Consider the following 54,128-nt stretch of genomic DNA (forward strand, 5'->3'; position numbering starts at 1 on the left):
GGGCGTTAGCGTGGGACACGAAGGCCTCCGGTTGTGAGATGCGAATGCTTGGTCGCTTCACACCTCACCCGGAGGTCTTCGTCATCGTCCAGCAGGCACGCCGTACCTAACGTCCGTGGTGAGTACATCTAGGGATCAGGCTGAGCGGCGCGCGCGCAGGCGCCACAGCCCGCCCGCCAGGCAGGCGATGCTCACCACACCCAGTCCCAGGCCGGCCCAGCGGCGGCCGTCGAGCCACGCCTCGTCCTCGCCGGGGAGCACCGGGCTGCCCGACGCGACGGCGGAGAAGGTGCCGTCGGCGACGAGGTAGGGCTCCTCCGGCGAGTACCCCTTCGGCCCCGCTCCGCCACCGGGCGCGAGCACGGCCTCCCGGTAGGCCGGCTCCCCCTCGACCTCCCCGGTCACGGCGACCGCCAGCTCGACCGGCACGTCGACCGGCTCCCGCTCGGCCGACTCGTCCGGGGCGGGAACGACGACCGAGACCCAGTGGTCGCCGGGCAGCACGGGCAGCAGGTCGTCGTACCGGTTGAGGTAGCGCAGGGGCTGGCTGCCGACGGCCAGGACGTCGGCCTCCTCGCCGTAGCTGCCGTCGGCGGCGAGGTCGTCGGCTCCGGCCTCGTAGCCGAACGTCGACCGCCCGGGCTCCACGAGCCGCACCGCCACCGGCACGCCGCAGCAGCCCGTCTGCTCGACGATCGCCGGATCGGCCGCCGGGAGCGAGGCGCGTACGACGACCCGCTGGCCCCACTGGACCGGGACCCGCCACAGCTGCTCCGACCCCTCCTCGAGCGAGGTGCTCATCAGCATGCCGTGGCTGCCCGGATCGATCGTCGGGGCGTCGTCGAACGAGGGGGCACCCGGCAGCTCGGCGGCCTCACCACCCGGCTCGGGGGCGTCGAACCCGACCTCGTCGTCGGGCGGCTCCGGGAGCTCCGCGGCCCCGGACACCGGCGCCTCCTCGACCACCTTGATCGCGATCGGCATCTCGCTGTCGTTGGTGCCGGAGCCGCGGCTGACCACGAGCTGGATCACCGGCGCGCTGGCGCAGGCGCTGGCCGTGTCACCCGGCTGGTCGCCGCCCACGGCGACCTGCGCGCCGATCACGGCGTTCGGGAAGTTGTAGCTGGTCGAGCGGTCGGCGGTGCCGCAGCCGGTGATGCCATCGTCGCCCAGCACCCCCGCCTCTACGTGCAGCTGGTCGCTGTCGGGGGTCCGGGGCGCCGCGACCACGCCGACGTGGACGGTGCTGTTCTCGATCCGCCGCTCGTAGGTGAAGTGGTGCTGGTTGCGGGTCAGCGAGCCGCCGAGCGTGTCGGCCCACAGCCCGGGCGCGAGCTCGGTGGGGTCCGCCACGTCGGTGCTGCCCGTGCCTCCCGGCAGCGGCTGGCCGCCGAGGTCGACCGGCTGCGGCGCGGGCGCCGCCGCGGCGCCGTACGACGTCGTGGCGGTCAGCCAGCACAGCGCGACCGCGCTGGCGAGCACGACGGGGAGGCGGCCGGGGGACACGCGCGGCAGCCTAGCCGTGGCCCGGCGCACCCCCGGTCAGCGACCGGTGAGTCGCCGCTTGGCCTTGCTGGCGAGCACCCGCAGCGCCTCACGGCCACCGATCTCGTCGGCAGCACCCTCGCGGCTCGCGGCCCGCCGGTTGCCGCGCCGCGCGGCGTCCTTGCGCGCCTGGGCGACGGCGCTCTTCTCGTGCAGGTGCGCGGAGCGGACCATCTCGTGGAGGAGTGCGGCCGCGTCGGCGATCGGGATGACTCGAGGAGTCTCCACCACGTCGGGCGCCGGCCGGCTCGACACGGTCAGCGGCTCCAGGTCGCCGACGATGTTGATCCCGAGCCCGAGCAGACCGCGGTTGATCTCGTGGGCGACCTCCGACGCCGCCTCGACCGCCCACCGCGGGGTGCGGATCGGCTCCTCGCCGGTCAACAGGTGGGTGTCCCGCCGCAGCATGTTGAGCGCCGCACCACGGATCTGATCCACCTCGCCCTTCCGGCCCAGCCCCTCGCGCCGGCGGATCGCGTAGAACTGACGGATCATCTCGGCGACCGGGTGGGCGAGTGACGCGTTGGACTCCCCCGGCCCGGGCACCAGGATCCCCTCGGGCAGCGCGGTGAGCTGCTCGAAGACGCGCAGCACGAAGTCGCGCGGCTGACCCGCCAGCGACACGGCCGTGACGTTCTCCGGACCCACGATCTCGGCCCAGCGCGCCGCAATGGTGTCGAACCGGGTGCGGAACCAGAAGGCCGCGTCGGCGAGGTTGCCGGCGTCGTCGGGCTTGAGGATCGCCTCGAGCCACTCGACGTAGGAGCGGCGGCCGCCGCCGGCAACCGACTGCCACCAGTTGGAGGACAGCAGGTCGGCAGGCGGGCGCATGGTGAGCACGACGTGGACCCGGTCACGGCCGAGCGCTTCCACGACGGCCGCTGCCGCGTGCCGGTCGGCGCGGGCGAAGGCCTCGCTGCTGATCACGGTACGCGGGCTGCCGGCGGACTCGATCTCCTCGAGCAGCTTGTGCCACCGGTCGAGCGGTCCGTCCGGCCGCTCGGGGCTCAGGGTGAGCGCCTGGTTGGCGGCCGTCCACGGCTGCCGGCCCCCGCCGGGGTAGTGGACGCCGTGGCCGGCGAGCACGGCGCGATTGTGGTGGAAGGCGCTCTGCAGCGCCGTGGTGCCGGTCTTGCCCGGTCCGACGTGAAGCACGCGGGTCCCCTCGGGCAGCGGATCGGGCACAGCTTCCTCCAGGACGTCGACGCCTCGCCAGCAGCCGCGACGCGGGTCGCGGGTCCCGCCGAAGGTATCAGCGAGACCCGCGCACGCCGTCAGGCGGCACCTCGATGCCGCTCGGTCGGGGGTCAGTCCTGCTGACCCTCGCGGTCCTCGGGAGCGGGCCCGTCGGCGAGGATGCCGTAGAGCCCGCGGCGCGCCTCGACCAGCACCTCCACCGCCGCCCGCCGCTGGCTCTCCGACCCAGCGGTCACGATCTGCCAGATCGCGCTCATCACCTGTCCGATCTCGGATTTGATGTCGGCGTGGTGGGCGTGGTGGTCGCCGTGACCAGCCTGGTGAGCGTCGTCCCCTCGGCGGCCGGTCCCGTCGCCCGGCTCTCGGCCGCGGTCGAACGGCGCCCAGACCGCCGCCAGCTCGCCGGCATGCTCGGCGCACCAGGCGTGGCCGTCGTCGGTCAGCCGCAGCGCCCGGCGCCCGCGCTCCTCGTCGAGCTCGACAAGACCCTCGTCCTGAAGCTGCTGGACGGTGGGGTAGACCGAGCCGGGGCTGGGCTTCCACGCCCCGCCGCTGCGCTCGGTGATCTGCTGGATCACCTGGTAGCCGTTGGGCGACTCCTCCCGCTCCGCGGCCGTGCGGAGCACGTCGAGGATCGCCGCCCGGACGTCGCCCCGCCGCGCGCGGGGCCCGCGCACCGGCTCGGGACGGCCGAGGCCGAAGAGCCCGGCCAGCCACGGCGGCGGCACGCTGCCACCGCCCCGGGGGTGCCCGCCCCGCGGCGGCTCCCCCCACTGTCCCCAGCCGCCCCAGGGGCCGCCCGGCCCCCACGGCCCCCCGCGGTGCTGCCGCCGCCTCCCCCCGCGCGGCTCCCCCCGCCCCCACGGGTCGCCGTCGTCGTACCGCTCGTAGTCGTGTCCCATCGGGACCTCCTTCGCTTGGTCTGTGGTATCGCGACCGTTCGGACGAGTGTCGCGATATATCGCCACCGTACGTCGGGGCGGTGGCTGGCGCAAGCCGCTTGTAACTCGGTGTTCGGTCGTCCACCACGGGGCTGTGACCGGTCCTGAGACCGTGGTAGATGATGGTTCGCCCGGGCAGAGGACGTAACACCGAGTTACATGACGACCGGCGCCCACGCCCACCCCACCGCCGTCCCCGCGGCGTCCAGCCCACGCCGTCCAGCCCGCCCCGTCCAGCCGCCGTCCAGCCGCCGTCCAGCCGCCGGACGCCGGCCGGCCCCAGCCACCGCGGCCCTCCACAACCGCGCTCGGCACCTCTTGGCAGGGCGGGCCGCGGGCGGCACGGTACGACGCCATGACTCCCCGCGTCCTGGCCGTCATCGCCGAGCAGGGCGGCCTGATCCGCCGTGAGCACCTGCTCGACCTCGGCGTCAGCCCCTCCGAGATCCGCCGACTCCGCACGGCCGGCGAGCTGGTCTCCGTGCGGCGCGGGGCCTACACCACCGGCGAGCTGTGGGAGGCGCTGGACGACCACGTGGGCCGCCCGCGGCTGCGCGCCCGCGCCGCGGTGCTGATGATGCGGCGTGGCTGGGTGCTGAGCCACGACTCCTCAGCCCTCGAGCAGGAGATGCCGATCCTGCGTCCGCGCGAGCCGCTGGTCCACATCACCAGGCCGGGCTTCACCAACGCCTGGACCGAGTACGGCGTCCGCCACCACCTGGCCCGGTTCTCCGAACGACAGGTGGTGGAGGTCAACGGCCTCCGGGCCCTCGACCTCGCCCGCACCGCGGTGGACATCGCCCGCGAACGCGGGGTCGTGGACGGCGTCGTGGCCTGCGATGCGGCCATGCAGCGGGGCGTGACGCGCGCGGAGCTCGAGGCGGCGTACGCCGTGATGGCGAACTGGCCGGGCGTCCGGGCCGCTCGCGAGGCCGTCGCCCTCGCCGATGACGGCGCGGAGTCGGTGCACGAGTCGCTCACCCGGCTGCTGGTGCTGGAGGCGGGCATCGGGACGCCCGAGACCCAGTTCCCGGTGCGCACGGCGGAGGGCGTGAAGTGGTGCGACCTCCGGGTGGGCAACCACATCGTGGAGGCCGATGGCCGGGTCAAGCTGGTCCCCGTCGCCGACGGCGGTGTCGCGTCGGCGCCGGCGCACGAGGTCGCCTGGGAGGAGCGCAAGCGCGAGCGGCTGGTCCGCGACGAGCGGCTCGGCGTCTCGCGCGTCTACTGGGAGGACCACTGGGGCGCCCGTCGCCGCGCTGCGATCGACCGGTTGCGCGCGGATGCGGCCGACACCGCGGCGCGGTACGGCACCGAGCTCGACGAGCGCCTGGCGCGCGAGGCAGCGCTGATCCGCAGGGAGTACGGCGACCGCCGGGGCGGCCGGCGCTCCGGGCGCCGACTCGGGCCGGCCTAGCCACGTCGCGTCGGGGCAGCCGGCGCCGGGACCGGGCCTCGGCGCGTCGAGGCGCGGGGCGAGGCGTCGGGGCGCCGGGGCACGGGCCGCCCGGAACCAGCTACCACGGTGCAACGGCATCTGCCACGGTCTCAGAACCGGTCACAGCACCGTGGCAGAGGACCGAACACCGAGTTACAAGCGCCGCCGCGCCGCCGCCCCACGCCCCTCACCGCGCCAGCCAGGCGGCGTAGGCGTCGAACGAGAACGGCCGGCCGAGGAAGCTCTCGACGAGGGTGGCTGCGTCGGCGGAGCCGCCGGGGACGAGCACCCGGTCGCGGTAGCGGGCGGCGGTCCGCAGCTGCTCCGGCGCGAAGAGGTCGCCGGACCCGTCGGCTTCGAAGGCGCTGAACAGGTCCTTGGCGATGACCAGCGACCACATGTAGGTGTAGTAGCCGGAGCTGTAGCCGCCGAGGTGGCCGAAGCTGGCGAACATGTGGGTGCCGGGCAGGTACGGCAGCGCGGCGTACCGACCCTGCAGCTCGATCATCCGCTCGGTGAGGTCGGGGACGTCCGCGGCGGCCCGGTCGGCGTGGAACCAGTAGGACATCGCGGCGTAGAACATCTGGGTGCGGACGTAGATGCCCTTGCCGTAGTCGTCCGCCTCGCGCATCGCCTCGACGAGCGCCGCGGGGATCGGCTCGCCCTCGTCGTCGGTGGCGAAGGTCCGCAGCACCTCGGGGCGCCAGGCCCATTCCTCGAGCATCTGGCTGGGCGCCTCCACGAAGTCCCACTCGGTCGCGACGCCGGCGAACCGGAACCACTCCCCGTGCCCGGCGAGCACGTGGTGCAGCAGGTGGCCGAACTCGTGGAAGAGGGTGACCACGTGGTCGTGCTCCATCAGGCCGCGCGAGAAGTTGCAGACCAGCACGCCCTCGGGCAGCTGCACGCCCGCGACCCCGTCGGTCAGCGTGAACTGCGCGGCGTGCTTGTACTTGCCCTCGCGCGGGTGGAGGTCGAGATAGATCCGGCCCAACCGGTCCCCACCACCCGGTCCACCGCCCGGCCCACCATTCGGCCCACCGCCCGGCCCACCACCCGGCCCCTCCGCCGCGTCGACGCGGAACACGTCGTACGCCGTGACCTCCTCGTGCCACACCGGCACGTCCACCTCCTCGTAGCGGAGGCCGAACAGCCGGCCGGTCACGTCGAGCAGGCCCTGCCGCACCTTGGGGAAGGCGAAGTAGGTGCGCACCCGCTGCGCGTCCACCCGGTGCTGCTCGGCGCGCACCAGCTCTGCGTAGTGGAAGTAGTCGTAGCCGGGGACCTCGACGGCGTCGGGGAAGTCCTCGCGGTAGCGCTCGAGCAGCTGGGCGAGGTCGCGCCGCATCGGCGCCTCGGCGGCGGCGGCGATCCGGTCGATGAACTCCGGGATGCGCCGCGACGGCTCCTCCCGACCGACCCCCGACCCCGCACCCGACCCAACACCAGGCCCGCTGCCGATCATCTTCACGTCGACGTCGTACGACGGCCAGTCGGGGTAGCCGACGGTGGTCGCGAGCTCGTGCCGCAGGGCGAAGAGCTCCTCCAGCAGCGGCTCGGTGGCCGGCCAGCCGCGCTCGAGGAACGCGACGGTGATGGCACGGCGCAGCTCCTGGTCGCGCGCGAACATCCGCACGGGCACCGCGTCGGGATAGTCGGTGGTCACGGTCACCAGGCCGTCGTCGTCGGCCGGGTGGGCGGCCAGCCAGTCCTCCGGGAGGCCGGCGAGCTGCTCGGGCCGGACGCGGACGGTGCGCACGTCGTCGCGGACCACGCGGCTGAACTCCTGGTCGAGCTCGGTGATCCGCCGGCGGACCGCGCTGATCCGCTCGCGCGTGGCGTCGTCGCGGTCGACCCCGGACCGCCGGAAGTCGGCACGGACCTTGGCCAGCAGCCGCGCGGCGAGCGGGTCGCCGGCGACGTCGTCGTCGGCGATGCCCGCGAAGACGTCGTACAACTCCCGGTCCAGGCTCCACTGCGTCCCGGTGCGCTGCGCCTCCTGCTCGGCGTGGTCCGCGACGTCGCGCACCTCCTCGGACGGGTGCACGTTGCCCAGCAGCGACCCGAGCGCCGCGGCGTTGCCGAGATGACCCGAGGCCCGGTCCCAGGCGCGGAGGGTGTCGACCGCGTCGGCGCCCGGACCCGACCGCAGCTCGGCGACCAGTGCCTCCGCGCGGGCCAGCTCGTCCGCGGCCCGGTCGCGGACCCAGGCGGTCCACTCGTCCCAGTCGTCGGCGGCGGGCAGCGACAGCGGGTCCGGCGTCATGGCGACCACAGTACGAACCGACGGCCGCTGCGGCGACCGCGTTGCTGCCCGCCGCGCGGTCGGGGGCCCGGGACGGGACGGTGGCAAACCGTTCCGAGATGTGGCGGTCGCGAGGAGATCGCGTCGATCTCGTGTGGAGCGCGGATTGGGAGTGTTGAGCCATCGGGAGACAGCCCGCACCACGACCAGGAACACAACCAAGGAGCAGCACCGTCGACAGCTCGCCGAAGGTGCTCTCGTCGGTCGCCGACCTCGTGGTCAGGAAGGTCTGATCGACGTCCTGGTCGCCCCGAACGCGCTGCTGAGCATCATCAGCCGCTCGCAGCGTTCGGACCCGGCTCTCGACCGTCACTGGGGGGTGCGGTCGGGGGCCGGGTTCCTCCTACCACCCGGCAGGGGTTCGCCGCCCCTGTCACGAGACCGGCGCGCCGGACAAGGAGTTCTGATGACACCGCACACCTGGGCGTCCCGTGGCGCCGCCGCGGCCATGGTCGGCCTCGCCGCCCTCCAGCTCGCACGGGCGGGCGTCGGCCCGGCCGCCCCGCACCCGGACGCCTCTGCCGTGGCCTTCGGGTGCGCCACCCTGCTGGCGGCCATCGCGTTGTGGCGGGTGAGCTGCTTCGAGACCCGGCTCGTGGCCGCGGCGACCGTGGGCGCGCAGCTCGGCGCGCTGGCGCTCGCGGGCACCGTCGGCCTGCCCGGCGGTCCACGCGAGGACTTCGCGCCCCTGGTCGGCGAGGCGCTGCTGCTGCCCACAGCCGCGCTGTGGCTGCTCGCGGTCGACCGGCGGCTCCGGCAACTCAGCTCGTCCGCCTCCCGCCTCCCGGCTGTGCCCTCGCCCTATGCTCGGTGAGTGGTCGTGCGCCTGCTGATCGTCGAGGACGACGACGCCATCGCCGCTCCGCTCGTGCGGGCCGTGCAGCGGGAGGGGTACGACGTCCACCGCGTGGCGACGGGCAGCGAGGCGATCGACCACGTGGCCGCCGGTGCGACCGACCTGGTGCTGCTCGACCTGGGCCTTCCGGACCTGGACGGCCTCGACGTGTGCCGTCGGCTTCGCAGCGACGGCTACGCGGGCGGCATCCTGATCCTGACCGCCCGGGCGGGCGAGCTCGACCGCGTCGTCGGCCTCGACGTCGGCGCGGACGACTACCTCGCCAAGCCGTTCAGCCTGTCCGAGCTGCTCGCCCGCATCCGGGCGCTGCTGCGCCGGTCCGCTCGTGCCGGCGGCACCGATCTGGCACCGGCGACCGGCCACGAGCCGCCCGCGACCGCGACCACGGCCGGAGCACCCGAAGCCGGCTCGGGCGCCCGCCTCCGGGTGGACCGCGCGGCACGCCGGGCCTGGGTGGGCGGCGCGGAGCTGCCGCTGACGGCGAAGGAGTTCGACGTGCTGGTGCTGCTCGAAGCGCAGCGCGGGGCCGTGGTGACGCGGGAGACACTGATGGCCGAGGTCTGGGACGAGAACTGGTTCGGCTCGACCAAGACGCTCGACGCCACCGTGGGGCGCCTGCGGCAGAAGCTGCAGGACGGCGGCGCGCCGGTCGTCCTCGGCAACGTCCGCGGCGTCGGGTTCCGCCTGGAGGACGCGCCGGCCGATGCGTGAGCGCCTCGTCCTCGCGTTCGTGGGTCTCACGGTCGCGGTCATCGGGCTGTACGGCGTACCGCGCGCCTACGTCCTCGCCGACCGGGTGGAGCACGAGCAGCAGTCCGCGCTCGACGGCATCGCGGACACGCTCGCCGCGCTGGCGGACGAGCGGCGCGCCGCGGGCGGGACGGTCGACGAGCAGCTGCTCGGCCACGGGCTGGTCGCGGCCGACCACGTCGAGCTCACCCGGCCCGGGGGCGACGTCGTGACCGCCGGCGACCCGGCGGCCGCCCCGCGCGGCGGGCTCGCGGAGACCCGCGTGCTCGATGACGGGAGCACGCTGCGACTCAGCATCGCCGACAGCACGGTCAGTGACAGCGTCCGCGAGGCGATCACGCCGTTGGTGGTGATCGGCCTGGTGCTCGCCGCCGCCGCGGGACTGCTGGGGTTCGCCCTCGCCCGGCGCCTCTCGCGCCCGTTCCAGGACCTCGCCGAGGCCGCCCGGTCGCTCGGCTACGGCCGGTTCGACATCCACGTGCCGCCGTACTCCGTGCCCGAGGCCGAGGCGATCGGTGCGTCGCTGCGAGGCGCGGCGGCGCAGCTCGACCTGCTGGTCCGCCGCGAGCGGGAGTTCGCCGTGAACGCCTCCCACCAGCTGCGTACTCCGATCACGGCGCTTCGGCTGGGCCTGGAGGATCTCGCCATGTGGCCGGACACCTCGTCGGCAGCGCGGGAGGAGCTCGGCAGGGCGCTCGGCGAGCTCGACCGGCTCAGCGCCGCCATCGACGAGCTGCTCGACCTGGCCCGCGGACGGCGCCTCGGCGAGCACACCGACCTGGACCTCGCCGCGTTGGTCGCGGCGTGCGTCCGGCGCTGGGAGCGCGCCGTCGCGGAGCTCGACCGGCGGGTCGAGGTGCACGCCGAGGGCGCCGTACCGGCCCGGCTGCCCACCGGCCCCGTGGAGCAGGTGCTCGACGTGCTGCTCGACAACGCCCGGCTGCACGGCAGCGGGACGATCACCGTCCACACCCGCGACGCCGGCACCCACCTGGAGGTCGCGGTCCAGGACGAGGGCGCCGCCGAGCTGGGTGCGGACGTCTTCCACCGCGGCGTCAGCACCCGGGCCGCAGGTGAGCTGACCAGCGGGATCGGCCTGGCCGTGGCCGCGGAGCTGGCCGAGGTCGCCGGCGGCCACCTCTCGGTCGACGACTCCGCACCGACGACCCGGTTCGTGCTGTGGCTGCCGCGCCCGGACCGCGCGGTCAGCGAGTGACCAGCTCGCCCCGCCGCCGCTCGAGGTAGGCCCGCTCGGCGACGTTGGCCGTCGCGGCCAGCGCGGCGTCGTACGCCTCGCGGGCCTCGGCGCTGCGCCCGAGGCGGCGCAGGAGCTCGGCGCGCGTCGCGTGCCAGGGGTGGTACGACGCCAGCGGCAGCCGCTCCACGATCGCGAGCGCGACGTCGGGCCCGTCGAGCTCGGCGACGGCGACCGCCCGGTTGAGCGCGACGACGGGGGACGGGTCGATCGCGGCCAGCTGGTCGTAGAGCGCCACCACCTGCGACCAGTCGGTGTCGGCGGCGGACGGGGCGTCGGTGTGCACGGCGTTGATCGCGGCCAGCAGCTGGTAGCGGCCGGGCCGGTTGACGGCGAGGCACCGCCGCACGAGGTGGTGCCCTTCGGCGATCAGCTCGGCGTCCCAGCCGGCCCGGTCCTGCTCGGAGAGCGGCACCAGCTCGCCGCGGCGCACGCGGGCCTCGCGACGCGCCTCGGTGAGCAGCAGCAGGGCGAGCAGCCCGGTGGTCTCCATGTCGTCGGGCAGCAGGGCATGGAGGACGCGCGCCAGCCGGATCGCCTCCGTCGTGAGCTCGGTGCGCACCGGCGCCCCCTCGCCGGAGGCGAGGTAGCCCTCGTTGAACACCAGCATCAGCACGGCCAGCACGGTGGCGACCCGATCGGGCAGCTCCTCGGCCTCCGGCACCCGGTAGGGGATCCGCGCCGCCTTGATCTTCGCCTTCGCGCGGGTGATCCGCTGGGCCATCGTCGTCTCCTGCACCAGGAAGGCGCTGGCGATCTCGGCCACGGTCAGACCGCCCAGCAGCCGCAGCGTCAGGGCGATCCGGGCCTCGGGCGCCAGGGCCGGGTGGCAGCAGGTGAAGATCAGCCGCAGCCGGTCGTCCTCGATGGGGCCGATCGGGACATGGGGTGTGGGGTCGTGGATCATCACCGCCGCCTGGTGCTTGTCGTCGCGCTTCTGCTCGCGCCGGATGCGGTCGATCGCCCGGTTGGCCGCGGTGGTGGTCAGCCACGCACCCGGGTTGGGGGGCACGCCGGACTCCGGCCACTTCTCCAGCGCGGTGACGAGCGCCTCCCCCGCCGCGTCCTCGGCGAGGTCGATGTCGCCGAACCGGCGGACCAGGGAGGCGATCAGCCGGCCGTGCTCCTCGCGGAAGACCCGCTCGACCTCCGCCGCGGCCGGCTCGTCCTGCGGCCGGGTCACGCGTCGGCGGGCGGCTCTGGCTGGAACGGCCGCACCTCGACCTTGCCCTGGCACGCCCGGGACCCCTCGGTCGCCCAGCGCAGGGCGGCGTCGAGGTCGGGGGCCTCGATCACCCAGAACCCGCCGATGTGCTCCTTGGTCTCCAGGTACGGGCCGTCGGTGAGCACCGGCGTCTCGCCCGTGCCGTCGACCACCGTCGCCGTCTCGGCACCCTCGAGCCCGCCGCCGAAGACCCAGGCGCCCTCGTCCTGGAGCCGCTGGTTGAACCTCTCGACCGCGGCGAACATCTCCGGCCACTGCTCCTCGGGGACCTTGGCGTACTCCTCCTCGTTGCCGTGGACGGACAGCAGGTACTGGGTCATGGCTTCTCCTCGTCTCTGGGCGGCCACTCCGACCGCCCGGTCACCCTCTCCACGATCGGGCGTGCACGGATACGACAGGTGCTGCGTGGAATTCTGAGCGCACCGCGGTGTCCGTAGCATCCTCGCGTGAGTCTCCGCGGGATGCTGGCCGACACCCGGCCGTTGCGGAACCCGCACTTCCGCCGCCTGTGGGTGGCGAACATCATCACCGTCGTCGGCGCCCAGCTGACCGTCGTCGCGGTGCCGGCGCAGATCTACTCGATCACCGGATCCTCGGCCTACGTCGGCCTGACCGGCGTCTTCGGACTGGTGCCCCTGGTGGTCTTCGGCCTGTGGGGCGGCGCGCTGGCCGACCACTTCGACCGCCGTACCATCCTGGTCGTCACGACGGTCGGGCTGATCGGCACCGCGGTCCTGTTCTGGGCGCAGGCGGCCGTCGGCCTCGACAACGTGTGGGTGCTGCTGGGGCTGTTCGCCGTGCAGCAGGCGTTCTTCGCCGTCAACCAGCCCACCCGGTGGGCGGCGCTGCCGCGGCTGCTCGACGACGAGGACCTGCCCGCCGCCAACGCGCTGAACACCACGGTGATGCAGGCCGGCGCCATCGCGGGGCCGCTGGTCGCCGGCGTGCTGATCCCGTTCGTCGGCTACTCCTGGCTCTACCTCATCGACTCCCTGACCCTGCTCGCCACACTGTCCGCGGTCGTCCGGCTGCCCCGGCTCCCGGTCGAGGGCGTGACCGGCACCCCGGGCCTGCGGTCGGTGTTCGCAGGCCTCGCCTACCTGCGGACGCAGCCGGTGCTGCTGATGTCGTTCGTCGTGGACCTGATCGCGATGGTCTTCGGGATGCCGCGGGCGCTGTTCCCGGAGATCGCCCACGAGAGCTTCCTCGGTCCCGAGGAGGGCGGCCTGGCGTTCGCCCTGCTCTTCGCGGGGATCCCAGCCGGCGCGGTGGTCGGCGGCGTCTTCTCCGGCTGGGTGTCGCGGGTGGAGGCCCACGGTCGCGCCGTCGTCGCCTCGATCCTGGTCTGGGGACTGGCCATGATCGGCTTCGGCGCCGCCGTCGGGCTGGCCGACGCGCTCCCCGGCTCGGCGCGCGGGTGGCTGGTCGTCGCCGTGCTGATGCTGGTGGTCGGCGGCGCGGCCGACATGGCGTCCGCGGCGTTCCGGATGTCGATGCTGCAGAGCGCCGCCTCCGACGAGGTCCGGGGCCGGCTCCAGGGCATCTTCATCGTCGTCGTCGCCGGCGGCCCTCGTGTGGCCGACGTGACGCATGGCGCCGCCGCGGTCGTGGTCGGTACGGCGGCCGCGGCCGCCGGCGGTGGCGTGCTCGTGGTGGTGGGGACCGTCGCCGCGGCGCTGCTGGTGCCGTCGTTCGTGCGCTACCGGGTGGCCGCGGCGGGACGCGCCTAGGTCAGCAGGCCGCGGAGGTAGGCCGCCTGACCGACGTGCTGGGTGCAGTCGTTGACGACGCTGACCAGCCGGACGCCGAGCGTGACCGGCGGGTCCCACCGGGTGTCCACCACGCGGTTGAGGTCGTCGGGGCCCACCGTGCGCAGGAACGCGACCGTGGCCTCGTGGGTGGCCCGCTGGTAGTCGAGCAGCAGGTCGGCCGGGGCCTTCACCATGCCCACCTGCTCGCTGGTGTGGCCGTAGCCGATGTCGCCGGTGTCGAGCGGCAGCCCGAACCGGTCGGCGTACCCCTGCTCGGTCCAGACCTGGGCCGTGCCGGCGACGTCGGCGACGTGGTCGTCCTGGACCCGGGTGAGGTGCCACACCAGCCATCCCACCGGGTTGGCGTCGGCGCGCGGCCGGGTGGTGAGCGCGGCAGGGGGCAGGCCGTCGAGCAGGTGCTCCACGTCGTCGCGCACCCGCTGGAAGGAGTCGACGAGGAGGTCGGCAGGGGTCATGCTGCCGAACGTACGGCGCCGCACCGACATCCGGCTCGACGGTGGGCCGGTGGGCGGCTGCCGGCGGACGGCCGCGGGCGCCGGCTCAGCGGACGGTGATCGGCACCGCCAGCGGGCGGCGTACGAACGGGCCCGGCGCCCAGGTGATCTGGTCGGGTTCCAGCTCCCAGCGAGGGATCCGGGTGACCAGCTCCTGCAGCGCGATGGTCGACTGCATCCGTGCCGCGGCAGCCCCCAGGCAGTGGTGGTGCCCCTGGCTGAAGGTCAGGATCTGCGTCGGCCGGCGGCGGACGTCGAGCTCGTCGGCGTCCGGGCCGTACTTGCGCGGGTCGCGGTTGGCCGCGGCGTAGAGGAGCAGGACCCGGCGGCCCTGCGGCACCACCCGACCGTGCAGCGCGACCTCGCGGGTCGTCGTGCGGGCCAGGCCCTGCACGGGCGAGGTCAGCCGCAGCAGCTCCTCCACCGCGTCCGGCACCAGTCCGGGGTCCTCGACCAGGAGGCGGCGCTGGTCGGGTCGCCGCGCGAGCAGCTCCAGGGAGCCGCCGAGCAGGCCCGTCGTGGTGTCGTTGCCGCCGGTGATCATGGTGAACACGAAGCCGAGGATGGCCAGCACGTCGGTGCGCGCCTCCTCCTCGTCGGCGGCGGCGACGAGGTGGGACACCGTGTCCTCTGCCCGCTCGCCCCGCGCCTGCTCGGCACGGCGCCGGTCGACGAGGGCGGTGAAGTAGGCCATCAGCTCCATCGTGGCGCTGGCCGCGCCACCCATCGCCTCGGCGGGCCCACCCTCGGCGTTGGCGGCCACGATGGCGTCGGTCCACGCGTCGAACCGGTCGCGGTCGGCGGCCGGCACGCCGAGGTAGTGGGCCACCACCATGCTCGGCAGCGGCTTGAACAGCTCGGCCACGACGTCGCCGCCGCCGGCCTCCCGGAGCCGCTCGACCCGCTCGACCACGAAGGCCCGCACCGCCGGCTCCAGCTCCCGCACCTGTCGCGGGGTGAAGCCGCGGGCGACGAGCCGCCGGAACGCGGTGTGCACCGGCGGGTCGGTCATCACGAACGGCGGGTTGTCGGCCAGCCCGATCCGCTCGAGGTCGTCGTACGCCGTGGTGAGGCCGTGGGCGCTGCTGAAGGTCTCGGTGTCGACGGCGGCCGCGAGCACGTCGGCGTGCCGGCTCAGGACGTAGTAGTCGTCCTGGGGTCGGCGCGGTGGCACGACGTGGTGGACCGGGTCGTGCTCGCGCAGGGCGGCGTACGACGGCCACGGGTCGCGCCAGGCGTCACCACCGCCGGGGACGTAGCGGACGGCGAGATCGGGCACCGCGCCAGCATGGAACACGTTCCACCCCGCCGTCGAGTCCCACGCGTCACATCACCCGGCCGGAACTTGCACCTCTCGGCCGTTGCACTGGCCGTGAAGTGCAGGAATCACCGGTCCACCGGTGATTCCCTGCACCCGCCCGGGCCACCCTCAGGCCTGCACCGCCACCGGCACCGAGCTGCCCACGGTGCGGTTCTCCGCGTCGACCATCCAGGCGAGCTGCTCGATGCGCTCGATGATGGTGTGCAGGAGGTCGGCGGTGGTGGGATCGGCCGCGTCGACGTCGTCGTGGATGCGGCGGGCGGTGCCGCTCACCGCGTAGAGCGAGGCGACGATCCGGTCGACCGCCTCGCGGGTGTCGACCTCGCCGGTCGGGAACGGCGGCAGGCTGGTCTGCGCGGCGATCCGGGCGGCGCTGCCGTCGGGGACGACGTAGACGGCGCGCATCCGCTCGGCGACCTCGTCGGAGAAGTCGCGGGCGGCATCGACGATCTCGTCCAGCTGCAGGTGCAGGTCGCGGAAGTTGGGGCCGACGATGTTCCAGTGCGCCTGCTTGCCCTGGAGCGCGAGGTCGCTGAGGTCGACCAGCAGCTGCTGGAGGTGGCCGGCGAGCTGCTCGTCGGCCTGGAAGGCCGGGTGCGAGACGTGCTTGTCGTGCTGGTGACGGGTCGCGGTGGTCGACATGGGGGATGCTCCCTTCGCTCGGTTGCTCGTGGATCCGTGCGGATTCCGATGTCCCCACTCAAGCAGGTTTTCTGGATCCATTCCAGAAAAGGAAGCCTTGCCTAAGCCGTCCGGCCCGCCCGTCGGCCCTGTCCCCGGCCCCTGCCGCTCCCTGCCCCTCCCTGCCCACCGCGCCGGACCGCCGATGAAAACCACTGTCGGTGCCGGTCCCTAGGGTCGGAGAATGCTGGTGCCGGCTGGCACCTTCCCCCCACAGCACGACGAGAGGCGCAGGCGAGCGAATGACCAACCCCCCGATGATCCGCGCCAGCGGACTGGTGAAGCGCTACAAGAGCGTCGAGGCCCTCCGTGGGCTCGACCTGGAGGTCCCCGAAGGCAAGGTCCTGGCGCTGCTGGGGCCCAACGGCGCCGGCAAGACGACGGCGGTCCGCTGCCTCACCACGCTGCTGCGCCCCGACGAGGGCTCGGCGGAGGTGGCCGGCGTGGACGTGCTGGCCGACCCCGTCGGCGTGCGCGCGAAGATCGGCCTCTCCGGGCAGTACGCCGCGGTCGACGAGCACCTGACCGCCTACGAGAACCTCGTGATGATCGGCCGGCTCTACCACCTCGGCAAGGGTGCCGCGCAGCAGCGGGCCCGGCAGCTGCTCGAGCGGTTCGACCTGACCGAGTTCGCCGACCGTCCGGCCAAGACCTACTCCGGTGGCCAGCGCCGCCGGCTCGACCTGGCCGGCGCGCTGGTGGCCGAGCCCCCGGTGATCGTCCTCGACGAGCCGACCACCGGTCTCGACGTCCGCAGCCGTCAGCAGATGTGGGACGTGATCCGCGAGCTGGTGACCGGCGGTACGACGCTCCTCCTCACGACGCAGTACCTCGAGGAGGCCGACCGGCTGGCCGACGACATCGTGGTCATCGACCACGGCCAGGCCATCGCCCGCGGCACCGCCGACGAGCTGAAGGCCCGCACCGGCGGCGAGCGGATCGAGGTCGTGCTCGCCGACGCCGAGGACCGCGACGCGGCCGCGCGGGTCCTCGCCGAGGTGACCGTCGGCGACGTGCACGTCAGCGACAACGGACGCGAGCTCACCGCGGCGGCGGGCGGCAGCGGCGCGAGCGACCTGCTCCGCGTGCTTCAGGGCTTCGAGCGGGAGACGGTGACGGTGCTCGACGTGGGCCTGCGCCGACCCACCCTCGACGACGTGTTCCTCGCCCTCACCGGCCACGCCGCCGAGGACGCAGACCCCACCGACGGTCCCGACGGTGCCGGTGCCGGTGCCGGTGGTGCCGATGGAGACACCGAGAAGGAGCTGGCCCGATGAGCACTGCCGCGCAGGCCCTGTCCGACGGCTGGGTCGTCGCCCAGCGCAACCTGGTCAAGATCAAGCGGGTGCCCGAGGTGCTCGTCTTCGTGCTGATCAGCCCGATCATGTTCGTGCTGCTGTTCGCCTACGTGTTCAGCGGCGCGATCGACACCGGCGGCTCCGTGGGCTACAAGGAGTTCCTGATCGCCGGCATCTTCGCCCAGACCGTGGTCTTCGGCGCGACGTTCACCGGCGCCGGGCTCGCCGAGGACATGCAGAAGGGCATCATCGACCGGTTCCGATCGTTGCCGATGTCGCGATCAGCGGTCCTGGTGGGCCGCACGACCTCCGACGTGGTCTACAACGTGCTGTCGCTGATCATCATGGCGCTCACCGGCCTGCTGGTCGGATGGCGGATCCGCGAGGGCGTGGTCGACGCGATCCTCGGTTTCGCGCTGCTGCTGCTGTTCGCCTACGCGATCAGCTGGGTGATGGCGTACGTCGGGCTCCTCGTGCCCAGCGTCGAGGTGATCAACAACGCCTCCTTCATCGTGATCATGCCGCTCACCTTCGTCTCCAACGCCTTCGTGCCGACCCACACCTTCGGCGGGGTCCTGGAGGTGTTCGTGTCGTGGAACCCGGTGTCGACGCTGACCCAGGCGTGCCGCGAGCTGTTCGGCAACACCGGCGGCATGCCGGTGCCCGACGCCTGGCCGATGCAGAACCCGGTGGCCTACACGCTGATCTGGGTGGGCCTGATCCTCGCGGTGTTCGGGCCGCTCTCGGTGCGCCAGTACCGGCTCACCACCAGCAAGTAGCCCTCGGCAGCCCCGCGCCCCCACCCCGCCGGCCCGCGCCGCACTCCGCCCGGTTTGCGGCCGGGCGCGGCGGGGCAGGGGTCGGGCCTGCCGGCAGAAGGGTGTCCCGTGTCCAGCTACGACGAGATCTGGTCGACGATCGAGAAGATCGTCGACGCCGCCATCGAGGCCGAGATGGCCCGCAACCACTTCTTCCGCGTCGGCGACGACTACCAGATCGCGCACCGCGAGAGCGACGTCGGCGACGGCTGGTCCGGCGGCACGGTCAACGGTCCCGGCTCCGGCCAGGTCCGGTGGATCGTGCAGCCCGACCGCTTCCTGGTGGCGTGGCCAGACCAGCACCTGGAGCTGGTCGCGAGCATCTACGACAAGTGGCAGACCGCCGTGCCCGAGGTGTTCCGCGGCTGGACCTGGCTGCCGGACCCGGCGGCCATGGTCGACGACGTCAACCGGGTCATCCAGGCGGCGCAGCGGATCTCGCAGGGCGAGGACCTCGAGGACGGCCCGCGGATCCCGGCGCACCCCACCCTCCCGGGCAACCTCGCCGAGGCCAACGGCATCCTCGAGAACTTCGAGGGCGGCACGGTCAGTGCCTTCCGGGTCAACTACACCCGGCGGCTGACCGGGACCGTGCTGCCCAACCAGTGCGGCCTGATCTGCGAGATCGCGGAGGGCATGCTGGCCGAGGCGGCGATCTTCAACGAGGCCCGCTCGTCGGTGGTGAGCATCGCCGACTCGATGCTCGCCGCGATGAAGGCAGCGAAGCCGTCGGCCGAGGAGTCCGGCAGCACCGACGCGCTGCTGACCGTTCTCGGCATCGGGCTGTCGTTCGCCGGGATCTTCGCCACCGGCGGGGTCGCCACGGCCATCGGTCTGGCGTCCACGACCCTCAGCACGGTCACCGCGTTCCAGGGCTCGGAGAAGTCGGTGTCGCTGGCCGCCGACCACCCGGACGCCGTGCTCGACGCGGCCCGGGAGGCACTGACCACGCTCAACGACGACATCACCAGCGAGGAGACCGCGGTGCAGGCCACGTTCCGCGGGGTGGCCGACGCGCTCGACGGGCCGATCGGCCGCTACGACCTGCGCGCGCCGAGGGACCTCACCGGCTCCACCAGCCATCAGGAGCTGGTGGGCAGCCCGACCCTGCTCGACGTGGACACCGAACGGTTGCGGAAGGTGGCGCACACCTTCCTGCCGCCGATCGCCGACCTGCTCGACGCGGCCGCGGTGCGGCTGGACCCGTGGCCCGCCCTCTGGACCCGGTCCTACGACATCGGCGTCGACTCCGACGGGCCGCACACCGAGCGCGTGGCGGCGAGCCAGGCATTGGCCAGCGTGCTCGTCGGCACCGCGGCCGAGCTGCGCAACGCCTGCGACCACCTGCTGATCGCCGCGGGCGACTTCGACCGCACCGAGGGCGGGGTGGAGGCCGCCCTGCGGCACCACGCCGAAGAGGTCCGCGAGCAGCCACTGCCCGACGTGCCGTTCGAGCCGCCGCCCTCGCCCTGGGCGGGCAAGCCGCTGGTGCCCTACTTCTGAGCGACCTGCTGACCGGCCCGCTGAGCGAGCCGCTGAGCCGCCTGCTGGGCCGCTTGCTGGGCCGCCTGCTGGGCGACCTCAGACCCCCACGAGGGCGGAGCGCTCCTGCGGCGCGTCCGGCTCGCCGCCGTACAGCCTGACCGGCAGTGCCTCCACGCCGTAGACGGCGGAGAGCTTGCGGAAGTCGAGGTCGTCGATGTCCGCGGCCATCGTGAGGCCGGGGAACCGCTGGGCCAGCATCCGCAGCGAGGTGCGGAGCTCCATCCGGGCCAGCTCGGCGCCGACGCAGCGGTGCATGCCCCAGCCGAAGGACAGGTGCCGCACCGGCTCCCGCGTGGGGTCGAAGGTGTCCAGGCCCTCGCCGAGCCGGGGGTCGCGGTTGGCCGCGAGCAGCGAGACGCCGACCGCGTCGCCGGCGCTGATCGGCACGCCGCCGACGGTCACGTCCCGCTTGGCGAACCGGAGGAACGCCAGCTGGACGACGCAGAGGTGGCGGAGCAGCTCCTCGACGACCCGGTCCACCGAGGCGGGGTCGGACCGCAGCATCCGGCCGGCCTCCGGCGTGGTCGCGATCAGGTAGGCGCCGAGGGCCAGCATGGAGGCCGACGTCTCGTAGCCGCCGAGGAACACCCCGTCGGCGATGCCGCCGAGCGTGACGTCGTCGAGCTCGTCCCCGTGCTCCCGGAGGAGGGCCCCGATCAGGCCGTCCCCCGGGGCGGAGCGCTGCGCGCGGACCGCGTTGATGAGGAACTCGCGGGTGTGCGCGGCCGCGCCGAACGCGCCGGCACCGCCCTCGGTGAGGTCGAACCGCGCGACGCCCAGCTCCAGGAACCGCTGGCGGTCGTCGACGGGCAGGCCCAGCAGGTCGCAGATCACGTCGAACGGCACCGCGAAGGCGAACTCCTGGACGAGGTCGACGGGCGCACCCCCGCAACCCGCCTGCTCCATCGCGTCCAGCCGCTGGGCCACGATCGCCTCGATGCCCGGCTGGAGCCGTGCGAGGCGTCGCATGGTGAACTCGGGCGTGAGGTAGCGGCGCAGCTGCGTGTGCAGCGGCGGGTCGGTCATGCCGAGCCCGCCGATCTGCTCCTCGGCGGACCGGCCCTCCTGGGAGACGAACTGTCCGAGGTCGTTGGACCAGGTGTCGGCGTCGCCGGCCAGCACCTGCCTCGCCTCGTCGTACCCGCTGACCAACCAGACGCCCTTGCCGAACATGTCGGCGAGCTTCTTGACGGGCTGCTCGGCCTGGACCTCCATCAGCTCGGGCAGCGGGTCCAGGCCGGTGCGCTTGAGGGGGAGGGTGACGTTGTCGGGGAGGAAGCGCAGCTTGCGGAGGTCGATGCCGTTGCGCATCGTCCGGTTGAGGAGCCAGACGCCGACGCGCCTCCTCGCAGCGCCGAGCGCAGGGCCGATGGGGGGGAGCCGCATGGCGGCTATTCCACCAGACCAGGCGCCTGCGGCAATCGGTTTTCGGCCCCTTGTCGACCCTGGTCCGGCCCTGGTCCGGCCCTGGTCCGACCCTGACCCGACCCTGACCCGACCCTGACCCGACCCTGGGATGTCCCTGACCCGCGGGCGCGGCGAGGGCTGTCACGGGCCTCACACGCCGGGGGAAGCCGCGGCAGGCGGATCCGGCGTCTAGCCTGAGGGCATGGTGGAGTGGCATGCCTGGGACGCGGCGCTGTTCGACCTCGACGGAGTGGTGACGCCGACCGCCGAGGTGCACATGCGCGCGTGGGCCGCGATGTTCAGCGAGTTCCTCGAGCAGCGGGCGAGGACCGAGGGCGTGGAGTACCCGCCCTACACCGAGCAGGACTACTACGACCACGTCGACGGGAAGCCCCGGTACGACGGCGTCCGCTCCTTCCTCGAGTCGCGCGGCATCCACCTGCCCGAGGGGTCGCCCGACGACCCGCCGACGGCGGAGACGGTGTGCGGACTCGGCAACCGCAAGAACGACTACTTCGCCAGCGTGCTCGACGCCGAGGGCGTGGTGGCCTACCCCGGCTCGGTGGAGCTGATCCGTCGGCTGCACGCCGACGGCCTGCCGCTGGCGGTCGTCTCCTCCTCGCGCAACGCCCCCGACGTGCTGGCGGCGGCCGGGCTCAGCGACTACTTCCGGCTGGTGGTGCACGGTGGGGTCGCGGCCGAGCTGGGCCTTCCGGGGAAGCCGGCTCCCGACACCTTCAGTCACGCCGCCCGGCAGCTGGGCGCCACGAACGAGAGGGCCGTCGTGCTCGAGGACGCCCTCAGCGGTGTCGCGGCCGGTCACGCCGGCGGCTTCGGCCTGGTGATCGGCGTCGACCGCGGTGCGGGGGCGAAGGCGCTCACGGACGCGGGCGCCGACCTGGTGGTGCAGGACCTGGCCGAGCTGCTGTCGGGACAGCCGACGTGACGCCGGTACCCGAGGGCCCCGGCCCCTCCCACAAGGCGCCGCCGCTCGAGGACCCGCTCGACCGGTCGCGCTTCCCGGTCGACGAGTGGCGCCTCGTCGAGACCCGCTTCTGCGACGAGGACCTCGGCACCACCGAGTCGCTGTTCTCGGTCGGGAACGGCTATCTCGGCCTGCGGGGCAACTACTCCGAGAGCCGGGACGCCCACTTCGACGGGACGTTCATCAACGGCTTCCACGAGACGTGGCCGATCTCCCACGCCGAGGAGGCCTACGGCTTCGCCCGGATCGGGCAGACCATCGTCAACGTGCCGGACCCGAAGGTGATCCGGCTCTACGTCGACGACGAGCCGCTGCACCTCTCGATCGCCGACCTCATCGAGTACGAGCGCGCCCTCGACTTCCGCACGGGTGTGCTGAGCCGCGACCTGGTCTGGCGCACCCCCGGCGGCAAGCGGGTGCGGGTGCGCAGCACCCGGATGGTGCCCCTGGAGCAACGTCACCTCGCCGTGCTGTCGTTCGAGGTGACCCTGCTCGACCAGCGGGCGTCGCTGGCGATCTCCTCCCAGCTGATCAACCGGCAGGACGCCGCGCTCGAGGACCCCGAGATCGACGAGGACGTGCTGGCCGGCGGCGACCCGCGCCAGGCCGAGGCGTTCGAGCGGCGCGTCCTGATCCCCCGGCTGCACGGCGCCGACCCGGAGACCGGCCGGATCAAGCTCGGCTACCGGACCGCCGAGAGCGGGATGACGCTCGGCGTGGTCGCCGACCACGTGCTGGAGACCGAGGCCGAGCACTCGATGAGCGTCCACTCCGAGGACGACCTGGCGAAGGTGATCTATCGGATCGCCGCGGATCGCGGGGTGCCGGTCCGGCTCACCAAGCTGGTCTCCTTCCACACCGCCACCACGGTGCCGCCCCGGGAGCTGATCGACCGCTGCGAGCGGACCCTCGACCGCACCCACGAGGAGGGCGTCGACCACCAGTACGCCGCGCAGGCGGCATGGTTGGAGGAGTTCTGGAGCCGGGCCGACGTGGAGGTGCCCGGTCACCCCGCCCTCCAGCAGGCCATCCGGTGGAACCTCTTCTCCGTGCTCCAGGCCTCGGCGCGCGCGGAGGGCCAGGGCATCCCGGCGAAGGGGGTCACCGGGTCCGGCTACGGCGGTCACTACTTCTGGGACACCGAGATCTACGTCCTGCCGTTCCTGACCTACACGATGCCGTGGGCCGCCCGCAACGCGCTGCGCTTCCGCTACACGCTCCTCGACAACGCCCGCCACCGCGCCCGCGAGCTGTCGCAGAAGGGCGCCCTGTTCCCGTGGCGGACGATCAACGGCCACGAGGCCTCGGCCTACTACGCGGCCGGCACGGCGCAGTACCACATCGACGCCGACATCGCCTACGCCCTGAGCCAGTACGTCAGCGCCACCGGCGACCACGAGTTCCTCGTCCTCGAGGCGATCGACATCTTCGTGGAGACCGCGCGCCTCTGGGCCGACCTCGGCTTCTGGCGCGACGAGAACCGGCGCACCTTCCACATCCACGGCGTCACCGGGCCCGACGAGTACACCACCGTGGTGAACGACAACCTGTACACCAACGTGCTCGCGCGCTTCAACCTGCGCCGGGCCGCCCGAGCGGTGTGGGAGCTCCAGCGCAACCACCCCGAGGCGTACGCGGAGCTGGTCCGCCGGACCGGGCTGACCGAGGACGAGCCCCAGGAGTGGGCCGACTGCGCCGCGGGCATGCTGATCCCGTTCGACGACTTCCTCGGCATCCATCCCCAGGACGTCAACTTCCTCGAGCGGGAGATGTGGGACCTGGAGAACACGCCGCTGGAGAAGCGGCCGCTGCTGCTCAACTACCACCCGCTGGTGATCTACCGGTTCCAGGTGCTCAAGCAGGCCGACGTGGTGCTCGCGCTGTACCTCCAGGGGGAGGAGTTCACGCCCGAGCAGAAGAAGGCCGACTTCGACTACTACGACCCGATCACCACCGGCGACTCGACGCTGTCGGCGTCGGTGCAGTCGATCATGGCCGCCGAGGTCGGCTACCACGAGCTGGCGCTGCGCTACTTCCTCTCCGCCCTCTTCGTCGACCTGGCGGACCGCCACCACAACACCGCCGACGGCGTGCACGTCGCGTCGACCGGCGGGGTGTGGAGCTCCCTGGTCGCCGGCTTCGGTGGCTTCCGCGACATCGGTACGGCGGCGGGCGAGCACCAGTTCCAGATCGACCCCAGGCTCCCGGAGTCGTGGGAGGCGCTCGTCTACCGGGTGACGCTGTGCGGCACCCGGGTGCGGGTGACGGTGCGCGCCGAGGAGCTCGAGCTCTTCGTCGAGAGCGGCGATGCGTCCGTGCCGTTCGACGTCCGCGGTGACGTGGTCACGGTCGCACCGGGCGAGCCCGTGGTCGTGCCGCTCAAGCACCAGGGCCCGCGGCTGGAGGGCGAGCCGCCGTACCCGGCCGGCGTCCAGCGCGCCGACGGCACGGTGATCTCGGCCATCGTGCCGACCGGCGACTGACGCCGGTGTCCGGCTGCGGTCGGCCGGGGTGGTCGGCCGGCATGAGGCGGCGGTGAGGCGCGCGTGGTGAGCCGGACCGCCGACCCCGGCACGGGTGAGGCGCCCCCCGCCGCACGCCCGTCGGACGCCCGCAGGTGGACGATGCTGGGCGTCAGCACGATGGCGCAGGCCTCGTCGGCGGCGATGGTGCACGGCCCGGCGTTCCTGATCCCGGCGCTCCACCACGACGCCGGGATGTCGCTTGCCGAGGCGGGCCTGGTGGCGGCCGCTCCGATGGCCGGCCTGATGTGCACGCTCGTCGCCTGGGGCCTCGTCGTGGACCGGCGCGGGGAGCGGTTCGCGATGCTGGCCGGGCTGTCCACGGTGGCCGCGGCCGGCGCGGCGGCGGCGGTGCTCGACGGGGTCTGGACGCTCGCGGCGGCGCTGCTGGTCGCCGGCGCCGCCTCGGGTGCCACCAACGCGGCGTCCGGCCGGGTGGTCGTCGGCTGGTTCCCGCCGGACCGGCGTGGGCTGGCGATGGGCGTCCGGCAGTGCGCCCAGCCGCTCGGCGTCGGGGTCGGTGCGCTCACCATGGCGGTGATCGCCGACGGCCGCGACGTGCACGCCGCGCTGTGGGTGCCGACCGGGCTGGCCGCCGCCGCGCTGGCCCTGGTGGCGGCGGTGCTGGCGGACCCGCCGCGCCCGCCCGCGGCCGAGCTCGGCGCCACCGCCAGCCCCTACCGCACCGACGGCTTCCTCCTCCGGGTGCACCTGACGTCGGCGATCCTGGTCGTGCCGCAGTTCGTGGTGTGGACGTTCGGGCTCACCTGGCTGGTCGACGACCTCGGGTGGGCGGCCGGTCTCGCCGGACTGGTCGTGGCGCTGACCCAGCTGCTCGGGGCGGCCGGGCGGATCGCGGCCGGCCACCTCTCCGACGCCGTCGCCAGCCGGGTCCGGCCGATGCGCTGGATCGCGTGGTCGGCCGCGGCCACGATGCTGGCCCTCGGGGCGGCCGCCGCGCTGCCCGGCGCCGTCGCCGCCGCCGTCGCGGTGCTGCTCCTGGTGGTCGGCTCGACCGTCACCGTCGCCGACAACGGCCTGGCCTACACCGCCGTCGCGGAGCGAGCGGGGCCGCACTGGTCAGGGCGCGCCCTGGGCGTGCAGAACACCACGCAGTACGTCGTGGCCGCCGCGGTGCCGCCGGTCGCCGGCGTCGCGATCACCGCGTGGGGGTACGGCGCCGCCTTCGCGCTGGCCGGGCTGCTGCCGCTGGTCGCCGTGGCGACGGCGCCCGTCGCCGCCGAGCGACCGTTCGGCTGAGCTCAGCGGGCGCGCCAGTCGGCCAGCAGCTCCTGCTCGCGCTCGGCGCTGATGCCGGTGACCGGAGCCGCCGGATCCTCGTCCAGCCACGCGCGGGTGTCCGCGCACGACGCACCCACCGGACGGGTGCGCAGGCCGGCCCGGTGCGCGGGCGCGGCGTCGTGGGCCAGCATGCCGTCGTACGCCGGCCGGGGGAGCCAGAGCGGGATGCTCTCCGGACCCGACCACGGCTGCACCCCGTGGGCCTTCAGGAACTGCTGGTCGACCCACACCAGCTCGGCGTCCGGGGCGCAGGCCCCCAGCAGCTCCGCGAACGTCAGCGGCGCCCCGACGGCGTCGTACACCGGATCGGCGCCTCCGCCGTGCTGCGCGTCCGGACCCTGCTCGGCGAGCGTCACCACCCACGCCGCCAGGTCGCGCACGTCGATCACCTGGACCACGTCGTCGGGGCGGCCCGGCGCGAGCACCGCCCCGCCCCGGCCGAGCCGGCGCGCCCAGTAGGCGAACCGCCCGGTCGGGTCGCCGGGACCGACGATCAGTCCGGGGCGGACGACGACGGCCGTCGCGGCCTGCTCCTGCACCAGCTGCTCGCAGCCGACCTTCATCGGCCCGTAGGCCTCCGGCGAGCGGGCGAGGTCGACGTCCTCGGCGACCGGCCGGTGCAGCCGCCCGACGCCGGGTCCGCCCGGGTCGGCGTCGTCGGCGTAGACGCTGATCGTGGAGACGAACACCCAGCGCGCGTCCGGGAGCGCGGCGAGCGCCCTGCGGACGTGCGACGGTCTCCGCGCCACGTCGACGACCGCGTCGAAGCGGTCCGTCGCGAGTGGTTCCGGCACGGCCTCGTCCCGGTCCCAACGGACGAGGGTCGCGCCCTCGGGGACGGTGCCGGACTCGCCGCGGCACGCGCAGACCACGGTGTGGCCGCGGCGCAGCGCCTCGGCCGCGACCTCACGGGACAGGAAGACGGTGCCGCCCAGGACCAGGAGTCTCATGGCGCCATCCCAGCGGCTCCGGGCACCGCGCGGTAGGGACTTCTGCTCGTGGCGGAAGGGCGGTCGCCCGCTGCCCAGCGCTCCGCCGTGGTCAGCTGGGGTGGTTGGCTGGGTGGGTGCGCACCTCCGTGCCTGCTCTCGTCGCCGTGGTCGTCCTGGTCGCCGCCGGGGCGGTGTCGGGCTGCGGTGGCGACGGCACTCCGAAGGACGGCGTGCCCGCGTCGACCTCCACGCCTCCGCGGTCGGCGACCGGGGAGGAGAGCGGGGCGAGCGGTCCGGCCACCGGTCCGCCGGTCTCACGAGCGCCCCGCCCGTCCCGCTCGACGGACCCCACCACCGGCCCGACCGCGGACCCGACCACCGGGCCGCTGCGGGGGATCGACGCCTCCCACCACCAGGGCGCGATCGACTGGCGACGGGTGGCCCGCCACGGCATCGCGTTCGCCTACCTCAAGGCGACCGAGGGCACCGGGTTCACCGATCCGCGCTTCGCCGAGAACCGGCGCGCGGCGCTGCGCGAGGGCATCCGGGTCGGCGGCTACCACTACTTCCAGCTCTGCTCGGACGGCGCCGCGCAGGCGGCACACTTCATCGCGGTGCTCGGCGACAACGCCGGCCGGCGCGGCCTGCCGCCGGCGATCGACCTCGAGCTGGCGGGCAGCTGCGCCACGCCGCCGGACCGGGCGGCCCTGCTCGCCGAGGTCCGCTCGTTCCTCGATGCCGTCGAGGAGCGCTTCGGCACCAGGCCGGTCGTCTACCTCTATCCCGAGCTCGAGGAGCGCTACTCGTTCGCTCGCGCGCTGTCGGCCTACCCGCAGTGGGTGCGCCGGCTCGGTGACCGCCCACCGCGGCGGGAGTGGCACCTCTGGCAGTACGACGACCGGGCCTCGGTCCCCGGCATCAACGGCCCCGCGGACCTGAACCTGATGCGGCGCTGAGCCGGAATACCGGCGGTCCTGACGCGTTGAACCCCCTATGGCCACGATCGACCTGACCGCAGGCAACTTCGAGCAGACCGTCCTCGACAACGACATCGTCTTCGTGGACTTCTGGGCCTCCTGGTGCGGCCCCTGCCGCAGCTTCGCGCCCGTCTACGAGGCGGCGTCGGAGGAGCACGGCGACCTCGTCTTCGGCTCGGTGAACACCGAGGAGGAGCAGCAGCTCGCTGCGGCGGCGCAGGTGAGCTCGATCCCGACGCTGATGGCGTTCAAGAAGGGTGCGCTCGTGTTCTCCCAGGCCGGCGCGCTGCCCGCCCCCGCGCTCGCCCAGGTGATCTCCGCGGTCCGCGACTTCGACGTCGACGCGGCCCTCGCCCAGTCCGGCGACGCCGCGGAGCAGCCCGGCGACCAGCCCGGTGCCTGACCTCCCGGTGGGCGGCCCGGCCGCGCCCGTCGGGATCCAGCTCGGCCTCGACACCTTCGGTGACGTCACCGTCGACGCCGACTCCGGCGTCCGGCTGCCGCACCACCAGGTGGTGCGCAACGTGGTGGCCGAGGCCGTGCTCGCCGACCAGGTCGGGGTCGACGCCATCGGCGTGGGCGAGCACCACCGCGACGACTTCGCCGTCTCGGCCCCCGACCTGGTGCTCGCCGCCGTCGCGGCCCGCACCGAGCGGATCCTGCTCGGCACCGCGGTCACGGTGCTCAGCTCCGACGACCCGGTCCGCGTCTACGAGCGGTTCGCGACGCTCGACGCCCTCTCGGGCGGCCGGGCCGAGGTGACCCTCGGCCGCGGCTCGTTCACCGAGTCCTTCCCGCTCTTCGGCTACGACCTCGCCGACTACGACCAGCTCTTCGCCGAGAAGCTCGACCTCTGGGCCGCGCTGCAGGGCGAGGGGCGGGTGAGCTGGGACCAGGGCCGGCTCCGCGCGCCGCTCCACGACGTCGAGCTCTTCCCCAGGACCGAGCGCGGCTCGGTGCCGACCTGGATCGGGGTCGGCGGGTCACCGGAGTCCGTGTTGCGCACCGCCCGCTACGGGTTCCCGCTGATGCTGGCGATCATCGGCGGGGAGCCGGCCCGGTTCGCGCCGTACACCGACCTCTACCGCCGTGCTCTCGACGAGCTCGGACAGCCGGCGCTGCCGATCGGCGTCCACTCCCCCGGGTTCGTCGCGGACACCGACGAGGAGGCCCGCGAGCTCCTCTACCCGCACTTCAAGGCCAACCGCGACCGGATCGGTCGCGAACGCGGCTGGGGACCGGTCACCCGGGCGCAGTACGACGCCGAGATCGAGCACGGCGCCCTGTTCGTCGGTTCGCCGGAGACGGTCGCGCAGAAGATCGCCAGCACCGTGCGGACCCTGGGCGTGCAGCGGTTCGACCTGAAGTACAGCAACGGGCCGCTGCCGCACTCCCACCTGCTGCGCTGCATCGAGCTGTACGGCACCCGGGTCGCCCCCCGCGTGCGCGAGCTGCTGTCCGGGTAGGGACGCCGGCGAGCCGCCCGCCCCGCCCGGCGTGCGCACGCCAGGACGGGACGGGCGCCCGGCCCGGACCGGGTGCCGGGGCCCCTCGCTGCTCCCGAACTCCCTGTCGCGAGGGACCCGTGCCCGTGGCGGGACGAAGTGGGGGCGCCCCGCCACGGGTGGTGCGATGGTCGGCGGTCGGCTAGAGGCCCGTCTCCTCGACGTGCTCACGCTCCCAGACGGCGGCGGGGATCCGCTTCTCCGCCGGCGAGCAGTTCTCGCCGGTGGGCGTCACCGTCCGGTCGACGTCGGCCAGCTCGCCGTTCTCGTAGACCCGCTCGATCCGGATCGCCGCGCCGCACCGGAACCGGTGCTCGACCTCGGTGGTGGTCACCACGCCGCCGACGTCACCGTCGGGACCGGTGTCGGGGTTCGGGTCCACGACGCCACCGACGGTGCCGCAGCCCGGCTCGTCGCCGTTGAGGTCACCGTCCGGGCACTCAGCCGGCGGCGGCGGCGGGGTTCCGCAGCCCGGCGCGTCGCCGTTGAGGTCGCCGTCCGGGCACTCGGCCGGCGGCGGCGGGCAGCCGTTGACCGGCACGGGGTGGATGTCACCGTGGCCGAGATGGGCCGGCAGGGCCTCGGCCGCGAACGTGAGTTCCTGATACGACCCGTTGCCGAGGAGATGACACACGGTCACCATCTCGGCAGCCGGCGCCTGACAGTTCGGTGGGGTTCCGACCTGCCCCTCCGGGCACTGCTCCGGCGGCGCCTCGGCCGTGCAGGCGCCGAGGTAGTCCTGCTCGTGGCCGGCCCGCGGTGTGCCGTTCTCGTTGAAGTGGCCGCCAGGGCCGTAGACCGCGTTCTCGCTGATCGTCAGCGTCACGAACTGGTCGGTGCCGGCCTGTCCGGCAGCATGGCAGATGGTGATCTGGTGGTTGTCGGCCTGTGCAGGGGAGGCCGTCAGCACGACGGCCAGCCCCGTGCACGTGAGCAACACGCTCGCGAGCGTGATCAGTGTTCGTCTCATTCCGAGGGAGCCTCTCGGTGTCAGGGGTCGCCCCAGCGACCCGTTCGGGTGTGACTCGTCCCGAGACCGAGCCGGTCAACCTGTGGGGCGTCGGCGCCGCGGTCGCGGGTCGGGAGCGGGAGCACCCCGGCGACCGGGCACAGAGGCCCTACGCATACAGGACGCAGCGAGGGCGGCGCCCATGACGGAGGACAGCGGGTCGCGAGTAAAGAAATCCCGGTTGGCCGCGCGACCTCCGGACGCCGACCTACGCTCGAGCTGCGATCAGTCGTGCGCTCGGGGGGATGCGCTGGTGGCGACCTGCTTCCGATGGGAAACCCGATGCTGCCAGCCGCTCTCGACGCGACCGACCCGGCCGACGAGGCTGTCGAGCCGGACGAGGCCGTCCTGCTGGCGCGGGCCCGCGCCGGTGACCGCACCGCGGTCGCCGCCCTCTACGCGCGCCACCGGGAGGCGGCCCTGCGGCTCGCGCAGCTGCTCGCGGGCCCGGACGGCGCCGAGGACCTGCTGGCGGACGCCTTCGCTCGCATCGTGGCGCGGTTCGCCGCCGGCGGGGGACCGACGTCGAGCTTCCACGGCTACCTGTTCACCACGATCCGCAACCGGCACCGCGACCTGCAGCGCCGCGGTGGCCGCGAGGAGCCGGTCTCGGACCAGCCGTGGCTCCTCGACGGCGCCGTCGCACCCGTCGAGCCGTCGCTCGACGGCCTCGACGGCCCCGGCGGGACCGGCCAGCTCGGCGAGCTCGACGCGGTGGCGGTCGCGGCGCTCGCGACGCTGCCCGCCCCGTGGCAGCGGGTGCTGCGGCTGCTGGAGGTGGAGGAGCTCGGCATCGCCGAGGTCGCCGCACGCACGGCGCTCAGCCCGGCCGCCGTGTCCTCGCTGGCCTACCGCGCGCGCGAGGGGCTGCGCACCGCCTACCTCGACCACCGGGTCGGCCAGCACCCGGCGGCCAGCAGCGAGTGCGCCTGGGTGCGGCAGCGGCTGAGCCGCTACGTCCGTGCGGGCCTCGGCGCCCGCGGCACCGCCAGGACCGCCGCCCACCTGACCGGCTGCAGCGGCTGCGGCCGGCTGGTGGCCGAGCTGGAGCAGGTCAACCGGTTGTTCCGCTTCCCGCGGGTCACCCACCGACCGGCGTACGACGGCCACCCGGCTGCGGAGCGGCCGCGACCGGCGCGCGACGCATCGGCGGCGTCGGCGGCGAGCTGACGCCTCACACCTGCCGGTCGGCGGGCCCGGCGGGCAGGAACTGGGCGCTGATCGCCGGCCAGGCGGCGTCGATGAGCCGTTCCATGTCCAGCGAGGTGGCACGCCGGACGTAGGGCTTCGCCAGCTCCGTCCGGAGCACCCTGATCAGGAACCGGCGCAGCTCGGCCTCCAGGCCCGCCACCTTCTGCAGCACCGCGCCCCGGCGGGTGTCGGCGCTCAGCTGCAGCCCGATCTGCTCCTCGGTCGGCACGCCGATCTCCAGCCGCAGCCGCACCGGCTCCTCGGTGTGCACCACGATCGTCAGCGGGACCACGACCTCGGCGTTGAAGGTCAGCGTGTCCAGCGGCACGTCGAGGTCGAAGGTCACGCTGATGGGCAGGTCCACGGCGTAGGTCAGCAGCGGCCGTCCGGGGACCTCCGCGCCGGTCGTCGGGTGGTAGGTGCCCACGATGCTCACGCTGGCGAAGGCCCGGCCCGGCCCGGCGCCGATCGGGCCGAGCACCAGCTGGTCGCCCAGCACCTGGTCGACGGTGCGCAGCACCCGCTCGAGGTTGAGCACCCGCCGCACCCAGTTCACACCGAACCGCTCGTAGGGCACCTCCACGGCCTCGGGCACGCCGTCGGTGCCGGAACGGTTGCCGCCGGTGCCGCCGGTGTCCTCCATGGCTGCCGCCCTTCGTCGCGCATGGTCTCCGCACTGCGCGCGGTGCTCAGAACCCGCGCCAGGACTGGCGATTGTGCTACACGACTCCCGGCGTACGACGGCGGGGCGACCCGCCGGGGCGAAGGCTCGCCTTCGTCAGCCGTCGACCCAGGCGCGGACCGCACCCGGGTCGGCCGGCACGCCGGCGTCGCGCGCGGCGGCGGAGATCTGCCGGGCGAGGTCGACGTCCGCGGTCGTCAGCGACGACGTCGCGTGCGTCGTGAGGCGCACCGCCACCGTCGGGTAGGTGAGCAGCACGTCGGGGTGGTGGTCGGCGGCGTCGGCCAGCGGGCCGATCCGGTCGACCAGCGCCACACCGGCGGCGAAGGAGCCGGTCCGGAACACCGCGTGGGCGTGGACGCCGAGCACCCGCCAGTCCTCGACGCCGTCCGCCCGCGCGAACTCGTCCGCACCGATCTCGTCGTACTGCCGTGCCATCGGCTGCCTCCTCAGAGCTGGCTGAACCGCAAGACTGCCACGGCCACCGCCAGCACGAGGAGAGCAGCCGGCACCACCACGGCCTGCTTCTCGCCGCGACGCAGGTGCACCACCACGGCGCCCGCCAGGATCAGCGCGAGGCCGACGGCCGCGACGGGGCTCAGCACCGGAGCGATGTCGAGCAGCCACGGCAGCACCAGGCCCGCGGCGCCGACCACCTCGAGCACGCCGATGGCCTTGACCTGCCCGGCCGCGAAGTCGGCCGACCACAGCATGGCCGGGTTCTCGAGCAGCTTCTCGCGGTCGACGAGAGCCTTGGTCAGGCCCGCGACGAGCATCGCCGCCGCCAGCACGCCGGTCAGGATCCACGCGAGGATGTCCATGTGGCCCGAACCACGCCCACCGGTGGCTTGTTCCCCGCCGCGCGGCTGTCCGGGCGGTCGCGCTGCGAGGATGCGCGGGTGGGCGAGGTCTTCGAGTGCGAGATCCAGGCGCGGCTGCGCGACATCAACCTCGGCGGGCACGTCGACAACGTGGAGGCGCTGCGCGTCCTCGACGAGGCCCGGCTGCTCTTCTTCCGGTTCGCTTCGCTCCCGGCCGGCGCCGGCGGCACGGGCCTGCTGCGCGACGTGCCGTCGGGCGTCGTGGAGCTCGTCGGCTCGCAGCGGGTGGACTACCAGGCGGAGATGCGGTTCGTCGCCTACCAGCCGTTCCTGGTGCGGATGTGGGTCGGCCACGTCGGCCGGTCCTCGTTCGCCGTCAGCTACGAGCTGCGCGTCGCGCCCGACCACGAGCCGGCACTGTGCGCCGAGACCTCCCTGGTGCTGTGGGACGGCCGGGCTCAGTCGGCGTGGCAGATCGACGACCGCGTACGCGCGACCCTGACGTCGTACCTCGGCGAGCCGGTCGCGCTCCGCGAGCGCCCCGGCCGCTGACCCGGGCCCGCTCGGCTCACGGCCGCCGCGGCGCCAGCGTGAGCACCGCGTCGAGCTCCTCGCCGGCGTCGATGCCCTCGACCCGGCGGACGGCGACCTTGAGCGGCAGCAGGTAGCCGCCGTCCTTGGGGAAGAGCGCGGTGCTGAACGTCGTGTCCCCGATCCGGACGACCACCGCCACCTGCCCCCAGTACTCCAGGCCGCGCGCGGCCTCCTTGATCTCGGCGCTCTCCTCGAGCGGCACCGTCAGGAAGAAGTACGGCGCCGGCCCGCGCCACTCCACGACGGTGCCACGGAAGGCGATCTCCGACCCGGTCACCGGGCCAGCCTGGCACCCACCACGGACACCGGCTCAGCCGCCCGCTGTCACCGACCCGGCGACCGCACGGGCGTAGCGCTCGGCGAGCTCATGGAGGTGGCCGACCAGCGCGGACGGACGCTCCACGGTGAAGTCCAGGCCGAGCATGCCGATCCACACCGCGACCATCTCCAGGCTGTCGCCCCCGGTGACGAGCACGCTGGTGCCGTCGGGCCGCGGCTCGACCGTGCCGACGGCCGGGTTGATCCGGCGCAGCACCTCCTCGGCCGGCGCGGCGATCACCAGCCGGGCGTGGACCGCCCAGCCGGTCCGGGCCACCTCGCGCACGACGAACTCGGTGTGGTCGAACGGCATCGGCTCGGCGGCGAACCTCCGTCCGCCCGGAGTGCGGAGCACCAGCCAGTCGAGGCGGTACGGCGCCCACGCGCCGCTGCTCGCGTCGCGGCCGACGACGTACCACCGCCGCTGCCACGCGACCAGGTGGTAGGGCTGCACCTCGACGGGCTCGTCGCGGTAGTGGGCGCGCAGCCCCTCGCGGTCGCGGATCGCGGCGGTGACCGCCGTCAGCACCGCGGGCGGGACCTCGGGGTCCTCGACGTTGGAGGCGGTGTTCGCGGGACCGGTGCTGGTCGTCTCGCGGAAGGTCGCGAGCTGGCGCCGGAGCCGCTCCGGCAGGACGTGCTCGAGCTTGGCGAGGGCCCGGTGGGAGCTCTCCGCGAAGCCGGCTACCCCGGCCCCGGCCTGCAGCCCGACGGCCACGGCCACCGCCTCCTCATCGTCGAGCAGCAGCGGCGGCAGCTTGGCACCCACCCCCAGGCGGTAGCCACCCGCCGGGCCGCGGAGCGCGTCGACGGGATAGCCGAGCGCCCGCAGCCGGGTCACGTCGTTGCGCACCGTCCGGACCGTCACGCCAAGCTCGGCGGCGAGCTCGGCGCCCGCCCAGCCGGGCCGCGACTGGAGCAGCCCGAGCAGGGCCAGCAGCCGCGCCGAGGTCTCTTGCACGAATCCCAGAGTAGAGGAACGAACCGTGCCGCATTGCTACCTAGCGTCGTTCTCGACCGGCCCGCCCGGGCCACCGACCGAGAGGCAGTGCGATGACCGACCCGATGACCACGACCCCCGACCCCCACTCCGCCCCGCTCCGGGTCACGCCCTTCCGGGTCGAGCTGCCCCAGGAGGACCTCGACGACCTGCGGGCGCGGCTCGACCGCACCCGGTTCGCCGAGCCGGCACCCGGCGACGCCTGGGACTACGGCACGCCGCAGCACTACCTGCGTGCCATGGTCGAGCGGTGGCAGGCCTTCGACTGGCGCCAGGTCGAGGAGACCGTCAACCGGTACGACGGGTTCGTCACCGAGCTCGACGGCCAGCGGGTGCACTTCCTGCACGTCCGCTCGGCGGTGGCGGAAGCGACCCCGCTGCTGCTCGCCCACAGCTACCCCGGGTCGTTCCTCGACTTCGTCGACATGATCGGGCCGCTCACCGACCCCGAGGCGCACGGCGGCCGCCGCGAGGACGCCTTCCACCTGGTGATCCCCTCGATGCCGGGCTTCGGGTTCTCCACCCCGGTCGCCGACGGCGGGTGGACCGTCGGCCGGGTCGCCCGTGCCTGGGACCGGCTGATGCGCGGGCTCGGCTACCCGTCGTACGGCGTGCACGGCAGCGACCTCGGCGCCATGGTGGGGCGCGAGCTGGCCGTGCTCGACCCCGAGGGCTTCCTCGGCGCGCACGTGCTCCAGCTGTTCTCCTTCCCCTCCGGCGACCCCGACGAGACGGCCGGCTTCGGCGAGGAGGAGTACGCCGCCCTCGCGCACCTGCAGTGGTTCCAGTCGGTCGGCGGCTACAACGCCATGAACGGCACCCGGCCGCAGACCGTGGCGGCGGCCCTCGCCGACTCCCCGGTCGGCCAGCTGGCCTACAACGAGCTCTTCGAGAGCTTCGGCAACGGCACCAGCCGGGTCTCCCCCGAGCAGGTGCTCGCGCAGGTCAGTCTGTACTGGCTGACCAACACCGCGGCCGGCGCCGTGCGCTACCACTACGAGGAGCAGCACGCCGGCGCCCCGCCCGAGGTGAGCACCGGGCGGATCGGGGTCGCGGTCTTCAAGGACGACTTCCAGACGATCCGGGCCCTCGCGGAGCGCGACAACGCGCGCATCGAGCACTGGTCGGAGCACCCCGAGGGCGGCCACTACGCGGCGATGGAGGTGCCGGCGGCCGTCGTCGCGGACCTGCGGGACTTCTTCGGCCGTTGACCGGGCACGTCAGAGGGCCGGACGGGATCCTCCCGCCCGGCCCTCCGTGTCGGTGGGGGCGGCTTCCCGGCCACCCCAGTCGGGTCAGGCAGCCCAGTCAGCAAGGCAGCCCGGCCGGGCCCGGTCAGCCGCCGGTGCGCACGCTCCGGAGTGCGCCGGCCCAGCTCTCGAGCTGGTCGAACATGGTCTGCGCCTCGTCGCCGTGGACCGATGCCGGCGTGAACTCGGAGTAGTTCTCGAAGTCGTTGACGAAGGTGAACGACACCTGCTGCCGCACGTGGGCCATCTGCAGCTCGCTGGCCATGGCGCGCAGGTGCTCGATGGCCCGGGCGCCGCCGAGCGACCCGTAGCCGACGAAGGCGCACGCCTTGTCGTTCCACTCCGCGTAGAGGTAGTCGAGGGCGTTCTTCAGCACCGCGGAGGTGGAGTGGTTGTACTCCGGCGTCACGAAGACGTAGCCGTCGTACTGGCCGATGGTCTCGGCCCACTGCTTGGTGTGGTCGTGCTGGTAGTCGCCCATCGAGGGCGGGATCGGCTCGTCGAGCATCGGCAGCGGGTGGTCGCGCAGGTCGATCAGGTCGTACGACGCCGGCCGGCTGCTCGCCTGCTTGGCGACCCAGTCGGCGACCGCCGCGCCGTTGCGGTTGGGCCGGGTGCTGCCCAGGATGATGGCGATGCGGGTGCTGGTCATGGTGCCTCCCTCGGGTCGGGACTCTCGGGTGGTGCTCCCTAGGCGGTACCCGACGGCTCGACCAGTCAGACCGGCGCCGCGCAGCCCGGGCGTGTCCCGGCTCAGGCGCCCGTCGTGCCGGCGCCGTCGGGGCCGGCAGGGTCGGCAGGGTCGGCAGGGCCGGCAGGGCCGGCAGGGTCGGCGGCGAAGGCGCAGAACTCGTTGCCGACCGGGTCGGCCAGCACCGTCCAGTGCACGTCGCCGTCCGGCGCGCGCAGCACCCGGGCGCCTCGGCCGGTCAATGCCGGCACGCTGTCGGTGGTGATGTCGAGGTGGATCCGGTTCTTGACGGTCTTCGGCTCCGGCACCGGCTGGGTGACCAGGGCCTCGAACGGGGCGCCGGGGATGTCGGAGACCCAGGCGAACCGGTCGTCGGCGTCGCGCTCGACCGTGCCGCCGAGCACGTCGGCCCACCAGGTGGCGAGCGCGTGGTGCTCGCCGGGAGGACAGTCGACGACCACCTCGAGCAGACGGTCGTCCGGCGGCCGGTCGCGCTCGAAGACGCACAGCTCACCGCCCTCCGGGTCGCGGACCAGCTGCCACGGGAAGCTGTGGAGGTCGACCGGCCGGGCGCCGACGCCGAGCACGTCGGCCACCGCCCGGGCGTGCACGTCGAGATGCATCCGCTGCTTGACCGTCACCGGCTCCGGCACGCCGTTGATCCAGACCGTGTGCTGCGGCGTCGGACCGGTCAGCCGGGCGAGGACCCGGTCGTCGCGGTCGAGCACCTCCAGATCCAGCCCGAGGACCGCGGCCCAGAACGCGCCGAGCCGGCGCACGTCGGTCGCGTCGATGCACAGCGCCTGGTAGGTCCCGAGGGCCATGGCCCCCACGGTAGGGCCGCCCACCACGGTCCCCGACTACCTCACCCGGGGCCGGGCAACGGAGACAGCGCCAGCCGGGCCGCGACGGCGAGCATCACCAGCCCGATCAGCACGTCGAGCACCTGCCAGGCTCGGGGACTGCCGAGGATCCGACGGCACCGGCCGGCGCCGAAGCCGAGCACGCTGAACCACAGCACGCTCGCCGCCATCGCCCCGCCCGCGAACCACCAGCGACCGTCGGCATGGTGGTGCGCCACCGAGCCGAGGAGGAGCACGGTGTCGAGGTACACGTGCGGGTTCAGGAAGGTCAGTGCCAGCGCGGTCACGACCGCCGCCTGCCGGCCGCCGTGTGCTCCCCCGGCCCCGTCGGCACCGTCAACCCCGTCGGCACCGTCAGCGGCCTCCAGCGCACCGGGCCGCCGCGCCTCGAGCAGCGAGCGCACCCCGTAGCCGGCGAGGAAGGCCACCCCCAGCCAGCGCACCACCTCGACCGCCGCCGGCGCACGGACGACGAAGGCGCCCAGCCCCGCCACTCCCGCGGCGATCAGCAGGGCATCGGCGACAGCGCAGACGGCGACCACGGCGCCCACGTGTCGCCGGGCCAACCCCTCGCGCAGGACGAAGGCGTTCTGAGCGCCGATGGCGACGATCAGCGACAGTCCGGTGAACAGCCCGGCGAGGGCAGGGGCGACGAGGGGCACGCCGCGACGCTAGGCCGCGACCGTCGATCACTCTAGCGAATGTTCCTTAGCGATCATTAGACTAGCTTCATGACCCTCGCCGGCGTGCCGCCGACCCAGCTGGCCGCCCTGGCGGCCGTCTGCGACGCCGGGACGTTCGAGGCGGCCGCGCGCCGGCTGCACGTGACGCCGAGTGCCGTCAGCCAGCGGATCCGTGCCCTGGAGTCCGCTGCGGGCCGGGTTCTCGTCCGCCGTACGACGCCGTGCCGGCCGACCGATGCCGGACGCACCCTGCTGCGGCTCGCCCGCCAGACCGAGCTGCTCCAGGACGAGGCCGCGCGCGAGCTCGCGGGGGACGGCCTACCCGTCTCCCTCGCGGTGGCCGTCAACGCGGACTCGCTGGCGACCTGGTTCCACGACGTCCTGAGCGACGCGGCCAGGTGGGACGGGATCGGCCTCCGGCTGCACGTGGAGGACCAGGCGCACTCGGCCGAGCTCCTTCGCAGCGGCGACGTCCTCGCGGCCGTCACCGACGACCCGGCCCCGGTGCAGGGCTGCTCGGTGGAGCCGCTCGGCGTGCTGCGCTACGTGCCGGCCGCGGCGCCGGCGTTCGTCGAGCGCTGGCGGCGCGGCCGCTCGATGGAGTGGGGCCGGATGCCGGTCGTCGTGTTCAACGACAAGGACCGGTTGCAGGACGTCGTCCTCGAGCGTCACGGGTGCGCCCGGCCGGCCGTGCTCCACCAGGTGCCGACGTCGGCCGACTTCCACGAGGCGGTGCGCCGCGGTCTCGGCTGGGCGGCCGTGCCGGAGCCGCAGCTGCGGCCCGACCTCGAGGCCGGCCTCCTCGAACGGCTCCCGGGCCGCGGCCACGTCGACGTCCCCCTCCACTGGCAGCGATGGCGGCTGGACTCACCCGTCCTCGCGCGGCTGACCGAGGCGGTGGGCCTCGCGGCGCGACGCCACCTGCGCCGCTGACCCTGCGCTGTCGACCGCGCCACCGGGCCCCGAACGGCCACCGATCCTCGATCAAGTGCCCGGCGCCGCCGCGTGGGAGGATTCGCCCGTGCTGGGCATCACCGACCTGTCGACGTATCTCGTGGGGATGGTGCTGATCGTGCTGCTGCCCGGCCCCAACTCGCTCTACGTCATCTCGGTCGCGGCCCGGCGCGGTGCGGGCAGCGGCTACGCCGCCGCCGCCGGCGTGTGGGCCGGCGACACCGTGCTGATGGTGCTGTCGGCCGCCGGCGTCGCGTCGCTGCTGCAGGCCAACGAGGTGGCGTTCGCCGTCGTGAAGTACGTCGGCGCCGGCTATCTCGGCTGGCTGGCCGTCGGGATGCTGCGCGGGGCCTGGGCGATGTGGCGCCGGCGCCGGCTGCCGGCCGAGGGCGGCGGGGTGGTCGCCCCCGTGGCCGGCGAGCGGCCGTTCCGCCGAGCGCTGGTGATCAGCCTGCTGAACCCCAAGGCGATCCTGTTCTTCGTCGCCTTCTTCGTGCAGTTCGTCGACCCCGGCTACGCCCACCCGGCGCTGTCGTTCCTGGTGCTCGGGGCCTTCCTGCAGGCGGGCAGCGTCGCCTACCTGAGCGCCCTGATCTTCGGCGGGACCCGGCTGGCGGACGCCTTCGGGCGGCGCCGTGGGCTGGCCGCCGGCGCGACCTCGGCGGTGGGCGCGGTCTTCCTCGCCTTCGCGGTCAAGCTCTCACTCGCCCACGCCTGAGCCGCCGTCGCGCGGCTCGGCCGCGAACGCACCGGGGGTCAGGCCGGTGACCGCCCGGAAGTCGCGGGTGAAGTGGGCCTGGTCGGCGTAGCCGAGGTCGGCCGCCACCCGGGCGATCTGCAGGCGGTCGCCTGCCCGGAGCCGCTCGGCCGCGTCGTGCAGGCGCCGTCGCTGGATCAGCCACTTCGGCGGGAGCCCGACCCGGCGGGCGGTCAGCCGCTGGAGGCTGCGCTCGGTGATCCCGAACTTCTCGCACACCTGGCCGACCCGCCGCACCTCCGGGTCGCCCTCGACGTACTGCACCACGGCGTTGACCAGCCGCCCCTCGTCGTCGATCGGCAGCAGCGCGGCGAGGGCCGTGCAGAGCAGCCGGCACGCCTCCTGCTGCCGGCCGGGATCGCCCGGGTCCGGCGTCATCACCGCGCGGACGTCGTCGATCAGCGCACCGGCGTCGAGGGCCGTCACCGACCGCAGGTCGCGGCGACGGTCGGTCAGGCCGGTCGCGGTCAGGGATCCCCCGGCGAGCGGCGCGCCCGCGGCGGGCTGGAGCATCGCTCCGACCACCCACCCGGCGCCGCTGAGCTCCTCGGTGGCCAGGCCGCTGTGGGGGCCGACGAGCTCGGCCGTCCGGGAGCCCACGACGAGCTGGCACACGGGGTACTGCAGGACCCGCTGGACCGACACCGACCCGGGCGGCAGCGACCACACCGGCACCCAGAACCGGCGTACGACGTCGGCCAGCTCGGGCGGGGCGGCGTAGCGCCGCAACGACGGGCTGAAGCCGGCCGCGTCGCGCAGGTGGGCCGGCTCCTCCACGTCGAGGGGGTCGATCGACCACGTCACCTGTCGGATTCTTGCAAGAGCCGCCGACAGCCGTCCTGGGATGGTGAGGGGCATGACCACCACACCCGTGACCGAGCTCATCGCGATCTGCCTGGACTGTCCGGACGCCGGCCGGCTGGCGCGCTTCTACGCCGATCTCACCGGCGGCGAGATCACCGGGGAGTACCCGGAGTACGGCTATGCCGCGGCGACGGTCGGCGGCGCGAGCCTCAACTTCCAGACCGTGGCGGACTACTCGCCACCGCAGTGGCCGGGCCAGGAGCACCCGCAGCAGTTCCACCTGGACTTCCGGGTCAGCGACCTCGACGAGGCGGTGCGGCACGCGGTGTCGCTCGGCGCGAGGGAGGCCGAGGTCCAGACCGGTCACTGGCGGGTGATGCTCGATCCGGACGGCCACCCGTTCTGCCTCTGCCCGCCGCAGGGCTGACCCGGCCGGATCAGGCGACGAAGATGCAGAACGGGTGGCCGGCGGGGTCGACGAGCACGTAGAGCGGCTCGGCCTCGTCGTCGGTGCGGTCCAGGACCACGGTGGCGCCGAGCTGCTCGGCGCGGTCGCGGTGGCGCTGCAGCTCGGCGAAGCTGCCGACCGTCAGGTCCAGGTGCAGCTGCTGGGGCACCGCGGGGTCCGGCCAGGTGGGCCGCTCGAGCCGCTCGACCCGCTGGAAGGCGAGCTTGCGCCGGTCGCGACCGTCGACCAGCACCAGCCAGTCGGGGTCGTCGGCGACGGGGGACCGGTCCGCGTCGATCGGCGGCTCGTCGCCCGCGCGGTAGTGGAGCCCGAGCAGCCGGCGGTAGAACTCCGCGAGGCCGCGCGCGTCGGTGGTGTCCAGGACGGTGTGCAGGAGCTGGGGGTACTCGGTCACTCCCCGATCCTGGCGCGGGCCCGGTTGGCCGGCGCGCGGTCAGCGGTCGGCGTCGGTGCGGAGCACCCGCCAGCCGCCCGCCGCGAGCCCGGCCACCGCCCACCCGGCCAGCGTCGCCCGCGCCTCGGCCAGCGTCATCACGTCCTCCTCGAAGATCAGCGTGACCGCGCCGCGGCCGGGCAGCAGGTCCGCGATCAGCTGCGCCCACTCGTAGGGGAACTGGGCGATCACGAGGGGGAGCACCAGCATCAAGGCGATCACGCCGACCAGCGCGCCCGCCGTGCTGCGCAGGAGCAGGCCCAGGCCGACGGCCAACGCGGTGCCGGTGAGATAGACGAAGCCGAGCCGACCGACGACGCGCAGCCCCGTCTCGGCGGGGAGCCCGAGCGAGGGCGCCAGCAGGCTGATCAGCACGCAGCCGAGGACCACCAGCAGCAGGCCCAGCAGCGTCGTGGTCACGACCACCACGCCGGCGCGGGCCGCCAGCAGGGCTCCTCGCCGCGGCGTCCACTGCAGCGTCGGCACGATGCCGCCGGTGCCGTGGTCGGCCGCCGCGGTCACGGCCGCCAGCGCCAGGATGAGGAACATGGCGAGCATCCCGGTCACCTGACCGCCCACCCAGGCACCCTTGTCGGGGCGCTCACCCACCGGGAGGTCCCGCGCGTCGAGCCCGAGGACCGTCGACAGGCCGAGTACGACGGTCGCCACGGCCAGCAGCAGGGCCCAGCTCGAGCGGACGCTCCAGATCCGGCTCCACTCCGCCCGCGCGGCCCGGCCCACCACCGTGGTGGCGGCTGCGTCGCTGCTCATCGCCCACCGCCCGCTGCGGCGGGTGCCTGCTGGGTGCCGTGGTGGTCCACGCTGTCCTCGGTGAGCCGGAGGTAGGCGTGCTCGAGCGACTGTTGCACCTCCGCGAGGTGATGGAGGGGCACGCCGAGCCGGTGAGCGACGTCGCCGACCTGGTCGGCAGCGAGGCCCTCCACCTCGACCTCGTCCGGTCCGGTCCGGTCGACCGCTGCTGCGCGGGGAGCCAACGCTCGCGCCAGCTCCTCGGCCCGCGGGCTCCGGAGCCGCACCCGCTGCCCGCCGAGGCCGCGCAGCACCTCGTCGATCGGGGCGTCGGCGATCAGCCGCCCGCGGCCGATGACCAGCACGTGGTCGGCGACCAGCTGCATCTCGCTCATCAGGTGGCTGGACACCAGCACCGTCCGGCCCTCGTCGACGAAGCCGCGCAGGAGGCCGCGGATCCAGCGGACCCCGTCGAGGTCCAGGCCGTTGACCGGCTCGTCGAAGAGCAGGACGCCGGGATCGCCGAGCAGCGCGGCCGCGATGCCGAGCCGCTGCCGCATCCCGAGCGAGTACCCCTTGATCCGCCGCCTCGCCGCCGCCGTGAGACCGACCTGCTCGAGCACCTCGTCGACCCGCCGCAGGGGGATCCCGTTGGTCCGGGCGCCGATCCTCAGGTGGGCGCGACCGGTGCGTCCCGCGTGCATCGCACCGGCCTCCAGCAGAGCGCCCACCTCGTGCAGCGGCGCGCCGAGCGTCCGGTAGCGACGACCGTTGACCAGCGCCGTGCCCGCCGTCGGGCGGTCGAGCCCCATCACCATCCGCATCGTGGTGGACTTGCCGGCGCCGTTGGGGCCGAGGAAGCCGGTCACCTTGCCGGGCGCCACGTCGAAGGTGAGGTCGTCGACGGCCCGCACGGCGCCGTACGCCTTGGTCAGGGACTGGACGGTGATCATCGCCGGTCACCTCCGGCGCTGGGCTGCGCCGATCCGCTGAGCGCGAGGCATCGCCGCGCGAGGTCGCGCAGGTCGTCCGTGCTGGGCACCGGGCCTGCCACCGCGGCGTCGGCGCGGGCCCGGCCGAGGTTCCACTCCAGCCAGTCGTCGTCGTCCGCCTCCCGGCCGGCGAGCGCGCACTGCCGCTCCTCGGGTGGCAGGTCGGCGAGCACGGGCACGGCGTCGTCGGACAGGTCGCGGAGGTAGTGCCAGTCCACCTTCCCGGTCGCCGCGTAGCGGTCGAGGTTGCGCTCGGCGATCCAGGCGTCCGGGTTGATCGCGGCGAGCCCGAGCAGCCCCACCGCCCCGGTGACCACGGCGAACCGCGGCACCCACGAGGCGCGCAGCGCCACTCCGCTCGCCATCAAGGCGAGCACCAGCAGGCCGAGCCAGCCCTCGAACACGTCGACCAGGAGGCGCAGCCGGGTGAAGCCGTAGGCCTCCTGGTAGACGTGCATCCGGTAGAGCGCCGACGCGACGACGACGAGCGTCTCGGCGCACAGCAGGCCGAGCGACGCCCGCAGCCACAGGCGGTCCTGCGGGGTCGCGCGCGGCGCCTTGCGCGCGGCGGCCCAGATCACCAGCAGGGTGAGCGCGGTGGCCACCGTCAGCTGCCCGAAGCCCTGGTGGACGTAGTCGGCGTAGGTGAGTCCCGTCGTACGACGCAGGTAGTCGTGACCGCCGAAGACCACCGTGGCCTGCGCCGCGAGGAACGCACCGAAGACCGCGACCACCACGAGCACCGGGGCCAGCCACTCGTAGCGGTTGGCGACCGGCCGCGGGGGCGGGCCGGCGCGGTCGACGCGCGGGGGGTTGAGGGCGAGGTAGGCGGCGGCGAGGACCGTGCCGGCCACCGCGACGGTGACGAACGCGCGCAGGACGAGCACGTCGACCGTCAGGTCCGGCAGCAGCGCCCCGGCCCACTCCGCGAGCAGGGCGTCGGACGAGACCACCAGGGCGCCGAAGACGACCAGGAGCAGGGCCGACCACACGAGCGTGCGGAGGAGCGCGGCCCCGTGACCGAGGCCCGGCAGCCGGGTCAGGGTGCGCCCCAGCCAGGGAAGCCCACGCAGTCCGGCCAGCGGCCACGCGAGGGCGGAGAGCACGAAGCCCGGGACGGTCCGCCCCCGCGTGACGCCGAGGATGCACAGCGCGGCGCCGGCGAGGAGGCAGAGCACCACGATCCACTCCGCGGCCCGGAGCACGGAGGTCCCGGCGAGCAGGACGCACAGGCCCGCGCAGGTCAGCGTGAACGGGTCGCGGCGGTCCTTGCTCGCGGTCAGCACGACCGCGCCCGCGGCGAGGAGCACCAGGAAGGTCCCGAGCCCCAGGCTGCGCTCAGGCAGCACCAGCCCGCCCAGCAGCCCGGTGCCGAGGGCAGCGAGGAGCAGGCCGACGCGTGCCGGCACCCCGCGCTCGGGCCAGAAGCCGCCCAGCACGCCGTCCACGAGCGGAGCGGGCTCGGCCGGGACGCGCTGGCCGGTCGGACCACCCGCCTCGGCGCTCGACTCTGGCGGGGACGTGGCGGCAGTGGTGGGGCCGTTCGGGCCGGACGGGTGCCCCGGGAGCGCGGGCAGGGCGGCGTCGAGCCCCGGACGGTCGGGCGGCGACAGCGGGAGGTCGACCCGGACCCGCGCGCCGCCGCGGTCGGGGTCGGGGTCGACGAAGCGGATGCTGCCGCCGTGCAGATCGGTGACCCACCGGGCGATCGCCAGGCCGAGCCCGGTCCCTCCCCCGCCGTCGGTGGCGGTGAGGGTCCCGAACGGCTCGAAGACCCGCTCGCGGTCGGCGGGTGCGATGCCGGGGCCCTGGTCGGCGACCTCCAGCAGGTAGCGCTCACCGGTCCGCGAGGCGTTCAGCGCGACGGTGCCTCCCGCCGGGCTGTGCCGGGAGGCGTTGTCGAGCAGGTTGGCGACCAGCTGCAGCAGCCGGGCGGGATCGGCGCGTACGACGAGGTCGTCGGGATCGACCTCGAGAGCGAACTCGACCTGCCGGCCGAGGGTCCGTGCCTCGGCGACCGCGGCCTCGAGCAGGGCGCCGAGGTCGACGGGCTCCGGGGCGAGCGGCGCCTTGCCGGCGTCGACCCGGGCGAGGTCGAGCAGGTCCTCCACCAGCCCGCTCATCCGCTCGGCCTGGGCGAGCGCGGCGGCGAGGCTGTCCGGGTCGCGGGGCGCGACGCCGTCGACGACGTTCTCCAGCACCGCGCACAGGCCCGCGAGCGGGGTCCGGAGCTCGTGGCTGACGTTGGCGACGAGCTCGCGCCGCTGCCGGTCGACCGTGGCGAGGTCGCGGGCCATCCGGTTGAAGGCCCGGGCCAGCTCGCCGACCTCGTCGCTCGAGGTGTCGGTGACCCGGACGTCGTAGTCGCCGCGGGCCATCCGCCGGGCCGCCGCCGTCATCTGGCGCAGGGGCGAGGTCATCCCGACCGCGAGGAGCTGGGTGACGGCGAGGGCGAGCAGGATCGTGACCGGGACGCTCAGCCACGCCGGAACGCCCGCGGCGCGGCCGAGCGAGGCCACCACGGCCGCGACCGTGACGCTCACCGCGACCAGCACACCGAGCTTGACCTTGAGCGAGGTCAGCTGGGCGAGCGGCTGCCCGCCGGTGCCGGGGGAGGTCATCCGGGCTCCCCGACGTCGAGCGCGTAGCCGACGCCGTGGACGGTGCGGACCAGGTCGGCGCCCACCTTCGCGCGCAGACCCTTCACGTGGCTGTCGACGGTGCGGGTGCCGGTCGCGCCGTCCCAGCCCCACACCTCGGCGAGCAGCCGCTCCCGCGACACCGCCGCGCCTGGCGTCGCCGCGAGGCACAGCAGCAGGTCGAACTCGGTCGGCGTCAGCCGCACCTCCTCCTCACCCCGCCACAGCCGCCGGGCGGGCGCGTCCACCCGCAGGTCGCCGAGCTCCAGCGCCCGCCGCCCGACGAGCTCGGCGGCCCGCTCCACCCGGCGCAGCAGCGCACCGACCCGCGCGACCAGCTCCCGCATCCGGAACGGCTTGGTGAGGTAGTCGTCCGCGCCGACGCCCAGCCCGACCAGCACGTCGGCCTCCTCGGCCCGCGCGGTCAGCATCAGCACGGGCACCGGTCGCTGGGCCTGGATCCGCCGGCAGACCTCGTGGCCGTCGTACCCCGGCAGCATCACGTCGAGCACCACGGCGTCGGGCGCGTGGACGTCGTGCGCGGCCACGGCCTCCGGTCCGTCCCACGCCCGGACGACGTCGTACCCCTCGGCCTCCAGCCGGTCGGAGACGGCCTGGTTGATGACCGGGTCGTCCTCCACGACCAGGACCTTGCGTCGCGCGCTGCTCATGCTCCGAAGGCTACGAGCGCAGGCGCGCAGGAGGGGGGCACGCGCTGTGGAGGTTCTGTGCAGGACGACCGTTGACATGTGACCAAATGGTCACCTATTGTCGCTGTCGATGAGCGACGACGACCCGGTCTTCAAGGCGCTGGCCGACCCCACCCGGCGGCGCATCCTCGACGCGCTGCGCGACCGCGACGGCCGGTCCCTGTCCGAGCTCGAAGCGGTGGTCGGCGAGGAGGCCGGCATGACCCGGTACGGCGTGATGAAGCACGTCAAGGTGCTCGTCGCGGCCGGCCTGGTCACCACCGAGCGCAGCGGCCGTCAGACGCTGCACCACCTCAACCCCGTCCCGATCCGGCTCATCCACGACCGCTGGATCTCGAAGTACACCGAGCACCAGGTCGCCGCCCTCAGCGACCTCAAGAACAGATTGGAATCGTCATGACCGACATCTCGACCAGCACCACTGCCAGCACGCCCTCCGGTGACGCTCCGGGCGCCGCCGGGCCGCTGGTGTTCCAGATCTACATCCGCGCCACCCCCGAGCAGGTGTGGCAGGGGATCACCGAGACGGAGTTCCGCCGGCAGTACTTCTACGGCTCGACGTTCGAGTCCACCCTGGAGCCCGGCTCCCCGCTCCGCTCGCACGGTCCCGACGGCGAGCTGTGGGGCGACGACGAGGTCCTCGAGTGCGAGCCGCCGCACCTGCTCTCCCACACGTGGCGGAGCCTGTGGGACACCGCCGCCGCCGACGAGCCGCCCAGCCGGGTCACCTGGCGGGTGGAGGAGCAGGACGGCGGCGTCACCAAGCTGACCGTCACCCACGACCGGCTCGAGCGGTCCCCCGCCACGGCGCGGACCGTGAGCGGCGGCTGGGCGTTCATCATCAGCGGGCTCAAGTCGGTCCTCGAGACCGGCGCACCGCTGGCGGCGGCCCCGCAGGGCTCCGAGGGCTCCCAGGGCTGAGGGGCAGGCGCGCGATGTCCTGGTACCTCTACCGGCTGCACGCCCACCGGCCCGACTTCGCCGAGACCATGACCGAGACGGAGATGGCGGCGATGACGGAGCACGTCGAGTACTGGCGCGGCCACCTCGCCGCGGGCCGCGTGCTGGTCTTCTCCCCCGTGGCCGACCCTCAGCACAGCTGGGGCATGGCCGTCGTCCAGGCCGAGTGGAGCGGGAGCTCGAGGAGCTCCGCGCCGCCGACCCCACCGTGCTCCACGGCGTCGGCGACGTCGACTGGCTGCTGCTGCCGTTCCCCGTCGTCGCCGCGCAGCCCACCTCCGCCTGACCCGGCGCGTCCCCACCCGGCCCGTCGGTCGACGGGCCGGGTGGGGATCGGCGGTCAGGCCGGGTCCTCGGCGTACAACTCCTCGATGACGTGGGCGTACTTGTCGCCGATCGGCTTGCGCTTGAGCTTCATCGTCGGGGTGAGCTCGTCGCCGCCGGGCAGCCAGTCGGTGTCGAGGATGCGGTGCTTCTTGACCTGCTCGACGCGGGAGAGGCGCGCGTTGGCGGCGGCGACCGCCTCGGCGACCTGCTGCTGGACGCCGGGGTCCTGCGCGAGCGCGGCGGCCGACCCGTCGGGGAGGCCGGCCTGCTCGGCGTAGGCGGCGCACACGTCGGGATCGAGCACGAGCAGCGCCACGTTGTACGGCCGCCGGTCGCCGACGACCACCGCCTGGCCGATCAGCGGGTGGGACGCCTTCAGCGCCTGCTCGATGTTGGCCGGCGACATGTTCTTGCCGGCCGCGTTGATGATCAGCTCCTTCTTGCGGTCCACGATCGTGACGTAGCCGTCGGCGTCGATCGTGGCGATGTCGCCGGTGTGCAGCCAGCCGTCGGCGTCGATCGCCTCGGCCGTCTTGTCCGGCTGGTTGCGGTAGCCGCGCATCAGCTGCGGCCCGCGGACGAGCAGCTCGCCGTCGTCGCCGAGCCGCACCTCGAGCCCGGGGACCGGCTTGCCGACGGTGCCGATCCGGATGTCCTCCGGCGGGTTGATGGTGCCGCAGCAGGAGATCTCCGACATGCCCCACAGCTCGCAGATCGGGATCCCGAGGTCGGTGAAGAAGCGGAGGACCTCCGGCGCGATCGGCGCGGCCCCGGACACGGTGAAGCGCACGTCGTCGAGCCCCAGGAGCTGCCGGACGCCCTTCCTGGTCTCCTCGGGAAGCGCCGCGGGGTCGGTGATCCCCTTCGACTCCAGCGCGGCCTTCATCTTCTCCCAGATCCGCGGCACGCCGCCCCACACCGTCGGCCGCACCTCGCCGAGGGCGCCGACGACGGCCTTCGGGTCGGTCACGTAGGTGGTGGTGCCGCCGAACACCATCGGCGAGTAGTGACCCGCCCACCGGTCCGCGATGTGCGCCGAGGGGAGGTACGACGTGCTGCGCTCGCCGCGGCGCGCCGGGATCACCGCCTGCACGCCGCGCAGCTGCGCGAGCATGCTGCCGTGCGTGAGCTCCACGCCCTTCGGGGGACCGGTCGTGCCGGAGGTGTAGATCAGCGTGAGCACCTGGTCGGGGCGCACCGCGCGCCAGGCCGCCTCGAAGTCGAAGTCCTCCGCACCGCGTGCCTCCACGTCCTCCAGTGAGAGCGTGCCCTCACCGCCGTCGATGCTGATGATCGTCTCGACCGCGGTGCCGGCGGCGCGGATCTGCGGGAGGAACATCTGCTCGGTCACCACGACCCGGTTCTCCGCGTTGCCGAACAGGTAGGAGATCTGCTCCGGCGAAGACGTGTTGTAGATCGAGAACGGGATCGCGCCGAGGTGCAGCGCGGCCGTGTCGGCGAGCGCGAACTCCGGGCGGTTCAGCAGCATGAAGCCCACCGTGTCCTCGGGCCCGACGCCCAGCGCGGCCAGTCCGGCCGCGATCCGGCGCACCCGGTCGCCGTACTCCTGCCAGGTGATCTCCTGGGAGCCGCCGGGAGTGCGCAGGGCGATCGTGTCGCCGCAGGTGGCGACCGTGTTCTGGAACGCCTCGCACATGGTGGCGACGTTCAGCGGGTCGGTCTCGAAGGTCTCGGGCTGGGCTGCGGTGGCCGTCATCCCGGCATGCTGCCAGCGTGACCCAGATCACGCAACGGCCCCGGCGACGTGCCGCCGGTCCACCGGGTCGCGGCATAGAGCGGGCATGCGCTTTCCCCTTGCCTCTCGGCTCTTCCTCGCCCTGTTCGCCAGCGTCGTGGTGAACATCTCCATCCTGCTGCCGCACGCAGGAGGTCCGCCCGCGCCCGACAGCGCGCCGGCATCGGCTCCTCTGACCGGTAGCGGGTCGGATGCGGAGGTGGAGGCGCCGGAAACCCTGCGCACCATCGTCAGCGAGGGCACCCGGGCCGGCGCCGCGGCACGTCCGGAAGCGCGGGCGGGCAGCCGGCGGGCGTACCGGTTCAGCGAGCCGGGCGTCCGCTGGGAGCCGTGCCGGACGATCGGCTGGCGGCTCAACCCGCGCGGCGGCTACCGGGGCTCCCTCACGGACCTGAAGAAGGCGTTCCGCCTCATCGGGAAGGCCTCGGGGCTGCGGTTCCGCTACCAGGGCAGCACGTCGCGGCGCGTCGGCAGGCACAGCCCGGCCGCCGCGCGGACCGACATCCTGGTGTCCTGGGAGACGCCGAAGACCGTGCCCGGGCTGCGGCGGCGCGTGCTGGGCATGGCGTTCACCTCCTACTACCCCGCGACGAAGCGGTACGCCTCCGCGTCGATCGCGCTCGACCGCACGGAGCGGCACCTGCGCCGGGGCTTCCACCGCTCGGGGTCCGTGGACTGGGGTCAGGTGATGACGCACGAGATCGGCCACACGATCGGCCTCGCCCACGTCTCCGAGCGGCTGCAGAACATGCACGGCACCGTCACGTCGCACAACCACCGGCTCGGCGCCGGCGACGCCGAGGGCATGCGGCGGCTCGGGCCGGGGCGGCGCTGCCGCTGACCGGGCGCCGGTCCGGTGCGTCGTACCTGATGAACGCGTTGGGTTTTCGACGATCAGCCAACGCGTTGGTCAGGTACGACGACCTCCCGGGTCACCCGAGCGGCGGTCCGCTCCACCACGCCGTCCACCACGCCGTCCAGCGCGGCACTCGGATCGTGGCGGGCCTGCCGGACGAGAGCGGCGTCCAGGCCCGCGTAGGCGGCGGCCAGCGCGGGCGTGATCCCGTGGCGGAGGAGCAGGTCGACCCGCTCGCCGCCGTCCGGGGTGCTCTCCAGCACGCCCAGGACCGCCTCGTCGCCGGCGTCGGCCAGCGAGACGGTCAGCACGGCGGCGAGCAGGCCGTCCAGCGGGTCGGCCGCGCGCCGCGGGCCGCCTCCGAGGACACCGGCCCGGAGGGGCGACCCGGACGGGCGGGCGGTCATGCCCCCACCCCCGCCTTGCTGCCGGCCCCCGGCGCCGCGCCGGTGCCGTGGCCGCTGTCCTGACCCATGGCGTGACCGTGGCGGGCGAGCGAGCGGCGCACCAGGGCGAGGCTGTCCAGCCCCAGCATCCGCACGACGTCGGCGACCTCGTTGGGCGGCCACCGGTCGTCGCGGGCGTGCTCCGCGACGAGCAGCAGCCAAGCCACCATCTGCTCGGGCGGGCTGTCGTGGAGCTGGGCCTCGGGTGCGCCGGAGGTCGGGTCGAGCATCGTGGTCTCCTTCGGTGGACGGCCGGCGTCAGGCCGCGCGGGTCAGCTGGTCGGGCCGGAGTCGGGCGACGGGTCGGGCGGCGTCGAGCACCGAACCGGCCGCCTGCCTGATGGCGGCGAGCACCAGGCGGGGCGTGTCGCCGTACGGCGCCGCCGGGTGGGCGGCCGCGCGCGCGAGCACGGCGTCCAGCCGGTCACGAGCTCCGCGGTGGGCCGCTCGTGCCGCCTCACGCACCTCGTCGCTGAGCGTCGCGTAGTCGGAGCAGGCCTCGTGCTCGGCGGCGATGTAGGAGTCGACGAGGTCGCCGGCGATCTCCCGCCACGCCTCGTCCCGCGGGCCCGCGGCACCGGCCACCGCGGTCCGCAGGCGCTGGAGCGCCTTCCTCGGGGGTCGGGGCAGCGGCGAGGCGGCGGCGAGCGCGAGGAGGTGGCTGACCTCGGCCGGACGCGCCAGGAGCGCGGCGGAGGAGTCCTCGGTCTGGTCGTCCCAGAGTGCGAGCAGCAGGTCGTCGGTCGCGCTCCGCGCGACGGCGGCGCCGTCGACCACCACGGCCCGCCACATCCGCAGCGAGCGGTAGGCCAGGGTGTCGTCGGCCTCGAGCGCCGCGACGCACCGGTCGCGGTCCGCCATCGCCTCCGGCCGTACGGCGCCGGGCACGCCGAGCCCGGCACACAGCGCCTGGGCGGAGACCACGAGCCGGTCGCGCTCCCGCATGCCGCGGGTACGACGGACGTAGTCGTCGGCCAGGTCGTCGAGATGGGACGCGTGCGGGTCGGCGCACCGCCCGGCCACCGTGCTGGCCGTGCTGGCGGTGCCGGCCGTGCCGGCCGTGCCGGCCATCGGGGCGGCCACCGCGTCGACCATCGCGGCGAACGCGTGGCTGGTCGGGTCGACCGGCGCTCCGTTGCGGGCGCCGGCCCTGCGATGGTTGCGCAGCTCCGACGGCAGGGCCGTGCGGGCGACCTGCCGGGCCCAGCCGCACGCGGACCGGCCGCGGGCGGTGGCCAGGGAGAAGAAGGAGCGGTCGGTCAGCTTCTCGACCAGCAGGTGCAGGAGGAGGTCGGCGAGGTCGGCCCGCGTCTGGTGCGAGAGGTCGGTCCGGCGGGTGGCGACGTCCCGGTGGATGCCCGCGGTGAAGAGCGCTCCGCAGATCTCGCGGCGGGCGGTGCGGTCGTCGATGTCTCCGGCGAAGTACCGCTCGATGAGGTGGTGCACGACCTGGTCGACGTGGTCGGTCGACGACGGCACGGACGCAGGAGCGGCAACGGCAGTGCAGATGGTCATGCCGGGGAGGTGCGCGGGGACTCGGCCAACCGCTGAGCCGTTGGTCGGGGATCGTGTGGCGGACCTCGGGTCCGGGCGAGCAGCGGCCGCACGACCGACCCGGCGGAGCGGGTGCGCGCGGCCGAGGCACGCGGCGCTCAGCCGTCCTCGGCGGTCCTCAGCGCAGGTGTACGTCGTGCCGCAGGCGACCCGAGGCGTCGTACCCGACCCGCTTGATGGCGCGCGGCGCGAGCTGTGGTCAGCAGACCTCGGCGGCACCCTGCTCGAGGCAGGGGTCGGGCAGCTCCGGCGGCAGCTCCGTGGCGAGGCTCGTGGCCAGGACCTGGCGGAGCGCATGGCGCCGGCGGGCGACCTGCGCCGGCCGGACCCGCCGCTGGTTCTCTCTCAACAGGGCGCGAAGGCCGACCTCGGTGTCCCCGGCGTCGGTCGGGTGGTCAACCGTGTACATAGGACCCTCATCCCGCGCAGACCCCACTCCGCTCGTCAAGTTTGCCGAAACAGTGTCGTTCGACGCCGACGCCTCCGACGCGACACCGTGGCGATCGCGACGTCAGCAGGTCCCCAGTCCCGCCTCGGTCGGCCGACCACGACGTGGGCCACGCGAACCTTCGGGTTCTCCCGCAGCAGCGGCCGTCCCCCGAGGGCCCACTCGACCCGGTCGAGTGCGATCAAACTTTGAACGACCTGATCAACCCACATCCGGGAGGACCCTGTCCCGAAGTTGGCAAAATTCAGGAGAATTGCCGGGCACGCGACGGCAAACGATGCATCGGCCGGCGGCGCGCGCGGCAGCCCGGGAGGTGGCGCTTGCCGGCGAGCTCGCATGTAACTCGGTGTTCGGTCGTCTACCTCGGGGCTGTGACCGGTCACAAGACCGTGGTGGATGCCCGAACACCGTGGTGGAGGACCGAACACCGAGTTACATGTCCGGTACGACGAGCCGCGAGGCGGGCGGCGACCCGCCCTCAGGCGGGGCGGGAGGCGAGCGTGCGGCGGATGCCGTACCGGTCCTGAGCGACGGTCCGGGCGATCTGGCGCAGCCGCGCGACGCGTGCCCGCGCCGTCGACGGCTCGACACCGACGACGGCCGCGATCTGGGTGGCGTTCGGGTGGGCGTCGTACTCGGTACCCAGGGCGGGCGCGAACCAGATCCGGGCGATCTGGCCCAGCTGTGCGCTCTCGGCGGTGCACGCCTCGATGCAGAGCCGGATCAGCTGTGCGCGCTCGGTCGCGTGCAGGTCGGAGTCGCTCTCCAGGGCGTCGTGGACCAACCGGTCGTGATGGTCGGTGATGTCCTCCGCCGGCGCGGCCAGCTGGAGGTCCTCGAGGCGGCACTCCATCCCCTGCCGCTTGTAGTCGGACCTGATGGCGGCCAGCCGCCGGTTCGTCCTCTCGACGACCTCGTGGTCGGTCGGCTCGCGCTCGAGCTCGGCGAGGAGCAGCGCGCGCGTCTTCTCCATCTCGCGAACGCGCCGCTTCACCGCGACCATGCCCGAGGCCGGGTTGAAGCCCGCGGAGGAGTCGACGAAGGCGGTCGCGGCGGAGCGGGCCCGGAAGGTGAGCAGACCGCGCCAGCTGCCGACCTCC

At 74.0% G+C, this 54,128-nt stretch carries 55 protein-coding genes (1 of these 55 running past the window's edge); 23 read left to right on the forward strand and 32 right to left on the reverse strand.

Annotated features, from left to right (window positions below; translation table 11 throughout):
• Positions 1-135 precede the first annotated feature (135 nt).
• From ACPOLA_RS11455 to ACPOLA_RS11465, 3 genes are all read right to left on the reverse strand, one after another.
• Positions 136-1,506: a hypothetical protein gene (locus ACPOLA_RS11455; RefSeq protein ID WP_435770564.1), complete on the reverse strand. Its 1,371-nt coding sequence runs from the start codon at positions 1,504-1,506 to the stop codon at positions 136-138.
• Positions 1,507-1,542: 36 nt separating this feature from the next.
• Entirely contained in the window at positions 1,543-2,700 is a 1,158-nt protein-coding gene (locus ACPOLA_RS11460) for a hypothetical protein (RefSeq protein WP_435770565.1), read from the reverse strand.
• A gap of 152 nt (positions 2,701-2,852) precedes the next feature.
• A complete protein-coding gene (locus tag ACPOLA_RS11465; RefSeq protein WP_435770566.1) occupies positions 2,853-3,644 on the reverse strand; it encodes a PadR family transcriptional regulator in 792 nt (263 codons plus the stop codon).
• A gap of 394 nt (positions 3,645-4,038) precedes the next feature.
• Between ACPOLA_RS11465 and ACPOLA_RS11470 the strand changes: the two genes are divergently transcribed.
• Complete coding sequence (locus ACPOLA_RS11470; RefSeq protein ID WP_435770567.1) at positions 4,039-5,100, forward strand: type IV toxin-antitoxin system AbiEi family antitoxin domain-containing protein; 1,062 nt, start codon at positions 4,039-4,041, stop codon at positions 5,098-5,100.
• Positions 5,101-5,308: 208 nt separating this feature from the next.
• Here ACPOLA_RS11470 and ACPOLA_RS11475 read toward each other — a convergent pair whose 3' ends face one another.
• The gene (locus tag ACPOLA_RS11475) at positions 5,309-7,387 is read right to left on the reverse strand and encodes a M3 family metallopeptidase (protein ID WP_435770568.1); all 2,079 of its coding nucleotides are present in this window, start codon (positions 7,385-7,387) and stop codon (positions 5,309-5,311) included.
• Between the two features lie 445 nt (positions 7,388-7,832).
• Here ACPOLA_RS11475 and ACPOLA_RS11480 point away from each other — a divergent pair, with 445 nt between their 5' ends.
• The 3 genes from ACPOLA_RS11480 to ACPOLA_RS11490 are packed head-to-tail and all read left to right on the forward strand — an operon-like array spanning position 7,833 to position 10,248.
• Entirely contained in the window at positions 7,833-8,240 is a 408-nt protein-coding gene (locus ACPOLA_RS11480) for a hypothetical protein (RefSeq protein ID WP_435770569.1), read from the forward strand.
• Entirely contained in the window at positions 8,241-8,993 is a 753-nt protein-coding gene (locus tag ACPOLA_RS11485) for a response regulator transcription factor (RefSeq protein ID WP_435770570.1), read from the forward strand. It begins immediately after the preceding gene.
• Complete coding sequence (locus tag ACPOLA_RS11490) at positions 8,986-10,248, forward strand: sensor histidine kinase (RefSeq protein WP_435770571.1); 1,263 nt, start codon at positions 8,986-8,988, stop codon at positions 10,246-10,248. The genes ACPOLA_RS11485 and ACPOLA_RS11490 overlap by 8 nt, the downstream gene beginning before the upstream one ends.
• Here the strand turns inward: ACPOLA_RS11490 and ACPOLA_RS11495 are convergent.
• Together ACPOLA_RS11495 and ACPOLA_RS11500 are read right to left on the reverse strand one after the other, a co-directional pair.
• The gene (locus ACPOLA_RS11495) at positions 10,238-11,470 is read right to left on the reverse strand and encodes an RNA polymerase sigma factor (protein ID WP_435770572.1); all 1,233 of its coding nucleotides are present in this window, start codon (positions 11,468-11,470) and stop codon (positions 10,238-10,240) included. The two genes, ACPOLA_RS11490 and ACPOLA_RS11495, sit on opposite strands and share 11 nt — an antisense overlap.
• Positions 11,467-11,832 (reverse strand): YciI family protein, encoded by a 366-nt coding sequence (locus ACPOLA_RS11500; protein WP_435770573.1) that lies wholly within the window; start codon positions 11,830-11,832, stop codon positions 11,467-11,469. Before ACPOLA_RS11500 ends, ACPOLA_RS11495 begins: the two co-directional genes overlap by 4 nt.
• A 126-nt stretch (positions 11,833-11,958) precedes the next feature.
• Between ACPOLA_RS11500 and ACPOLA_RS11505 the strand changes: the two genes are divergently transcribed.
• Positions 11,959-13,242: an MFS transporter gene (locus ACPOLA_RS11505; RefSeq protein ID WP_435770574.1), complete on the forward strand. Its 1,284-nt coding sequence runs from the start codon at positions 11,959-11,961 to the stop codon at positions 13,240-13,242.
• Here ACPOLA_RS11505 and ACPOLA_RS11510 read toward each other — a convergent pair.
• From ACPOLA_RS11510 to ACPOLA_RS11520, 3 genes are all read right to left on the reverse strand, one after another.
• Positions 13,239-13,739: a mycothiol transferase gene (locus ACPOLA_RS11510; protein WP_435770575.1), complete on the reverse strand. Its 501-nt coding sequence runs from the start codon at positions 13,737-13,739 to the stop codon at positions 13,239-13,241. The two genes, ACPOLA_RS11505 and ACPOLA_RS11510, sit on opposite strands and share 4 nt — an antisense overlap.
• A gap of 85 nt (positions 13,740-13,824) precedes the next feature.
• Positions 13,825-15,057, reverse strand: coding sequence for a cytochrome P450 (locus ACPOLA_RS11515; protein WP_435770576.1), 1,233 nt, complete (start codon positions 15,055-15,057; stop codon positions 13,825-13,827).
• Positions 15,058-15,207: 150 nt separating this feature from the next.
• Complete coding sequence (locus tag ACPOLA_RS11520) at positions 15,208-15,741, reverse strand: Dps family protein (RefSeq protein ID WP_435770577.1); 534 nt, start codon at positions 15,739-15,741, stop codon at positions 15,208-15,210.
• Positions 15,742-16,022: 281 nt separating this feature from the next.
• Here ACPOLA_RS11520 and ACPOLA_RS11525 point away from each other — a divergent pair, with 281 nt between their 5' ends.
• From ACPOLA_RS11525 to ACPOLA_RS11535, 3 genes are all read left to right on the forward strand, one after another.
• On the forward strand, positions 16,023-17,057 hold the full coding sequence (locus ACPOLA_RS11525; RefSeq protein WP_435770578.1) for an ATP-binding cassette domain-containing protein: 1,035 nt from the start codon (positions 16,023-16,025) through the stop codon (positions 17,055-17,057).
• Entirely contained in the window at positions 17,054-17,857 is an 804-nt protein-coding gene (locus tag ACPOLA_RS11530; RefSeq protein ID WP_435770579.1) for an ABC transporter permease, read from the forward strand. Before ACPOLA_RS11525 ends, ACPOLA_RS11530 begins: the two co-directional genes overlap by 4 nt.
• A gap of 108 nt (positions 17,858-17,965) precedes the next feature.
• Entirely contained in the window at positions 17,966-19,399 is a 1,434-nt protein-coding gene (locus ACPOLA_RS11535; RefSeq protein WP_435770580.1) for a hypothetical protein, read from the forward strand.
• A gap of 78 nt (positions 19,400-19,477) precedes the next feature.
• On the opposite strand, the gene ACPOLA_RS11540 is transcribed toward ACPOLA_RS11535, so the two are convergent.
• Complete coding sequence (locus tag ACPOLA_RS11540) at positions 19,478-20,827, reverse strand: cytochrome P450 (RefSeq protein ID WP_435770581.1); 1,350 nt, start codon at positions 20,825-20,827, stop codon at positions 19,478-19,480.
• 223 nt (positions 20,828-21,050) lie between these two features.
• Here ACPOLA_RS11540 and ACPOLA_RS11545 point away from each other — a divergent pair, with 223 nt between their 5' ends.
• The 3 genes from ACPOLA_RS11545 (at position 21,051) to ACPOLA_RS11555 (ending at position 25,615) form a co-directional block, all read left to right on the forward strand.
• Complete coding sequence (locus ACPOLA_RS11545) at positions 21,051-21,794, forward strand: HAD family hydrolase (protein WP_435770582.1); 744 nt, start codon at positions 21,051-21,053, stop codon at positions 21,792-21,794.
• A complete protein-coding gene (locus ACPOLA_RS11550; RefSeq protein ID WP_435770583.1) occupies positions 21,791-24,316 on the forward strand; it encodes a glycoside hydrolase family 65 protein in 2,526 nt (841 codons plus the stop codon). Before ACPOLA_RS11545 ends, ACPOLA_RS11550 begins: the two co-directional genes overlap by 4 nt.
• A gap of 66 nt (positions 24,317-24,382) precedes the next feature.
• Complete coding sequence (locus ACPOLA_RS11555; protein ID WP_435770584.1) at positions 24,383-25,615, forward strand: MFS transporter; 1,233 nt, start codon at positions 24,383-24,385, stop codon at positions 25,613-25,615.
• A 2-nt stretch (positions 25,616-25,617) separates the two neighbouring features.
• On the opposite strand, the gene ACPOLA_RS11560 is transcribed toward ACPOLA_RS11555, so the two are convergent.
• Positions 25,618-26,607: an NAD-dependent epimerase/dehydratase family protein gene (locus ACPOLA_RS11560; protein WP_435770585.1), complete on the reverse strand. Its 990-nt coding sequence runs from the start codon at positions 26,605-26,607 to the stop codon at positions 25,618-25,620.
• A 116-nt stretch (positions 26,608-26,723) separates the two neighbouring features.
• On the opposite strand from ACPOLA_RS11560, the gene ACPOLA_RS11565 reads away from it, so the two are divergent.
• Genes ACPOLA_RS11565 through ACPOLA_RS11575 form a run of 3 tightly spaced genes read left to right on the forward strand, consistent with a single transcriptional unit; the run spans position 26,724 to position 29,032 of the window.
• The gene (locus ACPOLA_RS11565; protein ID WP_435770586.1) at positions 26,724-27,545 is read left to right on the forward strand and encodes a glycoside hydrolase family 25 protein; all 822 of its coding nucleotides are present in this window, start codon (positions 26,724-26,726) and stop codon (positions 27,543-27,545) included.
• Positions 27,546-27,582: 37 nt separating this feature from the next.
• Complete coding sequence (gene trxA / locus ACPOLA_RS11570) at positions 27,583-27,969, forward strand: thioredoxin (RefSeq protein WP_435770587.1); 387 nt, start codon at positions 27,583-27,585, stop codon at positions 27,967-27,969.
• On the forward strand, positions 27,962-29,032 hold the full coding sequence (locus tag ACPOLA_RS11575) for an LLM class flavin-dependent oxidoreductase (RefSeq protein WP_435770588.1): 1,071 nt from the start codon (positions 27,962-27,964) through the stop codon (positions 29,030-29,032). The genes trxA and ACPOLA_RS11575 overlap by 8 nt, the downstream gene beginning before the upstream one ends.
• A gap of 181 nt (positions 29,033-29,213) precedes the next feature.
• Here ACPOLA_RS11575 and ACPOLA_RS11580 read toward each other — a convergent pair whose 3' ends face one another.
• Complete coding sequence (locus ACPOLA_RS11580; protein ID WP_435770589.1) at positions 29,214-30,011, reverse strand: hypothetical protein; 798 nt, start codon at positions 30,009-30,011, stop codon at positions 29,214-29,216.
• Between the two features lie 351 nt (positions 30,012-30,362).
• Between ACPOLA_RS11580 and ACPOLA_RS11585 the strand changes: the two genes are divergently transcribed.
• Positions 30,363-31,250, forward strand: coding sequence for a sigma-70 family RNA polymerase sigma factor (locus ACPOLA_RS11585; RefSeq protein ID WP_435770590.1), 888 nt, complete (start codon positions 30,363-30,365; stop codon positions 31,248-31,250).
• A gap of 4 nt (positions 31,251-31,254) precedes the next feature.
• Here ACPOLA_RS11585 and ACPOLA_RS11590 read toward each other — a convergent pair whose 3' ends face one another.
• The 3 genes from ACPOLA_RS11590 to ACPOLA_RS11600 form a co-directional block, all read right to left on the reverse strand.
• Entirely contained in the window at positions 31,255-31,914 is a 660-nt protein-coding gene (locus ACPOLA_RS11590; protein WP_435770591.1) for a hypothetical protein, read from the reverse strand.
• A gap of 135 nt (positions 31,915-32,049) precedes the next feature.
• A complete protein-coding gene (locus ACPOLA_RS11595; protein ID WP_435770592.1) occupies positions 32,050-32,391 on the reverse strand; it encodes a 4a-hydroxytetrahydrobiopterin dehydratase in 342 nt (113 codons plus the stop codon).
• An 11-nt stretch (positions 32,392-32,402) separates the two neighbouring features.
• Positions 32,403-32,774, reverse strand: coding sequence for a DoxX family protein (locus tag ACPOLA_RS11600; RefSeq protein ID WP_435770593.1), 372 nt, complete (start codon positions 32,772-32,774; stop codon positions 32,403-32,405).
• A 78-nt stretch (positions 32,775-32,852) separates the two neighbouring features.
• On the opposite strand from ACPOLA_RS11600, the gene ACPOLA_RS11605 reads away from it, so the two are divergent.
• On the forward strand, positions 32,853-33,326 hold the full coding sequence (locus ACPOLA_RS11605) for an acyl-CoA thioesterase (RefSeq protein ID WP_435770594.1): 474 nt from the start codon (positions 32,853-32,855) through the stop codon (positions 33,324-33,326).
• A gap of 16 nt (positions 33,327-33,342) precedes the next feature.
• On the opposite strand, the gene ACPOLA_RS11610 is transcribed toward ACPOLA_RS11605, so the two are convergent.
• Both ACPOLA_RS11610 and ACPOLA_RS11615 read right to left on the reverse strand, forming a co-directional pair.
• On the reverse strand, positions 33,343-33,645 hold the full coding sequence (locus ACPOLA_RS11610; protein WP_435770595.1) for a DUF1905 domain-containing protein: 303 nt from the start codon (positions 33,643-33,645) through the stop codon (positions 33,343-33,345).
• 33 nt (positions 33,646-33,678) lie between these two features.
• Positions 33,679-34,647: a helix-turn-helix transcriptional regulator gene (locus tag ACPOLA_RS11615; protein ID WP_435770596.1), complete on the reverse strand. Its 969-nt coding sequence runs from the start codon at positions 34,645-34,647 to the stop codon at positions 33,679-33,681.
• A 92-nt stretch (positions 34,648-34,739) separates the two neighbouring features.
• Between ACPOLA_RS11615 and ACPOLA_RS11620 the strand changes: the two genes are divergently transcribed.
• Positions 34,740-35,897 carry an epoxide hydrolase family protein gene (locus tag ACPOLA_RS11620; RefSeq protein ID WP_435770597.1) on the forward strand — a complete coding sequence of 386 codons (1,158 nt, stop codon included), beginning with the start codon at positions 34,740-34,742 and terminating at the stop codon, positions 35,895-35,897.
• A gap of 124 nt (positions 35,898-36,021) precedes the next feature.
• On the opposite strand, the gene ACPOLA_RS11625 is transcribed toward ACPOLA_RS11620, so the two are convergent.
• From ACPOLA_RS11625 to ACPOLA_RS11635, 3 genes are all read right to left on the reverse strand, one after another.
• A complete protein-coding gene (locus ACPOLA_RS11625) occupies positions 36,022-36,588 on the reverse strand; it encodes an NADPH-dependent FMN reductase (protein ID WP_435770598.1) in 567 nt (188 codons plus the stop codon).
• Positions 36,589-36,689: 101 nt separating this feature from the next.
• Positions 36,690-37,451, reverse strand: coding sequence for a VOC family protein (locus tag ACPOLA_RS11630; protein WP_435770599.1), 762 nt, complete (start codon positions 37,449-37,451; stop codon positions 36,690-36,692).
• 41 nt (positions 37,452-37,492) lie between these two features.
• The gene (locus ACPOLA_RS11635) at positions 37,493-38,152 is read right to left on the reverse strand and encodes a LysE/ArgO family amino acid transporter (protein ID WP_435770600.1); all 660 of its coding nucleotides are present in this window, start codon (positions 38,150-38,152) and stop codon (positions 37,493-37,495) included.
• A gap of 69 nt (positions 38,153-38,221) precedes the next feature.
• Here ACPOLA_RS11635 and ACPOLA_RS11640 point away from each other — a divergent pair, with 69 nt between their 5' ends.
• Together ACPOLA_RS11640 and leuE are read left to right on the forward strand one after the other, a co-directional pair.
• Positions 38,222-39,106, forward strand: coding sequence for a LysR family transcriptional regulator ArgP (locus ACPOLA_RS11640; protein WP_435770601.1), 885 nt, complete (start codon positions 38,222-38,224; stop codon positions 39,104-39,106).
• 88 nt (positions 39,107-39,194) lie between these two features.
• Positions 39,195-39,845 carry a leucine efflux protein LeuE gene (gene leuE, locus ACPOLA_RS11645; protein ID WP_435770602.1) on the forward strand — a complete coding sequence of 217 codons (651 nt, stop codon included), beginning with the start codon at positions 39,195-39,197 and terminating at the stop codon, positions 39,843-39,845.
• Here the strand turns inward: leuE and ACPOLA_RS11650 are convergent.
• The gene (locus tag ACPOLA_RS11650) at positions 39,828-40,688 is read right to left on the reverse strand and encodes a helix-turn-helix domain-containing protein (RefSeq protein WP_435770603.1); all 861 of its coding nucleotides are present in this window, start codon (positions 40,686-40,688) and stop codon (positions 39,828-39,830) included. The genes leuE and ACPOLA_RS11650 overlap by 18 nt on opposite strands.
• 52 nt (positions 40,689-40,740) lie before the next feature.
• On the opposite strand from ACPOLA_RS11650, the gene ACPOLA_RS11655 reads away from it, so the two are divergent.
• Entirely contained in the window at positions 40,741-41,115 is a 375-nt protein-coding gene (locus tag ACPOLA_RS11655) for a VOC family protein (RefSeq protein WP_435770604.1), read from the forward strand.
• Positions 41,116-41,125: 10 nt separating this feature from the next.
• On the opposite strand, the gene ACPOLA_RS11660 is transcribed toward ACPOLA_RS11655, so the two are convergent.
• Genes ACPOLA_RS11660 through ACPOLA_RS11680 form a run of 5 tightly spaced genes read right to left on the reverse strand, consistent with a single transcriptional unit; the run spans position 41,126 to position 46,642 of the window.
• Complete coding sequence (locus ACPOLA_RS11660; RefSeq protein WP_435770605.1) at positions 41,126-41,551, reverse strand: VOC family protein; 426 nt, start codon at positions 41,549-41,551, stop codon at positions 41,126-41,128.
• A 39-nt stretch (positions 41,552-41,590) separates the two neighbouring features.
• Positions 41,591-42,361, reverse strand: a complete 771-nt coding sequence (locus ACPOLA_RS11665) for a hypothetical protein (protein ID WP_435770606.1) — start codon at positions 42,359-42,361, stop codon at positions 41,591-41,593.
• Positions 42,358-43,293, reverse strand: a complete 936-nt coding sequence (locus tag ACPOLA_RS11670) for an ABC transporter ATP-binding protein (protein WP_435770607.1) — start codon at positions 43,291-43,293, stop codon at positions 42,358-42,360. Before ACPOLA_RS11670 ends, ACPOLA_RS11665 begins: the two co-directional genes overlap by 4 nt.
• Positions 43,290-45,953: a DUF4153 domain-containing protein gene (locus ACPOLA_RS11675; RefSeq protein WP_435770608.1), complete on the reverse strand. Its 2,664-nt coding sequence runs from the start codon at positions 45,951-45,953 to the stop codon at positions 43,290-43,292. The genes ACPOLA_RS11670 and ACPOLA_RS11675 overlap by 4 nt, the downstream gene beginning before the upstream one ends.
• Positions 45,950-46,642, reverse strand: a complete 693-nt coding sequence (locus ACPOLA_RS11680; protein ID WP_435770609.1) for a response regulator — start codon at positions 46,640-46,642, stop codon at positions 45,950-45,952. The genes ACPOLA_RS11675 and ACPOLA_RS11680 overlap by 4 nt, the downstream gene beginning before the upstream one ends.
• A gap of 109 nt (positions 46,643-46,751) precedes the next feature.
• Here ACPOLA_RS11680 and ACPOLA_RS11685 point away from each other — a divergent pair, with 109 nt between their 5' ends.
• Positions 46,752-47,081, forward strand: coding sequence for an ArsR/SmtB family transcription factor (locus ACPOLA_RS11685; RefSeq protein ID WP_435770610.1), 330 nt, complete (start codon positions 46,752-46,754; stop codon positions 47,079-47,081).
• Positions 47,078-47,602, forward strand: coding sequence for an SRPBCC family protein (locus ACPOLA_RS11690; RefSeq protein ID WP_435770611.1), 525 nt, complete (start codon positions 47,078-47,080; stop codon positions 47,600-47,602). The genes ACPOLA_RS11685 and ACPOLA_RS11690 overlap by 4 nt, the downstream gene beginning before the upstream one ends.
• 379 nt (positions 47,603-47,981) lie before the next feature.
• Here the strand turns inward: ACPOLA_RS11690 and ACPOLA_RS11695 are convergent, their stop codons facing one another.
• The gene (locus ACPOLA_RS11695; protein WP_435770612.1) at positions 47,982-49,685 is read right to left on the reverse strand and encodes an AMP-dependent synthetase/ligase; all 1,704 of its coding nucleotides are present in this window, start codon (positions 49,683-49,685) and stop codon (positions 47,982-47,984) included.
• Between the two features lie 85 nt (positions 49,686-49,770).
• Here ACPOLA_RS11695 and ACPOLA_RS11700 point away from each other — a divergent pair, with 85 nt between their 5' ends.
• On the forward strand, positions 49,771-50,565 hold the full coding sequence (locus ACPOLA_RS11700) for a matrixin family metalloprotease (protein ID WP_435770613.1): 795 nt from the start codon (positions 49,771-49,773) through the stop codon (positions 50,563-50,565).
• Positions 50,566-50,618: 53 nt separating this feature from the next.
• On the opposite strand, the gene ACPOLA_RS11705 is transcribed toward ACPOLA_RS11700, so the two are convergent.
• The 5 genes from ACPOLA_RS11705 to ACPOLA_RS11725 all read right to left on the reverse strand — a co-directional run.
• Complete coding sequence (locus ACPOLA_RS11705; protein WP_435770614.1) at positions 50,619-50,987, reverse strand: hypothetical protein; 369 nt, start codon at positions 50,985-50,987, stop codon at positions 50,619-50,621.
• Positions 50,984-51,256: a hypothetical protein gene (locus tag ACPOLA_RS11710; protein ID WP_435770615.1), complete on the reverse strand. Its 273-nt coding sequence runs from the start codon at positions 51,254-51,256 to the stop codon at positions 50,984-50,986. The genes ACPOLA_RS11705 and ACPOLA_RS11710 overlap by 4 nt, the downstream gene beginning before the upstream one ends.
• A 28-nt stretch (positions 51,257-51,284) precedes the next feature.
• Entirely contained in the window at positions 51,285-52,541 is a 1,257-nt protein-coding gene (locus tag ACPOLA_RS11715) for a hypothetical protein (RefSeq protein WP_435770616.1), read from the reverse strand.
• A gap of 238 nt (positions 52,542-52,779) precedes the next feature.
• On the reverse strand, positions 52,780-52,989 hold the full coding sequence (locus ACPOLA_RS11720; RefSeq protein WP_435770617.1) for a hypothetical protein: 210 nt from the start codon (positions 52,987-52,989) through the stop codon (positions 52,780-52,782).
• A gap of 517 nt (positions 52,990-53,506) precedes the next feature.
• Positions 53,507-54,128 carry the 3' portion of a hypothetical protein gene (locus ACPOLA_RS11725; protein ID WP_435770618.1) on the reverse strand. It continues 263 nt past the right edge of the window, so the window shows 622 of its 885 coding nt (coding positions 264-885); its start codon lies beyond the right edge, outside the window — the gene reads right to left on this strand; its stop codon occupies positions 53,507-53,509.

Origin of the sequence: Nocardioides proteolyticus (genome assembly GCF_051280635.3) — a bacterium.
Taxonomy (GTDB): Bacteria; Actinomycetota; Actinomycetes; order Propionibacteriales; family Nocardioidaceae; genus Nocardioides.

What these genes read in the sequence shown, in the direction of transcription:
- ACPOLA_RS11665 (WP_435770606.1), bottom strand. Translation starts at nt 42,361, where the DNA reads ATGAGCAGCGACGCAGCCGCCACCACGGTGGTGGGCCGGGCCGCGCGG.
- ACPOLA_RS11560 (WP_435770585.1), bottom strand. Translation starts at nt 26,607, where the DNA reads ATGAGACTCCTGGTCCTGGGCGGCACCGTCTTCCTGTCCCGTGAGGTC.
- ACPOLA_RS11715 (WP_435770616.1), bottom strand. Translation starts at nt 52,541, where the DNA reads ATGACCATCTGCACTGCCGTTGCCGCTCCTGCGTCCGTGCCGTCGTCG.
- ACPOLA_RS11475 (WP_435770568.1), bottom strand. Translation starts at nt 7,387, where the DNA reads ATGACGCCGGACCCGCTGTCGCTGCCCGCCGCCGACGACTGGGACGAG.
- ACPOLA_RS11640 (WP_435770601.1), top strand. Translation starts at nt 38,222, where the DNA reads ATGACCCTCGCCGGCGTGCCGCCGACCCAGCTGGCCGCCCTGGCGGCC.
- ACPOLA_RS11710 (WP_435770615.1), bottom strand. Translation starts at nt 51,256, where the DNA reads ATGCTCGACCCGACCTCCGGCGCACCCGAGGCCCAGCTCCACGACAGC.
- ACPOLA_RS11490 (WP_435770571.1), top strand. Translation starts at nt 8,986, where the DNA reads ATGCGTGAGCGCCTCGTCCTCGCGTTCGTGGGTCTCACGGTCGCGGTC.
- ACPOLA_RS11585 (WP_435770590.1), top strand. Translation starts at nt 30,363, where the DNA reads ATGCTGCCAGCCGCTCTCGACGCGACCGACCCGGCCGACGAGGCTGTC.
- ACPOLA_RS11685 (WP_435770610.1), top strand. Translation starts at nt 46,752, where the DNA reads ATGAGCGACGACGACCCGGTCTTCAAGGCGCTGGCCGACCCCACCCGG.
- ACPOLA_RS11675 (WP_435770608.1), bottom strand. Translation starts at nt 45,953, where the DNA reads ATGACCTCCCCCGGCACCGGCGGGCAGCCGCTCGCCCAGCTGACCTCG.
- ACPOLA_RS11670 (WP_435770607.1), bottom strand. Translation starts at nt 43,293, where the DNA reads ATGATCACCGTCCAGTCCCTGACCAAGGCGTACGGCGCCGTGCGGGCC.
- ACPOLA_RS11700 (WP_435770613.1), top strand. Translation starts at nt 49,771, where the DNA reads ATGCGCTTTCCCCTTGCCTCTCGGCTCTTCCTCGCCCTGTTCGCCAGC.
- ACPOLA_RS11480 (WP_435770569.1), top strand. Translation starts at nt 7,833, where the DNA reads ATGACACCGCACACCTGGGCGTCCCGTGGCGCCGCCGCGGCCATGGTC.
- ACPOLA_RS11540 (WP_435770581.1), bottom strand. Translation starts at nt 20,827, where the DNA reads ATGCGGCTCCCCCCCATCGGCCCTGCGCTCGGCGCTGCGAGGAGGCGC.
- ACPOLA_RS11510 (WP_435770575.1), bottom strand. Translation starts at nt 13,739, where the DNA reads ATGACCCCTGCCGACCTCCTCGTCGACTCCTTCCAGCGGGTGCGCGAC.
- ACPOLA_RS11705 (WP_435770614.1), bottom strand. Translation starts at nt 50,987, where the DNA reads ATGACCGCCCGCCCGTCCGGGTCGCCCCTCCGGGCCGGTGTCCTCGGA.
- ACPOLA_RS11720 (WP_435770617.1), bottom strand. Translation starts at nt 52,989, where the DNA reads ATGTACACGGTTGACCACCCGACCGACGCCGGGGACACCGAGGTCGGC.
- ACPOLA_RS11600 (WP_435770593.1), bottom strand. Translation starts at nt 32,774, where the DNA reads ATGGACATCCTCGCGTGGATCCTGACCGGCGTGCTGGCGGCGGCGATG.
- ACPOLA_RS11520 (WP_435770577.1), bottom strand. Translation starts at nt 15,741, where the DNA reads ATGTCGACCACCGCGACCCGTCACCAGCACGACAAGCACGTCTCGCAC.
- ACPOLA_RS11625 (WP_435770598.1), bottom strand. Translation starts at nt 36,588, where the DNA reads ATGACCAGCACCCGCATCGCCATCATCCTGGGCAGCACCCGGCCCAAC.
- ACPOLA_RS11655 (WP_435770604.1), top strand. Translation starts at nt 40,741, where the DNA reads ATGACCACCACACCCGTGACCGAGCTCATCGCGATCTGCCTGGACTGT.
- ACPOLA_RS11595 (WP_435770592.1), bottom strand. Translation starts at nt 32,391, where the DNA reads ATGGCACGGCAGTACGACGAGATCGGTGCGGACGAGTTCGCGCGGGCG.
- ACPOLA_RS11680 (WP_435770609.1), bottom strand. Translation starts at nt 46,642, where the DNA reads ATGAGCAGCGCGCGACGCAAGGTCCTGGTCGTGGAGGACGACCCGGTC.
- ACPOLA_RS11500 (WP_435770573.1), bottom strand. Translation starts at nt 11,832, where the DNA reads ATGACCCAGTACCTGCTGTCCGTCCACGGCAACGAGGAGGAGTACGCC.
- ACPOLA_RS11690 (WP_435770611.1), top strand. Translation starts at nt 47,078, where the DNA reads ATGACCGACATCTCGACCAGCACCACTGCCAGCACGCCCTCCGGTGAC.
- ACPOLA_RS11695 (WP_435770612.1), bottom strand. Translation starts at nt 49,685, where the DNA reads ATGACGGCCACCGCAGCCCAGCCCGAGACCTTCGAGACCGACCCGCTG.
- ACPOLA_RS11590 (WP_435770591.1), bottom strand. Translation starts at nt 31,914, where the DNA reads ATGGAGGACACCGGCGGCACCGGCGGCAACCGTTCCGGCACCGACGGC.
- ACPOLA_RS11620 (WP_435770597.1), top strand. Translation starts at nt 34,740, where the DNA reads ATGACCGACCCGATGACCACGACCCCCGACCCCCACTCCGCCCCGCTC.
- ACPOLA_RS11465 (WP_435770566.1), bottom strand. Translation starts at nt 3,644, where the DNA reads ATGGGACACGACTACGAGCGGTACGACGACGGCGACCCGTGGGGGCGG.
- ACPOLA_RS11525 (WP_435770578.1), top strand. Translation starts at nt 16,023, where the DNA reads ATGACCAACCCCCCGATGATCCGCGCCAGCGGACTGGTGAAGCGCTAC.
- ACPOLA_RS11630 (WP_435770599.1), bottom strand. Translation starts at nt 37,451, where the DNA reads ATGGCCCTCGGGACCTACCAGGCGCTGTGCATCGACGCGACCGACGTG.
- trxA (WP_435770587.1), top strand. Translation starts at nt 27,583, where the DNA reads ATGGCCACGATCGACCTGACCGCAGGCAACTTCGAGCAGACCGTCCTC.
- ACPOLA_RS11470 (WP_435770567.1), top strand. Translation starts at nt 4,039, where the DNA reads ATGACTCCCCGCGTCCTGGCCGTCATCGCCGAGCAGGGCGGCCTGATC.
- ACPOLA_RS11530 (WP_435770579.1), top strand. Translation starts at nt 17,054, where the DNA reads ATGAGCACTGCCGCGCAGGCCCTGTCCGACGGCTGGGTCGTCGCCCAG.
- ACPOLA_RS11545 (WP_435770582.1), top strand. Translation starts at nt 21,051, where the DNA reads ATGGTGGAGTGGCATGCCTGGGACGCGGCGCTGTTCGACCTCGACGGA.